58 protein-coding genes, 2 tRNA genes and 4 rRNA genes (2 of these 64 cut by a window edge) are annotated in these 56,875 nt (G+C 53.3%); 37 read left to right on the forward strand and 27 right to left on the reverse strand.

Features of this window, described 5'->3' with window-relative positions:
• From rpsN to NQ230_RS02515, 17 genes are all read left to right on the forward strand, one after another.
• A protein-coding gene (gene rpsN / locus NQ230_RS02435) for a 30S ribosomal protein S14 (RefSeq protein ID WP_003863291.1) crosses the window boundary here: on the forward strand, positions 1-242 show its 3' portion. The gene continues 64 nt to the left of window position 1, outside the view; the window shows 242 of its 306 coding nt (coding positions 65-306); its start codon lies beyond the left edge, outside the window; it ends in the stop codon at positions 240-242.
• A gap of 30 nt (positions 243-272) precedes the next feature.
• Positions 273-665: a 30S ribosomal protein S8 gene (gene rpsH, locus NQ230_RS02440; protein ID WP_006178918.1), complete on the forward strand. Its 393-nt coding sequence runs from the start codon at positions 273-275 to the stop codon at positions 663-665.
• Between the two features lie 12 nt (positions 666-677).
• The gene (rplF, locus tag NQ230_RS02445; protein ID WP_003863296.1) at positions 678-1,211 is read left to right on the forward strand and encodes a 50S ribosomal protein L6; all 534 of its coding nucleotides are present in this window, start codon (positions 678-680) and stop codon (positions 1,209-1,211) included.
• Between the two features lie 9 nt (positions 1,212-1,220).
• Positions 1,221-1,574 carry a 50S ribosomal protein L18 gene (rplR, locus tag NQ230_RS02450; protein WP_003863297.1) on the forward strand — a complete coding sequence of 118 codons (354 nt, stop codon included), beginning with the start codon at positions 1,221-1,223 and terminating at the stop codon, positions 1,572-1,574.
• A gap of 14 nt (positions 1,575-1,588) precedes the next feature.
• Positions 1,589-2,089, forward strand: a complete 501-nt coding sequence (gene rpsE, locus NQ230_RS02455) for a 30S ribosomal protein S5 (RefSeq protein ID WP_003863299.1) — start codon at positions 1,589-1,591, stop codon at positions 2,087-2,089.
• 6 nt (positions 2,090-2,095) lie between these two features.
• A complete protein-coding gene (gene rpmD / locus NQ230_RS02460; protein WP_003863301.1) occupies positions 2,096-2,275 on the forward strand; it encodes a 50S ribosomal protein L30 in 180 nt (59 codons plus the stop codon).
• Positions 2,276-2,278: 3 nt separating this feature from the next.
• Complete coding sequence (gene rplO / locus NQ230_RS02465; RefSeq protein WP_003863304.1) at positions 2,279-2,713, forward strand: 50S ribosomal protein L15; 435 nt, start codon at positions 2,279-2,281, stop codon at positions 2,711-2,713.
• A 7-nt stretch (positions 2,714-2,720) separates the two neighbouring features.
• Positions 2,721-4,052 (forward strand): preprotein translocase subunit SecY, encoded by a 1,332-nt coding sequence (gene secY / locus NQ230_RS02470; protein WP_003863305.1) that lies wholly within the window; start codon positions 2,721-2,723, stop codon positions 4,050-4,052.
• Between the two features lie 31 nt (positions 4,053-4,083).
• The gene (rpmJ, locus tag NQ230_RS02475; RefSeq protein WP_000868187.1) at positions 4,084-4,200 is read left to right on the forward strand and encodes a 50S ribosomal protein L36; all 117 of its coding nucleotides are present in this window, start codon (positions 4,084-4,086) and stop codon (positions 4,198-4,200) included.
• A 146-nt stretch (positions 4,201-4,346) separates the two neighbouring features.
• Entirely contained in the window at positions 4,347-4,703 is a 357-nt protein-coding gene (gene rpsM, locus NQ230_RS02480; RefSeq protein ID WP_003863308.1) for a 30S ribosomal protein S13, read from the forward strand.
• A 16-nt stretch (positions 4,704-4,719) separates the two neighbouring features.
• Positions 4,720-5,109 (forward strand): 30S ribosomal protein S11, encoded by a 390-nt coding sequence (gene rpsK / locus NQ230_RS02485; protein WP_003863312.1) that lies wholly within the window; start codon positions 4,720-4,722, stop codon positions 5,107-5,109.
• A gap of 33 nt (positions 5,110-5,142) precedes the next feature.
• Positions 5,143-5,763 (forward strand): 30S ribosomal protein S4, encoded by a 621-nt coding sequence (gene rpsD / locus NQ230_RS02490; protein ID WP_004868345.1) that lies wholly within the window; start codon positions 5,143-5,145, stop codon positions 5,761-5,763.
• Between the two features lie 25 nt (positions 5,764-5,788).
• Positions 5,789-6,778 (forward strand): DNA-directed RNA polymerase subunit alpha, encoded by a 990-nt coding sequence (locus NQ230_RS02495; RefSeq protein WP_002919219.1) that lies wholly within the window; start codon positions 5,789-5,791, stop codon positions 6,776-6,778.
• Positions 6,779-6,818: 40 nt separating this feature from the next.
• A complete protein-coding gene (gene rplQ, locus NQ230_RS02500) occupies positions 6,819-7,202 on the forward strand; it encodes a 50S ribosomal protein L17 (RefSeq protein WP_001216368.1) in 384 nt (127 codons plus the stop codon).
• 107 nt (positions 7,203-7,309) lie between these two features.
• Positions 7,310-7,678 (forward strand): DnaJ family domain-containing protein, encoded by a 369-nt coding sequence (locus tag NQ230_RS02505; protein WP_257259803.1) that lies wholly within the window; start codon positions 7,310-7,312, stop codon positions 7,676-7,678.
• 2 nt (positions 7,679-7,680) lie between these two features.
• The gene (gene zntR / locus NQ230_RS02510) at positions 7,681-8,106 is read left to right on the forward strand and encodes a Zn(2+)-responsive transcriptional regulator (protein WP_023333666.1); all 426 of its coding nucleotides are present in this window, start codon (positions 7,681-7,683) and stop codon (positions 8,104-8,106) included.
• A 57-nt stretch (positions 8,107-8,163) separates the two neighbouring features.
• Complete coding sequence (locus NQ230_RS02515) at positions 8,164-8,379, forward strand: alternative ribosome-rescue factor A (protein WP_063145680.1); 216 nt, start codon at positions 8,164-8,166, stop codon at positions 8,377-8,379.
• Here NQ230_RS02515 and mscL read toward each other — a convergent pair whose 3' ends face one another.
• From mscL to def, 5 genes are all read right to left on the reverse strand, one after another.
• The gene (gene mscL / locus NQ230_RS02520) at positions 8,380-8,790 is read right to left on the reverse strand and encodes a large-conductance mechanosensitive channel protein MscL (protein ID WP_023309449.1); all 411 of its coding nucleotides are present in this window, start codon (positions 8,788-8,790) and stop codon (positions 8,380-8,382) included.
• A 146-nt stretch (positions 8,791-8,936) separates the two neighbouring features.
• Positions 8,937-10,313 carry a Trk system potassium transporter TrkA gene (gene trkA, locus NQ230_RS02525; protein ID WP_008503482.1) on the reverse strand — a complete coding sequence of 459 codons (1,377 nt, stop codon included), beginning with the start codon at positions 10,311-10,313 and terminating at the stop codon, positions 8,937-8,939.
• 22 nt (positions 10,314-10,335) lie between these two features.
• Positions 10,336-11,622, reverse strand: coding sequence for a 16S rRNA (cytosine(967)-C(5))-methyltransferase RsmB (gene rsmB, locus NQ230_RS02530; protein ID WP_257259815.1), 1,287 nt, complete (start codon positions 11,620-11,622; stop codon positions 10,336-10,338).
• A gap of 52 nt (positions 11,623-11,674) precedes the next feature.
• Positions 11,675-12,622: a methionyl-tRNA formyltransferase gene (gene fmt / locus NQ230_RS02535; RefSeq protein ID WP_257259816.1), complete on the reverse strand. Its 948-nt coding sequence runs from the start codon at positions 12,620-12,622 to the stop codon at positions 11,675-11,677.
• A gap of 25 nt (positions 12,623-12,647) precedes the next feature.
• Entirely contained in the window at positions 12,648-13,157 is a 510-nt protein-coding gene (def, locus tag NQ230_RS02540; protein WP_008503479.1) for a peptide deformylase, read from the reverse strand.
• A gap of 127 nt (positions 13,158-13,284) precedes the next feature.
• On the opposite strand from def, the gene dprA reads away from it, so the two are divergent.
• From dprA to NQ230_RS02570, 6 genes are read left to right on the forward strand one after another with little or no spacing between them, the layout of a single operon-like run.
• Entirely contained in the window at positions 13,285-14,409 is a 1,125-nt protein-coding gene (gene dprA / locus NQ230_RS02545) for a DNA-protecting protein DprA (protein WP_257259817.1), read from the forward strand.
• Positions 14,381-14,854 (forward strand): DUF494 family protein Smg, encoded by a 474-nt coding sequence (smg, locus tag NQ230_RS02550; protein WP_112780609.1) that lies wholly within the window; start codon positions 14,381-14,383, stop codon positions 14,852-14,854. The genes dprA and smg overlap by 29 nt, the downstream gene beginning before the upstream one ends.
• Positions 14,855-14,880: 26 nt before the next feature.
• A complete protein-coding gene (locus NQ230_RS02555; protein WP_032662341.1) occupies positions 14,881-15,435 on the forward strand; it encodes a DNA topoisomerase family protein in 555 nt (184 codons plus the stop codon).
• A complete protein-coding gene (gene tsaC, locus NQ230_RS02560) occupies positions 15,428-16,000 on the forward strand; it encodes an L-threonylcarbamoyladenylate synthase type 1 TsaC (RefSeq protein WP_257259822.1) in 573 nt (190 codons plus the stop codon). The genes NQ230_RS02555 and tsaC overlap by 8 nt, the downstream gene beginning before the upstream one ends.
• A 4-nt stretch (positions 16,001-16,004) precedes the next feature.
• Positions 16,005-16,823: a shikimate dehydrogenase gene (aroE, locus tag NQ230_RS02565; RefSeq protein ID WP_257259824.1), complete on the forward strand. Its 819-nt coding sequence runs from the start codon at positions 16,005-16,007 to the stop codon at positions 16,821-16,823.
• The gene (locus NQ230_RS02570) at positions 16,820-17,068 is read left to right on the forward strand and encodes a DUF1488 family protein (protein WP_048976997.1); all 249 of its coding nucleotides are present in this window, start codon (positions 16,820-16,822) and stop codon (positions 17,066-17,068) included. Before aroE ends, NQ230_RS02570 begins: the two co-directional genes overlap by 4 nt.
• Here the strand turns inward: NQ230_RS02570 and NQ230_RS02575 are convergent.
• On the reverse strand, positions 17,044-17,598 hold the full coding sequence (locus NQ230_RS02575) for a gamma carbonic anhydrase family protein (protein WP_029740647.1): 555 nt from the start codon (positions 17,596-17,598) through the stop codon (positions 17,044-17,046). The genes NQ230_RS02570 and NQ230_RS02575 overlap by 25 nt on opposite strands.
• 471 nt (positions 17,599-18,069) lie before the next feature.
• Here NQ230_RS02575 and NQ230_RS02580 point away from each other — a divergent pair.
• From NQ230_RS02580 to rrf (NQ230_RS02605), 6 genes are all read left to right on the forward strand, one after another.
• Positions 18,070-19,611 (forward strand): 16S ribosomal RNA (locus tag NQ230_RS02580).
• An 85-nt stretch (positions 19,612-19,696) separates the two neighbouring features.
• A tRNA-Glu gene (locus NQ230_RS02585) sits at positions 19,697-19,772 on the forward strand.
• Positions 19,773-19,964: 192 nt separating this feature from the next.
• Positions 19,965-22,870 (forward strand): 23S ribosomal RNA (locus NQ230_RS02590).
• 69 nt (positions 22,871-22,939) lie between these two features.
• Positions 22,940-23,055, forward strand: a 5S ribosomal RNA gene (gene rrf, locus NQ230_RS02595).
• A gap of 14 nt (positions 23,056-23,069) precedes the next feature.
• Positions 23,070-23,145, forward strand: a tRNA-Thr gene (locus NQ230_RS02600).
• 43 nt (positions 23,146-23,188) lie between these two features.
• A 5S ribosomal RNA gene (gene rrf, locus NQ230_RS02605) occupies positions 23,189-23,304 on the forward strand.
• The 16S, 23S and 5S rRNA genes sit together here with 2 tRNA genes alongside, the layout of an rRNA operon.
• Positions 23,305-23,410: 106 nt before the next feature.
• Here rrf (NQ230_RS02605) and NQ230_RS02610 read toward each other — a convergent pair.
• From NQ230_RS02610 to NQ230_RS02640, 7 genes are all read right to left on the reverse strand, one after another.
• Positions 23,411-24,169, reverse strand: a complete 759-nt coding sequence (locus tag NQ230_RS02610) for an amino acid ABC transporter ATP-binding protein (RefSeq protein ID WP_014171880.1) — start codon at positions 24,167-24,169, stop codon at positions 23,411-23,413.
• Positions 24,170-24,176: 7 nt separating this feature from the next.
• The gene (locus NQ230_RS02615) at positions 24,177-25,280 is read right to left on the reverse strand and encodes an amino acid ABC transporter permease (RefSeq protein ID WP_213328940.1); all 1,104 of its coding nucleotides are present in this window, start codon (positions 25,278-25,280) and stop codon (positions 24,177-24,179) included.
• Positions 25,281-25,289: 9 nt separating this feature from the next.
• Positions 25,290-26,471, reverse strand: coding sequence for an amino acid ABC transporter permease (locus NQ230_RS02620; RefSeq protein ID WP_213328833.1), 1,182 nt, complete (start codon positions 26,469-26,471; stop codon positions 25,290-25,292).
• Between the two features lie 67 nt (positions 26,472-26,538).
• Positions 26,539-27,564 (reverse strand): amino acid ABC transporter substrate-binding protein, encoded by a 1,026-nt coding sequence (locus NQ230_RS02625; protein WP_023333654.1) that lies wholly within the window; start codon positions 27,562-27,564, stop codon positions 26,539-26,541.
• Between the two features lie 473 nt (positions 27,565-28,037).
• Positions 28,038-28,259, reverse strand: a complete 222-nt coding sequence (locus tag NQ230_RS02630; RefSeq protein WP_008502867.1) for a lipoprotein — start codon at positions 28,257-28,259, stop codon at positions 28,038-28,040.
• 306 nt (positions 28,260-28,565) lie between these two features.
• Positions 28,566-31,679 carry an efflux RND transporter permease subunit gene (locus NQ230_RS02635; RefSeq protein ID WP_159515030.1) on the reverse strand — a complete coding sequence of 1,038 codons (3,114 nt, stop codon included), beginning with the start codon at positions 31,677-31,679 and terminating at the stop codon, positions 28,566-28,568.
• Positions 31,680-31,690: 11 nt separating this feature from the next.
• On the reverse strand, positions 31,691-32,830 hold the full coding sequence (locus NQ230_RS02640; protein ID WP_257259832.1) for an efflux RND transporter periplasmic adaptor subunit: 1,140 nt from the start codon (positions 32,828-32,830) through the stop codon (positions 31,691-31,693).
• A 388-nt stretch (positions 32,831-33,218) separates the two neighbouring features.
• Between NQ230_RS02640 and envR the strand changes: the two genes are divergently transcribed.
• Entirely contained in the window at positions 33,219-33,938 is a 720-nt protein-coding gene (gene envR, locus NQ230_RS02645) for an acrEF/envCD operon transcriptional regulator (protein WP_219321639.1), read from the forward strand.
• Here the strand turns inward: envR and NQ230_RS02650 are convergent.
• The 14 genes from NQ230_RS02650 to acuI all read right to left on the reverse strand — a co-directional run bounded on the left by NQ230_RS02650 (position 33,854) and on the right by acuI (position 46,770).
• Positions 33,854-35,935, reverse strand: a complete 2,082-nt coding sequence (locus tag NQ230_RS02650; protein WP_121424806.1) for a putative bifunctional diguanylate cyclase/phosphodiesterase — start codon at positions 35,933-35,935, stop codon at positions 33,854-33,856. The genes envR and NQ230_RS02650 overlap by 85 nt on opposite strands.
• Positions 35,936-36,074: 139 nt before the next feature.
• A complete protein-coding gene (locus tag NQ230_RS02655; RefSeq protein WP_008502862.1) occupies positions 36,075-36,239 on the reverse strand; it encodes a DUF2556 family protein in 165 nt (54 codons plus the stop codon).
• 177 nt (positions 36,240-36,416) lie between these two features.
• Entirely contained in the window at positions 36,417-36,713 is a 297-nt protein-coding gene (gene fis, locus NQ230_RS02660) for a DNA-binding transcriptional regulator Fis (protein ID WP_000462905.1), read from the reverse strand.
• Positions 36,714-36,736: 23 nt separating this feature from the next.
• On the reverse strand, positions 36,737-37,702 hold the full coding sequence (gene dusB, locus NQ230_RS02665; protein ID WP_136195022.1) for a tRNA dihydrouridine synthase DusB: 966 nt from the start codon (positions 37,700-37,702) through the stop codon (positions 36,737-36,739).
• A 330-nt stretch (positions 37,703-38,032) separates the two neighbouring features.
• On the reverse strand, positions 38,033-38,773 hold the full coding sequence (locus NQ230_RS02670) for a carbonic anhydrase (protein ID WP_257261302.1): 741 nt from the start codon (positions 38,771-38,773) through the stop codon (positions 38,033-38,035).
• 128 nt (positions 38,774-38,901) lie between these two features.
• A complete protein-coding gene (gene prmA, locus NQ230_RS02675) occupies positions 38,902-39,783 on the reverse strand; it encodes a 50S ribosomal protein L11 methyltransferase (RefSeq protein ID WP_032639765.1) in 882 nt (293 codons plus the stop codon).
• Positions 39,784-39,794: 11 nt separating this feature from the next.
• Complete coding sequence (panF, locus tag NQ230_RS02680; protein ID WP_193941286.1) at positions 39,795-41,246, reverse strand: sodium/pantothenate symporter; 1,452 nt, start codon at positions 41,244-41,246, stop codon at positions 39,795-39,797.
• The gene (locus tag NQ230_RS02685; RefSeq protein ID WP_121424802.1) at positions 41,236-41,478 is read right to left on the reverse strand and encodes a YhdT family protein; all 243 of its coding nucleotides are present in this window, start codon (positions 41,476-41,478) and stop codon (positions 41,236-41,238) included. The genes panF and NQ230_RS02685 overlap by 11 nt, the downstream gene beginning before the upstream one ends.
• 108 nt (positions 41,479-41,586) lie before the next feature.
• The gene (accC, locus tag NQ230_RS02690; RefSeq protein ID WP_010436177.1) at positions 41,587-42,936 is read right to left on the reverse strand and encodes an acetyl-CoA carboxylase biotin carboxylase subunit; all 1,350 of its coding nucleotides are present in this window, start codon (positions 42,934-42,936) and stop codon (positions 41,587-41,589) included.
• Between the two features lie 10 nt (positions 42,937-42,946).
• The gene (accB, locus tag NQ230_RS02695; protein ID WP_010436174.1) at positions 42,947-43,408 is read right to left on the reverse strand and encodes an acetyl-CoA carboxylase biotin carboxyl carrier protein; all 462 of its coding nucleotides are present in this window, start codon (positions 43,406-43,408) and stop codon (positions 42,947-42,949) included.
• A gap of 21 nt (positions 43,409-43,429) precedes the next feature.
• Positions 43,430-43,882 carry a type II 3-dehydroquinate dehydratase gene (gene aroQ, locus NQ230_RS02700; protein ID WP_257259838.1) on the reverse strand — a complete coding sequence of 151 codons (453 nt, stop codon included), beginning with the start codon at positions 43,880-43,882 and terminating at the stop codon, positions 43,430-43,432.
• 234 nt (positions 43,883-44,116) lie between these two features.
• On the reverse strand, positions 44,117-44,716 hold the full coding sequence (gene msrQ, locus NQ230_RS02705) for a protein-methionine-sulfoxide reductase heme-binding subunit MsrQ (RefSeq protein WP_121424801.1): 600 nt from the start codon (positions 44,714-44,716) through the stop codon (positions 44,117-44,119).
• Entirely contained in the window at positions 44,717-45,718 is a 1,002-nt protein-coding gene (gene msrP / locus NQ230_RS02710) for a protein-methionine-sulfoxide reductase catalytic subunit MsrP (protein WP_257259839.1), read from the reverse strand.
• Between the two features lie 77 nt (positions 45,719-45,795).
• On the reverse strand, positions 45,796-46,770 hold the full coding sequence (acuI, locus tag NQ230_RS02715; protein WP_159515024.1) for an acrylyl-CoA reductase (NADPH): 975 nt from the start codon (positions 46,768-46,770) through the stop codon (positions 45,796-45,798).
• A 183-nt stretch (positions 46,771-46,953) separates the two neighbouring features.
• On the opposite strand from acuI, the gene csrD reads away from it, so the two are divergent.
• From csrD to yhdP, 7 genes are all read left to right on the forward strand, one after another.
• A complete protein-coding gene (gene csrD, locus NQ230_RS02720; RefSeq protein WP_121424798.1) occupies positions 46,954-48,894 on the forward strand; it encodes an RNase E specificity factor CsrD in 1,941 nt (646 codons plus the stop codon).
• Positions 48,895-49,176: 282 nt separating this feature from the next.
• Positions 49,177-50,220 carry a rod shape-determining protein MreB gene (gene mreB / locus NQ230_RS02725; protein WP_000913396.1) on the forward strand — a complete coding sequence of 348 codons (1,044 nt, stop codon included), beginning with the start codon at positions 49,177-49,179 and terminating at the stop codon, positions 50,218-50,220.
• Between the two features lie 62 nt (positions 50,221-50,282).
• Positions 50,283-51,299 (forward strand): rod shape-determining protein MreC, encoded by a 1,017-nt coding sequence (mreC, locus tag NQ230_RS02730; RefSeq protein WP_023309400.1) that lies wholly within the window; start codon positions 50,283-50,285, stop codon positions 51,297-51,299.
• Positions 51,299-51,787 (forward strand): rod shape-determining protein MreD, encoded by a 489-nt coding sequence (mreD, locus tag NQ230_RS02735; protein WP_023309399.1) that lies wholly within the window; start codon positions 51,299-51,301, stop codon positions 51,785-51,787. Before mreC ends, mreD begins: the two co-directional genes overlap by 1 nt.
• Before the next feature lie 9 nt (positions 51,788-51,796).
• Positions 51,797-52,390: a Maf family protein gene (locus tag NQ230_RS02740; protein WP_032639757.1), complete on the forward strand. Its 594-nt coding sequence runs from the start codon at positions 51,797-51,799 to the stop codon at positions 52,388-52,390.
• Positions 52,380-53,849 carry a ribonuclease G gene (gene rng, locus NQ230_RS02745; protein WP_010436156.1) on the forward strand — a complete coding sequence of 490 codons (1,470 nt, stop codon included), beginning with the start codon at positions 52,380-52,382 and terminating at the stop codon, positions 53,847-53,849. Before NQ230_RS02740 ends, rng begins: the two co-directional genes overlap by 11 nt.
• Before the next feature lie 42 nt (positions 53,850-53,891).
• On the forward strand, positions 53,892-56,875 hold the 5' portion of the coding sequence (gene yhdP, locus NQ230_RS02750) for an AsmA2 domain-containing protein YhdP (RefSeq protein ID WP_257259845.1). 820 nt of this gene lie beyond the right edge of the window; only the first 2,984 of its 3,804 coding nucleotides appear in the window; the start codon lies at positions 53,892-53,894; its stop codon lies off the right edge, out of view.

Here is a 56,875-nt window from a genome sequence, read left to right on the forward strand (position 1 = left end):
CTAAACGCGCTGAACTGAAAGCGATCATTTCTGATGTGAACGCTTCCGACGAAGATCGTTGGAATGCGGTTCTCAAGCTGCAGTCTCTGCCGCGTGATTCCAGCCCGTCTCGTCAGCGTAACCGCTGTCGTCAAACAGGTCGTCCACATGGTTATGTGGGCAAGTTTGGGTTGAGCCGTATCAAACTGCGTGAAGCCGCTATGCGCGGTGAAGTGCCAGGCTTGAAAAAGGCTAGCTGGTAATTACCAATTGAATCACGGGAGTAAAGACAGATGAGCATGCAAGATCCGATCGCGGATATGCTGACCCGTATCCGTAACGGTCAGGCCGCGAACAAAGTTGCGGTCACCATGCCTTCCGCCAAGCTGAAAGTGGCAATTGCCAACGTGCTGAAGGAAGAAGGTTTTATCGAAGATTTTAAAGTTGAAGGCGACACCAAGCCGGAACTGGAACTTACTCTCAAGTATTTCCAGGGTAAAGCTGTTGTAGAAAGCATTCAGCGTGTCAGCCGCCCAGGTCTGCGCATCTATAAGAAAAAAGATGAGCTGCCGAAAGTTATGGCTGGTCTTGGTATCGCAGTTGTTTCTACCTCTAAAGGTGTTATGACTGATCGTGCAGCGCGCCAGGCTGGTCTTGGTGGCGAAATTATCTGCTACGTAGCCTAATCGGAGGAAAGAATGTCTCGTGTTGCTAAAGCACCGGTCGTTATTCCTGCCGGCGTTGATGTAAAAATCGACGGTCAGGTTATTACGATCAAAGGTAAAAACGGCGAGCTGACTCGTACCCTCAACAAAGCTGTTGAAGTTAAACATGCAGATAACGCTCTGACCTTCGGTCCACGTGATGGTTTCGTGGATGGATGGGCTCAGGCTGGTACCGCGCGTGCCCTGCTGAACTCAATGGTTGTTGGTGTTACCGAAGGCTTCACTAAAAAGCTTCAGCTGGTTGGTGTAGGTTATCGTGCAGCTATCAAAGGGAATGCAGTAGGCCTGTCTCTGGGCTTCTCACACCCTGTTGAGCATCCGCTGCCGGCCGGTATCACTGCAGAATGTCCGACTCAAACTGAAATCGTGCTGAAAGGCGCTGATAAACAGCTGATCGGTCAGGTTGCAGCAGATCTGCGCGCCTACCGTCGTCCTGAGCCTTACAAAGGCAAGGGTGTTCGTTACGCCGACGAAGTCGTGCGTACCAAAGAGGCTAAGAAGAAGTAAGGTAACACTATGGATAAGAAATCTGCTCGTATCCGTCGTGCGACCCGCGCACGCCGCAAGCTCAAAGAGCTGGGTGCAACTCGCCTGGTGGTACATCGTACCCCGCGTCATATTTACGCACAGGTAATTGCACCGAACGGTTCTGAAGTTCTGGTAGCTGCTTCTACTGTAGAAAAAGCTATCTCAGAACAATTGAAGTACACCGGTAACAAAGACGCCGCTGCAGCTGTGGGTAAAGCTGTTGCTGAACGCGCTCTGGAAAAAGGCATCAGCAATGTTTCCTTTGACCGTTCCGGGTTCCAATATCATGGTCGTGTCCAGGCACTGGCAGATGCTGCCCGTGAAGCTGGCCTTCAGTTCTAAGGTAGAGGTGTAAGATGGCTCACATCGAAAAACAGGCTGGCGAACTGCAGGAAAAGCTGATCGCGGTAAACCGCGTATCTAAAACCGTTAAAGGTGGTCGTATTTTCTCCTTCACAGCTCTGACTGTAGTAGGCGATGGTAACGGTCGCGTTGGTTTTGGTTACGGTAAAGCGCGTGAAGTTCCAGCAGCGATCCAGAAAGCGATGGAAAAAGCCCGTCGCAATATGATTAACGTCGCGCTGAACAACGGCACCCTGCAGCACCCAGTTAAAGGTGTTCACACGGGTTCTCGTGTATTCATGCAGCCAGCTTCAGAAGGTACCGGTATCATCGCCGGTGGTGCAATGCGCGCCGTTCTGGAAGTTGCTGGGGTTCATAACGTTCTGGCCAAAGCATATGGTTCCACCAACCCGATCAACGTGGTTCGTGCAACTATTGATGGCCTGGAAAATATGAATTCTCCAGAAATGGTCGCTGCCAAGCGTGGTAAATCCGTTGAAGAAATTCTGGGGTAATTGACCATGGCAAAGACTATTAAAATCACTCAAACCCGCAGTGCAATCGGTCGTCTGCCGAAACACAAGGCAACGCTGCTTGGCCTGGGTCTGCGTCGTATTGGTCATACCGTTGAGCGCGAGGATACTCCTGCTGTTCGTGGTATGGTCAACGCGGTTTACTTCATGGTTAAAGTTGAGGAGTAAGAGATGCGTTTAAATACTCTGTCTCCGGCCGAAGGCTCTAAAAAGGCGGGTAAACGCCTGGGTCGTGGTATCGGTTCTGGCCTCGGCAAAACCGGTGGTCGTGGTCACAAAGGTCAGAACTCTCGTTCTGGCGGTGGCGTACGTCGCGGTTTCGAGGGTGGCCAGATGCCACTGTACCGTCGTCTGCCGAAGTTCGGTTTCACCTCTCGCAAAGCAGCGATCACAGCGGAAATCCGTCTGTCTGACCTGGCGAAAGTTGAAGGCGGCGTTGTAGACCTGAACACGCTGAAAGCAGCAAACATTATCGGTATCCAGATCGAGTTCGCGAAAGTGATCCTGGCTGGTGAAGTTTCTACTCCGGTAACTGTTCGTGGCCTGCGTGTTACTAAAGGTGCTCGTGCTGCTATCGAAGCTGCTGGCGGTAAAATTGAGGAATAAGTAGCAGATGGCTAAGCAACCGGGATTAGATTTTCAAAGTGCCAAAGGTGGATTTGGCGAGCTGAAACGCAGACTGCTGTTTGTTATCGGCGCGCTGATTGTGTTCCGTATTGGCTCTTTTATTCCGATCCCTGGTATCGATGCCGCTGTACTTGCCAAACTGCTTGAGCAACAGCGAGGCACCATCATTGAAATGTTCAACATGTTCTCTGGTGGTGCTCTCAGCCGTGCTTCTATCTTCGCATTGGGTATTATGCCGTACATTTCGGCATCTATTATTATCCAGCTGCTGACGGTCGTTCATCCGGCCCTGGCAGAGTTGAAGAAAGAAGGGGAGTCTGGACGTCGTAAGATTAGTCAGTACACCCGTTACGGTACTCTGGTGCTGGCAATATTCCAGTCGATCGGTATTGCTACCGGTCTGCCGAATATGCCTGGTATGCAGGGCCTGGTGTTAAACCCGGGCTTTGCATTCTACTTCACCGCTGTTGTAAGTCTGGTCACAGGGACAATGTTCCTGATGTGGCTCGGCGAACAGATTACTGAGCGTGGTATCGGTAACGGTATCTCAATCATTATCTTCGCCGGTATTGTTGCGGGCCTCCCGCCAGCCATCGCCCATACTATCGAGCAAGCGCGTCAAGGCGACCTGCACTTCCTCCTGTTGCTGTTGGTTGCAGTATTAGTATTTGCAGTGACGTTCTTTGTTGTCTTCGTTGAACGTGGCCAACGCCGCATTGTGGTGAACTACGCTAAACGTCAGCAGGGTCGTCGTGTCTATGCTGCACAGAGCACACATTTACCGCTGAAAGTGAACATGGCGGGGGTTATCCCGGCTATCTTCGCTTCCAGTATTATTCTGTTCCCGGCAACCATCGCGTCATGGTTCGGGGGCGGTACTGGTTGGAACTGGCTGACAACAATTTCGCTGTATTTGCAGCCTGGGCAACCACTTTATGTGTTACTCTATGCGTCTGCGATCATCTTCTTCTGTTTCTTCTACACGGCGTTGGTCTTCAACCCGCGTGAAACAGCAGATAACCTGAAGAAGTCCGGTGCATTTGTACCAGGAATTCGTCCGGGAGAGCAAACGGCGAAGTATATCGATAAAGTAATGACTCGCCTGACTTTGGTTGGTGCGCTTTATATTACTTTTATCTGCCTGATCCCGGAGTTCATGCGTGATGCAATGAAAGTACCGTTCTACTTCGGTGGGACCTCACTGCTTATCGTTGTTGTCGTGATTATGGACTTTATGGCTCAAGTGCAAACTCTGATGATGTCCAGTCAGTATGAGTCTGCATTGAAGAAGGCGAACCTGAAAGGCTACGGCCGCTAAATGGTCGCCTGAGAAGTTACGGAGAGTAAAAATGAAAGTTCGTGCTTCCGTCAAGAAATTATGCCGTAACTGCAAAATCGTTAAGCGTGATGGTGTCATCCGTGTGATTTGCAGTGCCGAGCCGAAGCATAAACAGCGCCAAGGCTGATTATTTCGCATATTTTTCTTGCAAAGTTGGGTTGAGCTGGCTAGATTAGCCAGCCAATCTTTTGTATGTCTGTACGTTTCCATTTGAGTATCCTGAAAACGGGCTTTTCAGCATGGTGCGTACATATTAAATAGTAGGAGTGCATAGTGGCCCGTATAGCAGGCATTAACATTCCTGATCAGAAACATGCTGTGATCGCATTAACTTCGATCTACGGCGTCGGCAAGACCCGTTCTAAAGCCATTCTGGCTGCAGCGGGTATCGCTGAAGATGTTAAGATCAGTGAGCTGTCTGAAGAACAAATCGACACGCTGCGTGACGAAGTTGCCAAATTTGTCGTTGAAGGTGATCTGCGCCGTGAAATCAGCATGAGCATCAAGCGCCTGATGGATCTTGGTTGCTATCGCGGTTTGCGTCATCGTCGTGGTCTGCCAGTGCGCGGTCAGCGTACTAAGACCAACGCACGTACCCGTAAGGGTCCGCGCAAACCGATCAAGAAATAATCGGGGTGATTGAATAATGGCAAAGGCACCAGTTCGTGCACGTAAACGTGTAAGAAAACAAGTCTCTGACGGCGTGGCTCATATCCATGCTTCTTTCAACAACACCATCGTTACTATTACTGATCGTCAGGGTAACGCATTGGGTTGGGCAACAGCCGGTGGTTCCGGTTTCCGTGGTTCTCGCAAATCCACTCCGTTCGCAGCTCAGGTTGCAGCAGAGCGTTGCGCAGAAGCCGTAAAAGAATACGGCATCAAGAATCTGGAAGTTATGGTTAAAGGTCCGGGTCCGGGTCGTGAATCTACTGTTCGCGCTCTGAACGCCGCTGGTTTCCGCATCACGAATATTACTGATGTGACTCCGATCCCTCATAACGGTTGTCGTCCGCCGAAAAAACGTCGCGTATAACGCTCCGTTTTTTAGGTTAGTTGGAGATAGAAAATGGCAAGATATTTGGGTCCTAAGCTCAAGCTGAGCCGTCGTGAGGGCACCGACTTATTCCTTAAGTCTGGCGTTCGCGCGATCGATACCAAGTGTAAAATTGAACAAGCTCCTGGCCAGCACGGTGCGCGTAAACCGCGTCTGTCTGACTATGGTGTGCAGTTGCGTGAAAAGCAAAAAGTTCGCCGTATGTACGGTGTGCTGGAGCGTCAGTTCCGTAACTACTATAAAGAAGCAGCACGTCTGAAAGGCAACACAGGTGAAAACCTGCTGGCTCTGCTGGAAGGTCGTCTGGACAACGTTGTATACCGTATGGGCTTCGGCGCTACTCGTGCTGAATCACGTCAGCTGGTTAGCCACAAAGCAATCATGGTAAACGGTCGTGTTGTTAACATCGCTTCTTATCAGGTTAAAGCGAATGACGTTGTTAGCATTCGTGAGAAAGCGAAAAAGCAATCTCGCGTGAAGGCCGCTCTGGAGCTGGCTGAGCAGCGTGAAAAGCCAACCTGGCTGGAAGTTGATGCTGGCAAGATGGAAGGTACGTTCAAGCGTCAGCCAGAACGTTCTGATCTGTCTGCGGACATTAACGAACACCTGATCGTCGAGCTTTACTCCAAGTAAAGCTTAGTACCAAAGAGAGGACACAATGCAGGGTTCTGTGACAGAGTTTCTAAAACCGCGCCTGGTAGATATCGAGCAAGTGAGTTCGACGCACGCCAAGGTGACCCTTGAGCCTTTAGAGCGTGGCTTTGGCCATACTCTGGGTAACGCACTGCGCCGTATTCTGCTCTCATCGATGCCGGGTTGCGCGGTGACCGAGGTTGAGATTGATGGTGTACTTCATGAGTACAGCACCAAAGAAGGCGTTCAGGAAGATATCCTTGAAATCCTGCTCAACCTGAAAGGGCTGGCGGTGAGAGTTCAGGGTAAAGATGAAGTTATTCTTACTCTGAATAAATCTGGCATTGGCCCTGTGACTGCAGCCGACATCACCCACGACGGTGATGTTGAAATCGTCAAGCCGCAGCACGTGATCTGCCACCTGACCGATGAGAACGCAGCTATTAGCATGCGTATCAAAGTTCAGCGCGGTCGTGGTTATGTGCCGGCTTCTGCCCGAATTCATTCGGAAGAAGATGAGCGCCCAATCGGCCGTCTGCTGGTCGACGCATGCTATAGCCCTGTAGAGCGTATTGCCTACAATGTTGAAGCAGCGCGTGTAGAACAGCGTACCGACCTGGACAAGCTGGTCATCGAAATGGAAACCAACGGCACAATCGATCCTGAAGAGGCGATTCGTCGTGCGGCAACCATCCTGGCAGAACAACTGGAAGCTTTCGTTGACTTACGTGATGTACGTCAGCCGGAAGTGAAAGAAGAGAAACCAGAATTCGATCCGATCCTGCTGCGCCCTGTTGACGATCTCGAATTGACTGTCCGCTCTGCTAACTGCCTCAAGGCAGAAGCTATCCACTATATCGGTGATCTGGTACAGCGTACCGAGGTTGAGTTGCTGAAAACGCCGAACCTGGGTAAAAAATCTCTTACTGAGATTAAAGACGTGCTGGCTTCACGTGGTCTGTCTCTGGGCATGCGCCTGGAAAACTGGCCACCGGCAAGCATTGCTGACGAGTAACCGGATCACAGGTTAAGGTTTTACTGAGAAGGATAAGGTCATGCGCCATCGTAAGAGTGGTCGTCAACTGAACCGCAACAGCAGCCATCGCCAGGCTATGTTCCGCAACATGGCAGGTTCACTGGTTCGTCATGAGATCATCAAGACGACCCTGCCTAAAGCGAAAGAGCTGCGTCGCGTAGTTGAGCCGCTGATTACTCTTGCCAAGACTGACAGCGTTGCTAATCGTCGTCTGGCATTCGCCCGTACTCGTGATAACGAGATCGTGGCAAAACTGTTTAACGAACTGGGCCCGCGTTTCGCGAGCCGTGCCGGTGGTTACACTCGCATTCTGAAGTGTGGTTTCCGTGCAGGCGACAACGCGCCGATGGCTTACATCGAGCTGGTTGATCGTTCAGAGAAAGCAGAAGCTGCTGCAGAGTAATCTGCAGTAACGTAAAAAAACCCGCTTCGGCGGGTTTTTTTATATCCGCGATACCCCCACTTCTCTACAATGTCTGTATCAATTCTGTTCATCCCCCGGAGCTGGTAATGTGGTTGCTCGACCAGTGGGCAGAACGCCATATTCGCGATGCCCAAAGAAAAGGTGAATTCGACGATCTTCCGGGTAGCGGCGAACCCCTTGTGCTTGACGATGATTCGCACATCGCGCCTGAACTGCGCGCAGGATACCGTTTACTGAAAAATGCCGGCTGTCTCCCTCCTGAGCTCGAACAGCGCAGAGAGGCTGTAGAACTGTCCGATCTTCTCAACGGGATCCGCCATGACGATCCGCAATACTCTGAACTTAGCCGCCGCCTCGCCCTGCTTGAACTCAAACTGCGCCAGGCTGGGATGAATACTGATTTCCTTCGCGGTGAGTACGGTGAAAGATTGATGCTGAAAATAAACGAGGAGTAGTTATGTACCGTATCGGTGAACTTGCGAAGCTTGCGAACGTCACGCCGGATACCATCCGATATTACGAAAAGCAGCAGATGATCGATCATGAAGTTCGTACAGAGGGAGGCTTTCGCCTTTATACCGATAACGATCTGCAGCGACTGCGGTTTATTCGTTATGCGCGTCAGCTCGGCTTCACGCTGGATTCGATCCGTGAGTTATTATCGATCCGCATCGATCCGGAGCATCACACCTGCCAGGAATCTAAAAGCATTGTGCAGGCCCGGCTGGATGAAGTTGAAGCACGTATTCAGGAATTGCAAACCATGCAGCGCTCTCTGCAAAGGCTGAATGATGCCTGCTGCGGGACGGCCCACAGCAGTATTTACTGTTCAATTCTCGAAGCCCTTGAACAGGGAGCGAGTGGAGAAAAACAGGGCTGTTGATTTTTAGTTCATCCGGGTCTAGACTCCCGTCGTCATAAACCCTGCTCTGGAGACATTATGAGCCGCTATCAGCACACGAAAGGACAAATAAAGGACAATGCCATTGAGGCGTTACTTCACGACCCGTTATTCAGGCAACGCGTTGAGAAGAATAAAAAAGGGAAAGGAAGTTATCTGCGTAAAAACAAGCATGAAAAACGGGGTAACTGGGAGGCCAGTGGCAAGCAAGCGAATCGCTTATTTACCACTGGCCTTCCTGCTTTTATCTGTTGATTATACGCGGTTATTCTGCTCTTTTAACAGATCGCGGATCTCACTCAGCAGCACTTCTTCTTTCGTTGGTGCAGGTGCAGCAGCCGGCTCTTCTTTTTTACGGTTGAGCCTGTTGATCAGCTTGATAGCCATAAAAATGGCAAACGCGACAATCACAAAATCAAATACGTTCTGAATAAATACGCCGTAGTGCATTACTACTGCCGGAACATCACCTTGCGCTTCACGCAGCGTGAAAGCGAATTGTTTGAAATCAATGCCCCCGATTAATAGCCCTAAAGGTGGCATGATAATGTCGGCCACTAATGATGAAACAATCTTGCCGAATGCTGCACCAATAATGACACCCACTGCCAAATCCACCACGTTCCCGCGCATCGCAAATTCGCGAAATTCTTTAATAAAACTCATTGTTCTCTCCTTGTGCCAGCTGACGAGTATAAGTTTAACAAATGATTAGCCAATTGCCATTCGGGATAATTGAACGTTATGAAAAATAAAAGGCACAGAAATAAAAAGGATAAAGTACGGGTGCTCATTCTCGAGCACCCAAATCTTTAAAGGAAGAATGGACTTGGCTGGAATAAACGTTCGACGTCGGTAATAAACTTTTTATCGGTAAGGAACATAATAACGTGATCGCCTTGCTCAATACGTAAATTGTCATTGGCAATCATGACGTCATTCCCGCGCACAACGGCGCCGATAATCGTGCCTGGCGGCAGCTTAATTTCGTCGATCGAACGCCCCACGACGCGTGACGTGGTTTCATCTCCGTGAGCAACAGCTTCAATGGCTTCCGCTACGCCGCGGCGGAGCGATGACACACCGACAATATCCGCTTTACGAACATGGCTCAGGAGCGCGGAAATTGTTGCCTGCTGCGGTGAAATGGCAATATCAATGACGCTGCCCTGAACCAGATCGACATACGCCTTGCGCTGGATAAGCACCATGACCTTCTTTGCTCCCATACGCTTGGCGAGCATGGCGGACATTATATTCGCCTCGTCGTCGTTGGTGACGGCAATAAAGAGATCAACTTGATCAATATGCTCTTCAGCCAGCAGCTCCTGATCCGACGCATCGCCATAAAATACGATCGTATTTTGCAGTTTTTCCGCCAGCTCAGCAGCACGCTGTTGATCGCGCTCGATCAACTTCACGCTGTAATCTTTTTCAAGCCGATGTGCCAGACCGGCACCGATATTGCCGCCGCCGACCAGCATAATGCGTTTATAGGGTTTTTCGAGACGCTGAAGTTCACTCATCACCGCACGAATATGCTGTGAGGCCGCAATAAAGAAGACCTCATCACCTGCTTCGACAATCGTGGAGCCTTGCGGGCGGATTGGCCTGTCGTGACGGAAAATGGCTGCAACGCGCGTATCGATATGCGGCATGTGCTCGCGCATGGTGGAAAGCGCATTCCCGATCAATGGTCCGCCGTAATAGGCCTTAACCACTGCCAGGCTCACTTTACCCTCGGCAAAGTTCACCACCTGCAGGGCGCCCGGATATTCGATCAGGCGATAGATATTGTCGATAACCAGCTGTTCTGGCGCGATGAGATGGTCAATCGGGACCGCTTCGGAATTAAACAGTTTCTCAGCATCGCGAACATAATCCGGAGAGCGAATACGCGCGATTCGGTTTGGCGTGTTGAAAAGCGAGTAGGCCACCTGACAGGCCACCATGTTGGTTTCGTCAGAACTGGTTACCGCAACCAGCATGTCGGCATCGTCGGCACCCGCCTCACGAAGAACGCGTGGGTGCGAACCATGACCCTGCACCACGCGCAGGTCAAACTTGTCCTGTAAGACACGCAGACGATCGCCGTTGGTATCAACAATTGTGATGTCGTTGTTTTCGCCAACCAGGTTTTCCGCCAGCGTTCCGCCCACCTGTCCTGCACCCAGAATGATAATCTTCATATCTCGTGACCTGTTCTCAACATCACTCTTTGATTAGCTTAGCGTAAAAGAAGCCATCACCCTCTTCAGCACCCGGCAGGTTCTGCAGACCCGGGGATTCAGGCGTTCCCGTATCGCGCAGCGCGGCGCCCGGGGTACGTTTAAGGAAGGCCGCGATTTGCTGGCTGTTTTCTTCCGGCAGTACGGAGCAGGTTGCATAGACCAGCGTTCCGCCAGGTTTAAGATGTGACCAAATGGCGTCGAGAATGTCGGATTGCAGTTGGGCAAGTTCCTTAATATCACGATCGCGGCGTAGCCACTTGATGTCCGGATGACGACGAATAACACCGGTTGCAGAGCAGGGAGCGTCCAGCAAAATGCGATCGAATTGTGTTTCACCACACCATTCTGCGGGTTTGCGTCCATCGCCTTGCTTAACCTGAGCCTTCATGCCCAGACGCTTGAGGTTATCGTAGACGCGTGAAAGACGCTGTTCATCGACGTCTACTGCCATTACGCTGGCCTGCGGAGCCACTTCAAGAATATGCGTCGTTTTGCCCCCAGGCGCGGCGCACAGATCGAGGATCTGCTCACCATTTTTGGGTTCAAGCCAGGTCATGCAGCCCTGAGCCGAGGCATCCTGTACGGTTACCCAGCCTTCATCAAAACCGGGTAATGCATGTACCGGTGCCGGTGAGGCCAGGCGTACAGCATCCGGATAGGCATCATGCGGGAATCCACTCATTCCAGCTTCTTCAAGTAATGCCAGCCATGCGTCACGGGTGTGGTGATTTCGATTCACGCGTAACCACATTGGCGGACGCTGGTTGTTGGCATCGGCAATCTCCTGCCACTGCTGTGGATAGGCTTTTTTCAGGCGCTTCAACAGCCAGTCCGGATGCAGGAAACGTGCTTCGCTTTGGGTAAATTCATCCAGAAGCTCTTCCTGCTGTCTCTGGAACTGACGCAGTACGCCGTTGATCAGCCCTTTCAGCTGAGGTCGTTTAATCGCAACGGCACCTTCCACCGTCTCAGCCAGCGCGGCATGAGGTGGGATGCGGGTATGAAGAAGCTGATAGAAGCCCACCATAATCAAATAGTGTACGGTGCGCTGCTTGCCTGTCATTGGACGTGACATCAGCTTGTTAATCAACCACTCAAGCTGAGAAAGCGTGCGCAGAACACCAAAGCAGAGCTCCTGAAGCAGGGCTTTGTCTTTATCAGAGACTTTTTGTTGCAGGGGAGGCAGGACGTTACTTAATGACAGGCCCTGTTCGATAACCTGCTCAACGGCATGAGCCGCCATACTGCGTAGATTTTGTTTTTTCATAACCGTAAAAATAAAAATGCCCGGAAACACCGGGCCTTAAGAATAAATTTGCTCAGGCAAGACGATTGCCCGGAATAAACCATTCGCGACGGGAATTTAACAGATCCTGGGCGCTCATGGCCTTCTTACCGGCCGGTTGTAGCGATTCAAGATTCAGGATCCCTTGCGCAGTCGCCACCTGGATCCCGTTCTTGTTGGCGTCAACAATCGTACCGGGTTCAGCGGTGGTAGTACCGCTAATAACGGAGGCTTTCCAGACTTTCACCGGCTGCTCATCAATCTCCATCCAGCTCATTGGCCAAGGATTAAAAGCGCGAATGCAGCGTTCAAGTTGAGCGGCTGACAGGGACCAGTCGATCCGCGCTTCTTCTTTGCTCAGTTTTTCGGCATACGTCACCAGTGCCTCATCCTGAACTTCCGGTTTCACCGTATTGTCAGCCAGCTGCTGGAGCGTCTCGATAAGCCCTTGTGGACCGAGGTCTGCCAGTTTGTCATACAGTGTGGCGCTGGTATCGTCTGACGTAATGGGGCAGGCCAGTTTATACAGCATATCGCCGGTGTCTAAACCTACGTCCATCTTCATAATGGTAACGCCCGTTTCGGCATCACCTGCCCACAGCGAGCGCTGGATAGGTGCAGCACCACGCCAGCGCGGGAGCAGAGACCCATGCACGTTGATGCACCCCAGGCGAGGCATATCGAGCACAGCTTTCGGTAAAATTAAACCGTAAGCCACCACCACCATTACGTCGGCATTCAGGTCAGCAACCAGCTGCTGATTTTCCTTTGGGCGTAACGATGCGGGCTGGAAAACGGGTAGCCCATGCTCTTCTGCCAGCACCTTTACGGGGCTCGGCATCCGTTTTTTACCGCGACCTGCCGGACGGTCCGGCTGGGTAAAGACGCCAACAACCTGGTGACCAGAAGATAACAGCGCGTCAAGATGACGCGCTGCAAAATCAGGGGTTCCCGCGAAGATAATTCGTAGTGTTTTAGACACGATGATCCTTGTATCCGGGGGGACGTTATGCGCGAGAACGCAAACGATCCAGTTTTTCTACTTTCTGACGAATACGCTGCTGCTTCAGCGGCGAGAGATAATCGATAAACAGTTTACCGACCAAGTGATCCATCTCATGCTGAATACAAATCGCCAGCAGGTCGTCTGCTTCCAGTTCGAACGGATTACCGTCGCGATCCAGGGCGCGAATTTTAACTTTTTCGGCACGCGGCACTAAAGCGCGCTGTTCAGGAATGGACAGACAGCCTTCCTCAATACCGGTTTCGCCACTCTTTTCGAGCAACTCAGGGTTGATCAGCACCAGGCGGCCATCGCGATTTTCAGAAACATCAATCACGATAATACGCTTGTGAATGTCCACCTGCGTCGCCGCCAGGCCAATGCCTTCTTCGGCGTACATGGTATCGAACATATCATCAACGATACGCTGGATTTCTGCATTCACTTCTTTGACCGGTTCAGCGACGATGCGAAGGCGCTCGTCCGGAATATGTAACACTTGCAAAACTGCCATAAATTTCCAGAGTCGTGTTCAGGAGTTGATAAGAATACTCTCTCTATTCTAGACAAATCCCCCATCGATTGACAGCATCAGTGACCAATCGCAATGATTGCGGAGGCCGCTTATGGCAGGGGAAAGGATGACGTCTACCGAGATATGGCTACGGCTAATACACACAGGGTCTCTGTGTGGTGATGTAATGCTGGAAGCGGCTGCGCGACTGCAGAAGCAGGAGAACATCGATGCGCTCGTCGCCAGGAACGCCGGGCTGACAGCAAAGCAGGTTGAACGGTTCTTTGCGCCAGACGAGAGCGAGCTGGAACGTAGCCTGATGTGGCTTGAGCAGCCGGGAAATCACTTATTGACGGCCAACCATCCGCTTTATCCCTCTTTACTCCGAACGATTCCTGATTATCCCGGGGCTTTATTCGTAAAAGGTAACCCTGAGGCGCTTAACACGGTTCAACTGGCGGTGGTAGGCAGTCGTGCGCCGTCATGGTACGGCGAGCGATGGGGGAAAATCCTATGCGAACAGTTGTCACAAAGCGGTTTCACGATCACCAGCGGGCTGGCCTGCGGTATTGACGGCGTTGCCCACGGCGCGGCGCTGTCAGTTAAAGGACGAAGTGTAGCGGTGCTCGGGAACGGTCTTTTTAGCATTTATCCACGCCGACATCAGGCACTGGCGATGCGGCTTATTGAATCTGACGGCGCGATAGTGTCTGAGTTCCCGCTTTCCGCACAGCCGAGGCCAGCAAACTTTCCGCGTCGTAATCGCATTATCAGCGGGCTTAGCAAAGGCGTGCTGGTCGTTGAAGCGGCGCGGAGAAGCGGTTCGCTGGTCACGGCGCGATGCGCGCTGGAACAAGGGCGAGAAGTCTTCGCGTTGCCTGGTCCGATAGGCAACCCCGGATGCGAGGGTCCCCACTGGCTGATTAAGCAAGGGGCAACACTGGTAACGGAAGTAGGGGATATTCTTGAAAATTTGCAATATGGGTTGCAATGGCTGCAGGAAGATCCCGAAAAGCGACAATATTCATCAGATCAGGGAAAGGTGGCATTGCCATTTCCCAAGCTCCTGGCTAACGTAGGAGATGAGGTAACACCTGTTGACGTTGTCGCTGAACGTGCCGGCCAACCTGTGCCAGTAACGGTAGCACAGCTACTCGAACTGGAGTTAGCAGGGTGGATCGCAGCTGTACCCGGCGGCTATGTCCGATTAAGGAGGGCATGCCATGTTCGACGTACTGATGTATTTGTTTGAGACTTACATCCATAACGAAGCAGAAATGCGAGTGGATCAGGACAAATTGACACAGGATCTTACCGATGCGGGGTTTGAGCGGGAAGATATCTATAATGCGTTGATGTGGCTGGAAAAACTGGCTGATTATCAGGAAGGCCTCGCCGAACCGATGCAGCTTGCTTCTGACCCATTGTCAGTACGCATTTATACCACAGAAGAGTGTGAAAGGCTGGACGCCAGCTGCCGGGGGTTCATCTTATTCCTTGAGCAGATTCAGGTGCTGAACCTCGAAACGAGAGAAATGGTGATAGAGCGCGTCATGGCGCTGGATACAGCAGAATTTGAACTGGAAGATCTCAAGTGGGTGATCCTGATGGTTCTGTTTAATATCCCGGGCTGTGAAAATGCCTATCAGCAAATGGAAGAATTACTCTTTGAAGTGAATGAAGGTATGCTGCACTAATTCAATGTGCAGCACCAAGAGTTGTTATGGCCAAATCAGCACTATTCACGGTGCATAAAAACGAGCCCTGCCCGCAGTGCGGGGCTGAACTTGTTATTCGGTCCGGGAAACACGGCCCGTTTCTCGGTTGTTCACACTATCCGGAATGTGATTATGTCCGTCCCCTGAAAAGCCAGGCGGATGGGCATATCGTTAAAATTCTGGAGGGGCAGTTTTGTCCAGTCTGCGGTGGTGAATTAGCCCTGCGTCAGGGGCGTTTCGGCATGTTTATTGGATGTAGCCGCTACCCGGAATGCGAACATACGGAACAAATTGATAAGCCTGATGAAACGGCAATTGCGTGCCCTCAGTGTCAGCGCGGTCAATTGGTACAGCGCCGCTCCCGTTATGGTAAGACCTTCCATTCGTGCGATCGCTATCCTGAATGCCAGTTCGTTATCAATTTTAAACCGGTAGCGGGAACCTGCCCTCATTGCAATTATCCGCTACTCATAGAGAAGAAAACCGCGCAAGGCATGAAACGCTTCTGCGCCAGTAAACAATGTGGAAAGCCGGTTACGGCGGATCAAAATAGTGAATAATAACCTGCCATCAGGCTCCATTGCGCATGCAGTGGACGTACTGAAAAATGAAGAAGTCATCGCCTATCCAACTGAAGCTGTTTTTGGGGTCGGTTGCGATCCTGACAGCGAGACGGCAGTGAGCCGTCTGCTTGCCTTAAAACAAAGACCTGTCGAGAAAGGGCTGATTTTGATAGCTGCGAATTACGAGCAGCTTAAACCCTATATCGATGACTCCATGCTGACGCCAGCGCAGCGCGAGACTATCTTCTCCGCGTGGCCAGGACCGGTGACCTTCGTCTTCCCGGCGCAGCCGACAACGCCGCGCTGGTTAACCGGACGCTTTGATTCCCTCGCCGTTCGCGTAACTGACCATCCGCTGGTGGTTGAGCTTTGTCTGGCATTTGGTAAACCACTGGTCTCAACCAGCGCCAACCTGACCGGATTGCCACCTTGTCGGACAACCGAAGAAGTGCTGGCGCAGTTCGGGAATGACTTCCCTGTTACTGTCGGTAAAACGGGAGGGCGCCTGAACCCGTCTGAAATTCGTGACGCTTTGACCGGCGAACGTTTTCGCCAGGGGTAATCTCATGGAAACCTATGCTGTTTTTGGTAATCCGATTGCACACAGCAAATCACCGTTGATTCATCAGCAATTTGCGAAACAGCTGCAGATAAATCATCCCTATGGTCGCGTACTGGCACCGGTGGATGCATTTATTCCAACGCTGGAGGCTTTTTTCGCTGCGGGCGGTAAAGGCGCTAATGTGACGGTCCCTTTTAAAGAGGAAGCCTTCGAGCGTGCAGATGAGCTGACCGAGCGCGCTTCACTGGCTGGTGCGGTCAATACCCTAAAACGGCTTGAGGATGGACGCCTTTTGGGGGACAACACCGACGGAATTGGTTTACTTAGCGATCTGGAACGACTGTCGTTTATTAAGCCCGGATTCCGGGTCCTGCTGATTGGTGCGGGTGGCGCATCGCGGGGAGTACTGTTGCCTCTGCTTTCAATGGACTGTGCGGTGACCATTACCAACAGAACCTTTTCCCGCGCAGAAGCGCTGGCGGCGTTGTTTGCCCATACAGGTAGCGTGAACGCGGTAGCGCTTGACGATCTTGTCGATCGTGAGTTCGATCTTGTCATTAACGCCACGTCCAGCGGCATTAAAGGAGAGATCCCGGCAATTCCCGCTTCTCTGGTCAACGCGCATATGTACTTCTATGACATGTTTTATCAGAAAGGAAAGACGCCTTTCCTTAACTGGTGCGAACAACACGGCGCGAAACAGTTAGCCGATGGGCTGGGAATGCTGGTGGGTCAGGCTGCGCATGCGGTGCTGCTCTGGCATGGCGTGTTGCCTGCGGTCGAACCTGTCATTGAAAAGTTAAAGCAGGAGCTGTCGGCGTGAACCAGGCTATTCATTTCCCGGACAGAGAGAACTGGGATGAGAGTAAACAAGCGGTCTGTTTTCCGGTGCTGGTGCAGGGGATGCAACTTACCTGTGCCATTCATGGGGAAACGTTGTTACGTCGTTTTGGCGGTTCAGACCCGATAGCGGTATTTTGCGAAAATCGCTGGGATCTGGAAGAGGAAGCCAGCGATTTAATCCGCGAACAGCAGGAAGACGATCAGGGCTGGGTTTGGTTGTCCTGATCCAAATAGTCATTCTTCCAGTTAACGTAGTTGTTCGCCGAGTATTTTAACCCTTCGATCTCTGCCTCCTTCAGGGGGCGGATCTGTTTTACCGGGCTTCCCAGATAGAGATAGCCACTCTCCAGCCGTTTGTTCTGCGGGACCAGGCTACCGGCACCAATCATTACGTCATCTTCTACTATGACGCCATCCAGCAAAATCGACCCCATGCCAACAAGTACGCGATTTCCGATAGTGCAGCCGTGAAGCATCACTTTATGGCCGACGGTAACCTCTTCTCCAATGATGAGGGGATTGCCCTCCGGGTTATAGGAGGATTTGTGTGTAACATGCAGAACGCTACCGTCCTGAATATTGGTACGTGCACCAATCGACACATAGTTAACATCTCCCCTGATGGCGACGAGCGGCCAGATGCTGACGTCATCGGCCATTCGGACATCACCAATCACTACGCTGCTGGCATCGATCATCACGCGATCGCCTTTTTGGGGGAAGAGATCTTTATAAGGACGTAATACTGCGGGCATATCTACCTCTAACAATGAGCACTATACAGAAGACTTTGATCATAGTAATGGATCGAGACAAGGCAAAATACGTCAATATTTAAGCAGATCGGGCGGGATTTCAGCGAAAAGCGCGGAAAATCAGCAGTCGGAAAAAAAGATCTAAAAAATACTTGTGCTAAAAAATGGGATCCCTATAATGCGCCTCCATCGACACGGCGGATGTGAATCACTTCACAAACAACCCGGTCGGTTGAAGAGAAAAAATCCTGAAATAATGGGTTGACTCTGAAAGAGGAAAGCGTAATATACGCCACCTCGCAACGGTGAGCGAAAGCCGCGTTGCACTGCTCTTTAACAATTTATCAGACAATCTGTGTGGGCACTCAAAGTGACATGGATTCTTAATGTCTTCGGACAATAAATGAATACCAAGTCTCTGAGTGAACATACGTAATTCATTACGAAGTTTAATTCACGAGCATCAAACTTAAATTGAAGAGTTTGATCATGGCTCAGATTGAACGCTGGCGGCAGGCCTAACACATGCAAGTCGAGCGGTAGCACAGGAGAGCTTGCTCTCCGGGTGACGAGCGGCGGACGGGTGAGTAATGTCTGGGAAACTGCCTGATGGAGGGGGATAACTACTGGAAACGGTAGCTAATACCGCATAACGTCGCAAGACCAAAGAGGGGGACCTTCGGGCCTCTTGCCATCAGATGTGCCCAGATGGGATTAGCTAGTAGGTGGGGTAACGGCTCACCTAGGCGACGATCCCTAGCTGGTCTGAGAGGATGACCAGCCACACTGGAACTGAGACACGGTCCAGACTCCTACGGGAGGCAGCAGTGGGGAATATTGCACAATGGGCGCAAGCCTGATGCAGCCATGCCGCGTGTATGAAGAAGGCCTTCGGGTTGTAAAGTACTTTCAGCGGGGAGGAAGGTGTTGAGGTTAATAACCTCAGCAATTGACGTTACCCGCAGAAGAAGCACCGGCTAACTCCGTGCCAGCAGCCGCGGTAATACGGAGGGTGCAAGCGTTAATCGGAATTACTGGGCGTAAAGCGCACGCAGGCGGTCTGTCAAGTCGGATGTGAAATCCCCGGGCTCAACCTGGGAACTGCATTCGAAACTGGCAGGCTAGAGTCTTGTAGAGGGGGGTAGAATTCCAGGTGTAGCGGTGAAATGCGTAGAGATCTGGAGGAATACCGGTGGCGAAGGCGGCCCCCTGGACAAAGACTGACGCTCAGGTGCGAAAGCGTGGGGAGCAAACAGGATTAGATACCCTGGTAGTCCACGCCGTAAACGATGTCGACTTGGAGGTTGTTCCCTTGAGGAGTGGCTTCCGGAGCTAACGCGTTAAGTCGACCGCCTGGGGAGTACGGCCGCAAGGTTAAAACTCAAATGAATTGACGGGGGCCCGCACAAGCGGTGGAGCATGTGGTTTAATTCGATGCAACGCGAAGAACCTTACCTACTCTTGACATCCAGAGAACTTAGCAGAGATGCTTTGGTGCCTTCGGGAACTCTGAGACAGGTGCTGCATGGCTGTCGTCAGCTCGTGTTGTGAAATGTTGGGTTAAGTCCCGCAACGAGCGCAACCCTTATCCTTTGTTGCCAGCGGTCCGGCCGGGAACTCAAAGGAGACTGCCAGTGATAAACTGGAGGAAGGTGGGGATGACGTCAAGTCATCATGGCCCTTACGAGTAGGGCTACACACGTGCTACAATGGCGCATACAAAGAGAAGCGACCTCGCGAGAGCAAGCGGACCTCATAAAGTGCGTCGTAGTCCGGATTGGAGTCTGCAACTCGACTCCATGAAGTCGGAATCGCTAGTAATCGTAGATCAGAATGCTACGGTGAATACGTTCCCGGGCCTTGTACACACCGCCCGTCACACCATGGGAGTGGGTTGCAAAAGAAGTAGGTAGCTTAACCTTCGGGAGGGCGCTTACCACTTTGTGATTCATGACTGGGGTGAAGTCGTAACAAGGTAACCGTAGGGGAACCTGCGGTTGGATCACCTCCTTACCTTAAAGAACCTGCCTTTGCAGTGTCCACACAGATTGTCTGATGAAAAGTAAATAGCAAGGCGTCTTGCGATTGAGACTTCAGTGTCCCCTTCGTCTAGAGGCCCAGGACACCGCCCTTTCACGGCGGTAACAGGGGTTCGAATCCCCTAGGGGACGCCACTTGCTGGTTCGTGAGTGAAAGTCACCTGCCTTAATATCTCAAAACTCATCTTCGGGTGACGTTTGAGATATTTGCTCTTTAAAAATCTGGATCAAGCTGAAAATTGAAACGACACACATGTTATGTGTGTTCGAGTCTCTCAAATTTTCGCAATTTGATGATGAATCGAAAGAAACATCTTCGGGTTGTGAGGTTAAGCGACTAAGCGTACACGGTGGATGCCCTGGCAGTCAGAGGCGATGAAGGACGTGCTAATCTGCGAAAAGCGCCGGCGAGGTGATATGAACCTTTGACCCGGCGATGTCCGAATGGGGAAACCCAGTGTGTTCCGACACACTATCGTTAACTGAATACATAGGTTAACGAGGCGAACCGGGGGAACTGAAACATCTAAGTACCCCGAGGAAAAGAAATCAACCGAGATTCCCCCAGTAGCGGCGAGCGAACGGGGAGCAGCCCAGAGTCTGAATCAGCTTGTGTGTTAGTGGAACGGTCTGGAAAGTCCGGCGATACAGGGTGACAGCCCCGTACACGAAAGCACACTTGCTGTGAACTCGAAGAGTAGGGCGGGACACGTGGTATCCTGTCTGAATATGGGGGGACCATCCTCCAAGGCTAAATACTCCTGACTGACCGATAGTGAACCAGTACCGTGAGGGAAAGGCGAAAAGAACCCCGGCGAGGGGAGTGAAAAAGAACCTGAAACCGTGTACGTACAAGCAGTGGGAGCACCTTCGTGGTGTGACTGCGTACCTTTTGTATAATGGGTCAGCGACTTATATTCTGTAGCAAGGTTAACCGTATAGGGGAGCCGAAGGGAAACCGAGTCTTAACTGGGCGTTAAGTTGCAGGGTATAGACCCGAAACCCGGTGATCTAGCCATGGGCAGGTTGAAGGTTGGGTAACACTAACTGGAGGACCGAACCGACTAATGTTGAAAAATTAGCGGATGACTTGTGGCTGGGGGTGAAAGGCCAATCAAACCGGGAGATAGCTGGTTCTCCCCGAAAGCTATTTAGGTAGCGCCTCGTGAACTCATCTTCGGGGGTAGAGCACTGTTTCGGCTAGGGGGCCATCCCGGCTTACCAACCCGATGCAAACTACGAATACCGAAGAATGTTATCACGGGAGACACACGGCGGGTGCTAACGTCCGTCGTGAAGAGGGAAACAACCCAGACCGCCAGCTAAGGTCCCAAAGTCATGGTTAAGTGGGAAACGATGTGGGAAGGCACAGACAGCCAGGATGTTGGCTTAGAAGCAGCCATCATTTAAAGAAAGCGTAATAGCTCACTGGTCGAGTCGGCCTGCGCGGAAGATGTAACGGGGCTAAACCATGCACCGAAGCTGCGGCAGCGACGCTTATGCGTTGTTGGGTAGGGGAGCGTTCTGTAAGCCGTTGAAGGTGTGCTGTGAGGCATGCTGGAGGTATCAGAAGTGCGAATGCTGACATAAGTAACGATAATGCGGGTGAAAAGCCCGCACGCCGGAAGACCAAGGGTTCCTGTCCAACGTTAATCGGGGCAGGGTGAGTCGACCCCTAAGGCGAGGCCGAAAGGCGTAGTCGATGGGAAACAGGTTAATATTCCTGTACTTGGTGTTACTGCGAAGGGGGGACGGAGAAGGCTATGTTAGCCGGGCGACGGTTGTCCCGGTTTAAGCATGTAGGCGGGAGTTTTAGGTAAATCCGGAACTCTTCTAACGCTGAGGTGTGATGACGAGGCACTACGGTGCTGAAGTAACAAATGCCCTGCTTCCAGGAAAAGCCTCTAAGCATCAGGTAACATCAAATCGTACCCCAAACCGACACAGGTGGTCAGGTAGAGAATACCAAGGCGCTTGAGAGAACTCGGGTGAAGGAACTAGGCAAAATGGTGCCGTAACTTCGGGAGAAGGCACGCTGATATGTAGGTGAAGCCCCTGCGGGTGGAGCTGAAATCAGTCGAAGATACCAGCTGGCTGCAACTGTTTATTAAAAACACAGCACTGTGCAAACACGAAAGTGGACGTATACGGTGTGACGCCTGCCCGGTGCCGGAAGGTTAATTGATGGGGTTAGCGGCAACGCGAAGCTCTTGATCGAAGCCCCGGTAAACGGCGGCCGTAACTATAACGGTCCTAAGGTAGCGAAATTCCTTGTCGGGTAAGTTCCGACCTGCACGAATGGCGTAATGATGGCCAGGCTGTCTCCACCCGAGACTCAGTGAAATTGAACTCGCTGTGAAGATGCAGTGTACCCGCGGCAAGACGGAAAGACCCCGTGAACCTTTACTATAGCTTGACACTGAACACTGGTCCTTGATGTGTAGGATAGGTGGGAGGCTTTGAAGCGTGGACGCCAGTCTGCGTGGAGCCAACCTTGAAATACCACCCTTTAATGGCTGGTGTTCTAACGTAGACCCGTAATCCGGGTTGCGGACAGTGTCTGGTGGGTAGTTTGACTGGGGCGGTCTCCTCCCAAAGAGTAACGGAGGAGCACGAAGGTTAGCTAATCCTGGTCGGACATCAGGAGGTTAGTGCAATGGCATAAGCTAGCTTGACTGCGAGAGTGACGGCTCGAGCAGGTGCGAAAGCAGGTCATAGTGATCCGGTGGTTCTGAATGGAAGGGCCATCGCTCAACGGATAAAAGGTACTCCGGGGATAACAGGCTGATACCGCCCAAGAGTTCATATCGACGGCGGTGTTTGGCACCTCGATGTCGGCTCATCACATCCTGGGGCTGAAGTAGGTCCCAAGGGTATGGCTGTTCGCCATTTAAAGTGGTACGCGAGCTGGGTTTAGAACGTCGTGAGACAGTTCGGTCCCTATCTGCCGTGGGCGCTGGAGAATTGAGGGGGGCTGCTCCTAGTACGAGAGGACCGGAGTGGACGCATCACTGGTGTTCGGGTTGTCATGCCAATGGCATTGCCCGGTAGCTAAATGCGGAAAAGATAAGTGCTGAAAGCATCTAAGCACGAAACTTGCCCCGAGATGAGTTCTCCCTGACCCTTTAAGGGTCCTGAAGGAACGTTGAAGACTACGACGTTGATAGGTCGGGTGTGTAAGCGCAGCGATGCGTTGAGCTAACCGATACTAATGAACCGTGAGGCTTAACCTTACAACGCCGAAGCTGTTTCGGCGAAGAGACAGAAGATTTTCAGCTTTGATACAGATTTAACAGAATTTGCCTGGCGGCTTTAGCGCGGTGGTCCCACCTGACCCCATGCCGAACTCAGAAGTGAAACGCCGTAGCGCCGATGGTAGTGTGGGGTCTCCCCATGTGAGAGTAGGGAACTGCCAGGCATCAAATTTAGCGTGCTGATATGGCTCAGTTGGTAGAGCGCACCCTTGGTAAGGGTGAGGTCCCCAGTTCGACTCTGGGTATCAGCACCACTTTATACTTAGGTTAAAGTTCGGCAAGAAGTAAAAGAATTTGTCTGGCGGCTTTAGCGCGGTGGTCCCACCTGACCCCATGCCGAACTCAGAAGTGAAACGCCGTAGCGCCGATGGTAGTGTGGGGTCTCCCCATGTGAGAGTAGGGAACTGCCAGACATCAAATAAGTGAGAAGGCCATCCGAAAGGATGGCCTTTTTGCGTTTATGCGCAGAAAAAACGGTAGGCCGGGTAAGGCGAAGCCGCCACCCGGCAGAGCAAACGACTAATGAATCACCTGCGACAGGAATGCTCGCGTGCGTTCTGACTTCGGATGCGCAAAGAACTCATCCGGCGGTGCCTGCTCAACAATCTCCCCGCGATCCATAAAGATCACCCGGTCGGCCACGGTTCGCGCAAACCCCATCTCATGTGTCACACACAGCATGGTCATACCGGATTGCGCCAGCCCAATCATGGTGTCCAGAACCTCTTTCACCATTTCCGGATCCAGGGCAGATGTCGGTTCATCAAACAGCATAATTTTCGGTTTCATGCACAGCGAACGGGCGATAGCCACACGCTGCTGTTGGCCGCCCGATATCTGGCCAGGAAACTTATTGGCATGCTCGGCGATACGTACGCGCTCGAGGTAGTGCATGGCTAATGCCTCCGCTTCCTTTTTCGGCATCTTTCGTACCCAAATTGGCGCAAGCGTACAGTTCTGCAGAACGGTCAGGTGCGGAAACAGATTAAAGTGCTGAAATACCATTCCCACTTCCTGACGTACGCGTTCGATATTGCGGATATCTTCATTCAGCTCGATGCCATCAACCACAATGCGTCCTTGCTGATGTTCTTCAAGATGATTAATACAGCGAATGGTCGTGGATTTCCCGGAGCCAGAAGGGCCGCAAAGGACAATGCGTTCTCCCTGCTTTACCTTAAGATTAATGTCCTTCAGGACATGAAATTGTCCGTACCATTTATTCACATTTTCCAGCGTAATCATCGCGTCGGCGGGTGTCATAGTTATTTGGCTCATAATTTCCTCAGTGCGGTGTACGCCCGGTGTTAAAGCGCTTTTCCAGATGCTGGCTGTAGCGCGACATGCTAAAACAAAAGATCCAGTAGATCAGAGCTGCAAAGACATATCCTTCGGTGGACATACCCAGCCAGACAGGGTCAACGGTTGCCTGTTGCACGCTGCTAAAGAGATCGAACAATCCAATGATGATCACCAGGCTGGTATCCTTGAAGAGGGCAATGATCGTGTTGACCAGACCCGGGATGACCAGCTTGAGTGCTTGGGGAAGAATGACCAGTCCTTGCGTTTTCCAGTAACCGAGAGCCAGTGATTCCGCCGCTTCGTACTGGCCTTTAGGTAACGCCTGCAAACCACCTCGCACAACTTCAGCGACATAGGCGGACTGGAAGAGAATCACCCCCACCAGGGCACGGATCAGCTTGTCGATAGTGGTACCTTCTGCCATAAACAGCGGCAGCATGACCGACGACATAAACAGAACGGTGATAAGCGGTACGCCGCGCCAGAACTCAATGAAGATAACGGAGAGCACACGGACGATCGGCATTTTTGAACGCCGTCCCAGAGCCAGTAAAATCCCCCACGGTAGCGCACCGGCTATCCCCACTGAAGCGATAATCAGCGTCAGAGTCAGCCCGCCCCACTGGCGTGTTTCAACGCGTTCCAGCCCCAGGAAACCGCCATACAACAGCGCCCAGACAATAATCGGATAAACCACTGCCCAGGCGGCAATATAGCGTCCACGATGAGGCAGCTTTTTCCAGAACATGGCCGCGATAGAAAGCAGGCCGATAACCAGCGCCAGATTAATCCGCCAGCGCTGTTCATGGGGATACAATCCATACATAAACTGGCCGAAGCGCTCATGAATAAACACCCAGCAGGCGCCGGCCTTTGTGCAGTCTGCTCGGGTTGAACCGACCCAGTTGGCCTGTAAAAACGCCCAGTTCAGCAGGGGAGGAATCAATTCCCACATGAGCCACAGGCAGACAATCGTCAGCAGGCTGTTACTCCAGCTGGAGAACAGATTCTTACGCGCCCAGAGAATGAAACGTCCACCTGTCGAGTTGGCAGGGCGCGAGGAGTGCGACAGTATCGCTTTTGTCATCATAGATCCTTAGCGCTCGACCAGTGCTATACGACGGTTATAAAGGTTCATCAGCAGTGAAATCACCAGGCTGATGATCAGATAGACAGACATCGTGATGGCGATGGTTTCAATGGCTTGTCCGGTCTGGTTAAGCACGGTTCCGGCGAAGAGTGACACCATATCCGGGTAACCAATGGCAGCGGCCAGCGACGAGTTTTTGACAATATTGAGATACTGGCTGGTCAGGGGCGGAATGATGACCCGTAAAGCCTGCGGAATGATGACCTGGCGAAGCGTCACGGTATGGGGTAATCCCAGTGAGCGTGCCGCTTCGTGCTGTCCATAAGGTACGGCCTGTATCCCTGCACGGATAATCTCTGCGATAAACGCGGAGGTATAAATCGACAGTGCCAGCGTCAGGGCTGCCAGCTCGGGAATTAATACCATCCCGCCCTGAAAGTTAAAGCCACGCAGATGTGGAATGTCCCAGTGCAGCGCGGCCCCAAACAGCCAGTGTGCGATCAGCGGCAGGCTAACGATCAGGACAACAGCCGTGGGCCAGGTTCTCCGGAGCTGACCGGTTTTGATCTGATGCTTGCGGTTAAAACGGAATACCCCAGCAGAGAGAGCAAGCGCTATCGCAATCGCGCCGATGAAAGCGTACAGGCCTTCACCTACCAGGGGAGAAGGGATGGACAACCCACGGTTACTCAGGAAAAACAGCTCGAACGCGTCGACGGCCTGGCGGGGACCGGGAAGGTTACGCAGTACGGCGAAATACCAGAAGAATATCTGCAGGAGCGGGGGGATATTGCGGAACGTCTCAATATAAACAGTCGACAGTTTCCGCAGGAGCCAGTTTTCAGAAAGACGCGCCAGGCCAATAAAGAAGCCCAGTATCGACGCGAAGACGATACAAAGCGCCGATACCAACAGCGTATTCAGTAAACCGACTACGAACACGCGTCCGTAGGTGTCGCCTTCCTGGTAATCAATAAGGTGCTGAACGATACCAAACCCCGCGCTGCGATCTAAAAACGCGAAACCGGAAGTAATGCCGCGATTATTCAGGTTGGTGATGGTGTTATGGATGAGATACACGGCGATGAGAACAACCGCAACAATAGCAATAATCTGGAATAGCCAGGCGCGGACCGCGGGATGAGAAAAGGATAGCGATCCTTTTACGGCTGAGCGGCGATGGGACATAAAGAAACCTCAGTAACCATGACTCTGGAGTGGGCACTGCCTGAGCAGTGCCCGTTACAGCTATGACTTAACGTACTGGTGGCGCGTACTGAATGCCGCCGTTGTTCCAGAGATTGTTCTGGCCGCGTTTGATCTTCAGCGGGCTTTCCGATCCCACGTTGCGCTCAAAGATCTCAGAGTAGTTACCCACCTGTTTGATGATGTTGTAAGCCCACTTGTTATCCAGCTTCAGATCCTTGCCGAAATCACCTTCTTTACCGAGCAGGTGTGCCATATCCGGGTTGGATGGCTTAGCAGCTTTCTCATCAACGTTTTTAGAGTTGATGCCCATCTCTTCTGCGTTCAGCATGGCAAACAGCGTCCAGCGAACAATGGAGAACCAGTCTTCATCACCACGACGAACGACGGGGCCGAGAGGTTCTTTGGAGATTACTTCTGGCAGGACAATCCACTCTGCCGGGTTGCTCAGCTTAATACGTAAGGCATACAGCTGTGACTGGTCAGAGGCCAGCGTGTCGCAACGGCCGGATTCCAGCGCTTTGGCCGATTCATCCGAGCGGTCGAATGTCACCGGGGTGTATTTCATGTTGTTTGCTTTGAAATAATCCGCGACGTTCAGCTCGGTATCGGTGCCCGCCTGGATACAAACGGTGGCGCCATCCAGTTCTTTGGCGCTTTTCAGACCAGCTTTATTGTGGGTCAGGAAGCCGATGCCGTCATAATAGGTCACGCCCGTAAATGACATCCCCATGCCAGCATCACGGGAGGAAGTCCAGGTGGTATTACGGGAGAGCATGTCGACCTCGCCGGACTGCAGCGCCGTAAAGCGTTCTTTCGCCGTCAGCGGGGTGTATTTTACTTTGCTGTCATCGCCAAAAACGGCGGCTGCAACGCCACGGCAGACATCCACATCAATACCGGTAAATTTGCCGTTCGCATCGGCATAAGAGAAGCCAGGCAAACCGTCACTGATACCACATTGAACAAAACCTTTCTTTTTAACGGCATCCAGTGTCGTTCCCGCATGGGCTTGACCGGCTACGGCAAACAACATGCCTGCAGCGGCCAGGCTGGCTATCATCGTCTTTTTCATAATGCATCCTGTGTGGCGAAATTTATCGTTATAGAGGCGTTTTTAAACGCTTAACCTGTCTGTGGCTTTGGCCAACGTTTATAAAGCAAACGTAATGCCAGTTTTGCGTTCGACAAAATAAGAGACGAGTGAACGCTTAATGCTGAGTGTAGACAGGCTTAAATAAAACGAGCGCCCCGAAACGGTGCGAAATTACAACCTATGCCACAAATCAGAGCAAAAGTTTTGAGTCGGGTCAGGAAAAAGAAGAGATAGTTTCCGGGGTGAATATTGGCAGGGTATTCAATAATATTAATGTGTGAAAATCATCACGATAGAATAAGTAATTTGAATGAGTATGCGAAAAAGTTGTGACTAACTTCAGGCTTGTATTAATTACGTGAATAAATACGGGGCTATTTTTTTACTTATTTGAAAATACTGCACTCATTAAAAGCAAAAGCGCGGGCAGAGCCGCGCTTTCTCAACAGATGTTACTTCGTCAGAGCAACAATACCCAGCGTCAAACCCGCTACTGCGGCAGCACCGCCGGCGATAGCACCCGCGGTCTCCCAGTTATCCTGAGTGGTGCCTTTCATACAGGTATTGGTATGAACCAGTCGGCCCTGGTCGTCGTAAACCGGTACACATGGAGAGTCGTGCGCGCAACCAGCAAGCAGCGCAGCGAGAAGTGCAACGGAAATGAATCTTTTCATGATGTTACCTCAGTATTATTTCTAATCCGCTATAAAGCCAGGAGGGCTATTAACGAACTGGAGGTTATTTTACCACCGGGGTAAGTCCTCGTTACACGAGGAATAATCTCAAATTATGTAGTTTGTAAAAATCGTGGAGAAAAGTCGGTTTCAGGAGAAATTTATGGAGACATTATGAAGAGGTAAAAGAGTGTTTTTACTTAATGCAAATCATCCTATTTTTAACAATGCCTTTATGTAAAGCCTAATTCATTGTTTATGTTAAAAATAAAAAAAAGGCACCAGAGGTGCCTTTTCTGGGGAACATTACTCTTTATGGTGAGTAAACCGTCGCCGAACAACCACAAAGAAGACGGGCACGAAGAAAATCGCCAGAAGCGTTGCGGAAAGCATTCCCCCCATAACGCCCGTACCGACGGCGTTTTGCGCGCCGCTCCCGGCACCGGTGCTGATCACCAGCGGCATGACGCCAAGGATAAAGGCCAGAGACGTCATCAGGATCGGTCGAAGGCGCATCCTGGAAGCTTCCAGCGTGGCTTCAATAATGCCTTTGCCTTCTTTATCCATCAGGTCTTTAGCAAATTCGACGATCAGGATGGCATTTTTAGCCGACAAACCAATCGTCGTCAGCAGGCCGACCTGGAAATAGACGTCATTATTTAACCCGCGCAGCGACGCTGCGAGAAGCGCCCCAATGACACCCAGCGGTACAACCAGCATAACGGAGAACGGAATGGACCAGCTTTCATACAGCGCTGCCAGACACAGGAACACCACGATCAGTGAAATGGCGTACAGCGCAGGCGCCTGATTACCCGAGAGCCGCTCCTGATAAGACATCCCCGTCCAGTCATAGCCGATACCGGAAGGCAGTTTTGCCGCGAGACTTTCCATCATAACCATGGCCTCACCGGTACTTTTACCCGGGGCTGATTCCCCCAGGATCTCCATCGAGGGCATCCCGTTATAGCGCTCCAGGCGAGGTGAGCCATAGAACCAGTGAGCGTTGCTGAAGGCGGAGAACGGGACCATCTCCCCATTCGCGCTGCGCACGTAAAGGTTGTTAATATCGCCTGGCAACATACGGAATTTTGCGTCAGCCTGTACGTAGACCTTTTTCACTCGCCCATGATCGATAAAGTCGTTCACATAGGTGCCACCTAAGGCCGTCGAAATCGTCTGGTTGACGTCAGAAAGACTGACGCCCAGCGCCTGCGCTTTCTCCTGATCGACATCCAGCTTGAACTGAGGCGTATCTTCAAGACCGTTAGGGCGCACGCGAACCAGCAGGTCAGGGTGCTCTTTCACCATGCTGAGCAGTTGGTTACGCGCCTGCGTCAGCTGGGTATGCCCCAGGTTAGCCTGATCGATCAATTCAAAGTCGAAGCCCGTGGCGGTACCCAGCTCGATAATTGCAGGCAGGTTAAACGGGAACACAAGGCCATCTTTAATCTGACTGAAGGCTTTCGTCGCGCGACCCACAATGGCTTCGACGCCATTTTCCGACCCCGGGCGCTCCTCCCAGGGCTTCAGGCTGACGAATGCAATACCGGAGTTCTGACCCTGGCCGCTAAAGCTAAAGCCGTTTACGGTAAAGACGGATTCAACGTTCGCCTTCTCTTTGTTCAGATAGTAATCCTGAACCTGGTCGAGGACCTGCTGAGTACGCGTCTGGGTTGCACCTGCCGGGAGCTGAACCATCGTCATAAATACCCCCTGATCCTCTTCGGGCAGGAAGGAGGTGGGCAAGCGCAGGAAAAGCACCGCCATGCCACCGACAATAATGACGTACACCACCAGATAGCGCCCTGTCTTACGCAAAATACCGCTCACGCTGTTGCTGTAGTGCTCCACGCTTTTATCAAAGAGCGCATTAAACCAGCCGAAGAAGCCACCTTTTTTCTCATGATGGTCGCCGGATATGGGCTTCAGCAACGTTGCACAGAGTGCGGGCGTCAGGATTAGCGCAACCAGTACGGACAAGGCCATAGCGGAAACGATAGTCAGCGAGAACTGGCGATAGATTGCCCCCGTCGAGCCGCCAAAAAAGGCCATCGGAATAAAGACCGCCGAGAGCACCATGGCGATCCCCACCAGTGCGCCCTGGATCTGCTCCATCGACTTCTGCGTGGCCTCTTTCGGCGGCAGCTTGTCCTCGACCATGACACGTTCAACGTTCTCAACGACCACGATAGCGTCATCGACCAGCAGGCCTATCGCCAGCACCATGCCGAACATCGTCAGGGTATTGATGGAGAAACCAAACGCCGCCAGAACCGCGAAGGTACCCAGCAGAACGACCGGCACCGCGATAGTTGGGATGAGCGTCGCGCGCAGGTTTTGCAGGAACAGGTACATGACCAGGAAGACGAGAACGATCGCTTCAAACAGGGTCTTCACCACTTCGTGGATGGAGATTTTCACGAAGGGCGTGGTGTCATAGGGATAGACAACTTTCAGCCCCTGTGGGAAGAACTGCTGCAGCTGCGCCAGCTTGCTTTTGATGGCTGCCGCAGTGTCCAGCGCATTTGCCCCGGTTGCCAGCTTAATCCCCAGGCCGGTTGCCGCCTGCCCGTTGATTTTAGTGACCATGTTGTAGTTTTCGCCACCCAGCTCAATGCGAGCCACGTCCTTCAGATGAACCATCGAGCCGTCCTGGTTCACCTTAAGCGTCACGCGGCCAAACTCCTCCGGTGATTTCAGGCGAGTTTGCGCGATGATCGAGGCATTCAGCTGTTGCCCTGGAATGGACGGCGTTCCGCCCAGCTGGCCTGCCGCTATCTGATCGTTCTGGGTTTTCAACTGGTTGATAATATCCAGCGGCGTCAGCTGGTATTTGTTCATCGCGTTGCTGTCGAGCCAGATGCGCATCGCATACTGAGCGCCAAACAGCTGAACGTCACCGACACCAGACGTTCGGCTGATGGCATCTTTGACGTTTGAGGCGACATAGTCAGAGATGTCGTTCTGCGTGAGGCTTTTGTTGTCTGAAACAAAACCGGCGACCAGCAGGAAGCTGCTGCTGGATTTCTCCACGCCAATCCCTTGCTGCTGAACCTCTTGCGGCAGCAGCGGCATGGCGAGCTGCAGCTTGTTCTGCACCTGCACCTGAGCGATGTCCGGGTCGGTTCCTGACTCGAAGGTCAGGGTGATGGTGACGTTCCCCGCTGAATCGCTGGTGGAGGACATATACATCAGGTTATCGATACCGTTCATGTTCTGTTCGATAACCTGGGTCACGGTATCCTGCACCGTTTGAGCGTCCGCTCCCGGGTAGGTCGCGGATATCGCCACGGCTGGAGGGGCAATGGTCGGATACTGTGCGACGGGAAGTTTGAGAATGGCCAGCCCGCCTGCAATCATCAAAATGATGGCAAGTACCCAGGCGAAAACCGGTCTCTGAATAAAGAAATTAGCCATGTCGTCGTCCCTTAACCGGCTGGAGTCGTGGTGGTATCCGGCGTGGCGATGACGGTTACCCCCGGTTTGACTTTCTGTAGCCCGCTGACAATCACGCGGTCACCGTTTTTCAGCCCTTCCGTCACCAGCCAGCGATCGCCAATTGCCTGAGGGGCGACGACGGTACGCGGCTCAACCTGGTTTTTATCGTTCACCACCAGGACGGTTGCATCGCCTCGCGGTGTACGGGTCACGCCTTGCTGTGGAACCAGAATCGCGTCCGGCTGGGTGCCTTCATCAATGCGGGCGCGAACAAACATGCCGGGTAATAACAGATGCTGAGGGTTCGGGAAAATGGCGCGAAGGGTAATCGAGCCGGTACTTTCATCGACCGTGACGTCAGAGAACTGCAACGTGCCTTTCAGCGGATAGGGCTGCCCGTTTTCCATCAGCAGTTCAACGCTGCTGGCGGTATCGCCTTTTTGCAGGCTCGTCTGTTTCAGGCGCATAAAATCATTACTGGATTGGGTGACATCGACATAAATCGGATCGAGCTGCTGGACCGTTGACAGCGCTGCGGCCTGCCCATTTGTCACCAGCGCCCCTTCGGTCACGCTTGATTTCCCGATACGACCATCAACAGGAGAGGTCACTTTGGTGTAGGCAAGGTTGATACGTGCGCTTTCAACGCCGGCTTTTGCGGCCACCACGCTGGCATCTGCCTGCTGAGCCGTCGCCACGGCCTGGTCATACTCCTGCTTACTGACATACTGGGTGCCTACCAGCGGGAGATAACGTTTCACCGTCAGGTGCGCAATATTGGCCGCTGCCTGAGCCTTCGCCAGTTCGCCTTTCGCGCTGTCATAGGCTGCCTGATAGGTCGCGGGATCAATCTGATAAAGTGACTCACCCGCTTTTACATCGCTACCTTCCGCGAAGTTGCGGCGAAGGATAATACCGCTAACCTGAGGACGAACCTCCGCAACGCGAAATGCATCTGTTCTGCCCGGGAGTTCAGTGGTGACAGCCAGAGGCGCGCTTTTCACAATATGCACGCTGACCTGAGGCGCCTGCAGGTGTTGTTGTTGATTTTCCTGACCATCGCATCCAGTGAGCAGTACCGCGCAGACAATGAAACCAGATAAGGGCAAGCGTCTGAAATGATTCGTCATTACTGTTCCTTTAAATACCCATTAACCGATATATGTCGCGAACCGGTAGCTGGGGCAGAGGGATAAAAAATAAAATGTAGCTGCGTATAATAATGAGGGTATTTAATGTTTTTTAATTTATAAGTGCGAATGACCATGCTTGTAGAAAAAAATCAGAATCAGACCTGATCCATTCGGGGGTATACTTCAGGCATGTTAATCAGGTAAATGCATTTAATGTTGTCTAATTATTCACTTCATGAATTTAATTTATTCGATGTATTTGCATTAATTATAAATTAAGAAGATTGACTTTTTTTGTGCAAAATTAAAACGAATTTTAGTGAATAATTACATTTGCATGAACGCAATATTACCTTTAAACCTTGTGAGTAACGAGTAGTTACCTATGGCGCGTAAAAAGAAAGAAGAGGCTCAACAAACCCGGCAGCAGCTGATTGAGGCGGCTATCGGACAGTTTGCGACGCGTGGTGTTGCCAGCACGACGCTGACGGATATCGCTGATGCTGCTAAGGTGACGCGCGGCGCGATCTACTGGCACTTCACCAGTAAATCAGAAATATTTAATGCCATCTGGGAACAGCAATTACCGCTTCGCGACATTATTCGCGACAGGCTTTCCCTTTCCGATAGCGACAATCCGTTGTTAAAACTTCGTGAGCAATTTATTACCGCGCTGCAGTATATTGCCCATGAACCCCGGCAATGTGCGCTTTTACAAATTTTGTATCATAAATGTGAATTTAGCAGTGATATGATTTCAGAGCGTGAAATCAGAAACCGCATTGGATTCAATGATGACACACTACGCGCAACGCTGGAGACTTGTATTTCGCGCAATATCATTTCGCCACAGGTGAATGTTGATCTCACCTTGATTGTATTCCACGGTTTTTTTAGCGGAATAATTAAAAACTGGTTAATGAATAATGACAGTTTTAATCTTTATCAGCAGGCTCCCGCTCTGGTCGATAGCATACTGGCGACACTCCCTGTCATTCGCGTGTCGCCTGATGAGGATGCTTACAGCTCAGCGCCAGGTAACATTTCTCCCCGGGCACAAAGTGCTTCTATAGTCTGCGCGCTGGCGGGTTTACCTAACAGATAACCCTGAAGGGTGTTACAGCCCAGCTCGGTTAAAAAGGCTTGCTGCGCTTCAGTTTCCACACCTTCAGCCACGACTTTCAGGTTAAGTGTTTTAGCGAGGGCCACAATCGCTGAGACAATAGTGGCATCCTCGCTTTCGCCGCTGAGCTCTTTCACGAACGCCCTGTCGATTTTCAATTCACAGGCCGGTAAGCGCTTGAGATACAGCAGGCTCGAATATCCGGTGCCAAAATCATCAATGGAGGCCTTCACGCCCGCATCCGTCAGCTCTGTCAGCACCCGTACGCTCTCATCCGGGTTGCTCATCGCCGTGGTTTCCGTCACTTCGAGGATCAACATTTCCGGTGGTACATGGTGAAGTGCCAGGCAGTCGAGAACCGTTTTAACCAGCGAAGGTTGTTCAAACTGCAGTGTCGACAGGTTTACCGCCATTGACCAGCCTTGATGCCCCTGAAGATGCCATTCCCGCAGCTGGCGACAGGCTTCATTAATCACCCAGTTGCCAATGGGGATGATCAGCCCCGTTTTTTCCGCCAGCGGCAGAAAAAGTTCTGGCGTCAGTAACCCCTGCTTAGGATGCTGCCAGCGCAATAGCGCCTCGAATCCGAGGACTGGGCCCGCCGGGGCATGAAATTTTGGCTGATACAGCAGGCGCAGCTCATTGCGATCGATCGCCATCCACAGATCGTTCATTAGCTGGAGATGGGTCTGCGCCAGGGTGTTCATGGAGGGCTGGAAAAAGTGGTAGCCGTTACGGCCCATATGCTTCGTGTGATACATCGCCGCGTCGGCGTTAAACATCAGTTCACGCTCGGTTTTACCGTCGTGAGGATACAGCGCGATACCAATGCTGAGGGTCACCACCAGTTCATAGGGGCCGAGATTGAATGGGCTATCGATCGCGCGGACCAGCGAATTCGCCAGCGATGCCGCGTCGTCCGGACCTTCACCCTCAGCCAGCAGAACAAACTCATCACCGCCGATACGTGCAAGGGTGAACTGGCCTTTCAGGAGAAGCAGCAGACGCTGTGTAACGGCGACCAGTAGCCTGTCACCGACATCATGGCCGTAGGCGTCATTGATGGCTTTAAAGCCGTCGAGATCCATGAACATCAGGGCAAAATGGTTCCCTTCACGATCGGCTTTGCTGATGGCCTGATCGAGTCTGTCTTCCAGCAGAATACGGTTGGGCAGACGCGTCAGGGTATCGTGCAGCGCCAGTTGAGCGAGTTCCCGGTTAGCTTCTGCCAGCGACGAAGCCAGAAGGGCGGTTCGTGCCTGAAGGCGGGCATCCAGCATCGACACCAGCAGGGTGATCCCAAGAATAGAGAGCGCGACGACGCTGACCAGCACCGCCAGCCAGCTCCCGTTAATCCCCTCATGATGAACCATTGTGGACATGGGAAACTGCGCCGCTTTCATCCCGGCATAGTGCATACCGGCAATGGCAATCCCCATCGTGATCGCGGCTCCCATGCGCATCAGCACGACCTGTGCGGCTTCGCGACGCAGGCGGAAGGTTAGCCATAATGCTGCGAGCGAAGCGGCAAGCGCAATCACGACCGAAATGGCCACCCAGACCTTGTCCCAGATAATCCCCGGCATCACTTCCAGCGCCGCCATGCCGGTGTAATGCATGGCGACAATACCGCTCCCCATCACCAGCGCGCCGGGCAGCAGTCGGCGCAAGCGTAATTGCTCGCAGCTCACGAGCCATAGCGCAAACAGCGACGAACCCACGGCGATAACCATGGATAACACCGTCAGGGTGGCGTTGTAGCTCATGCTCATGGAGAGATCCATCGCCAGCATGCCGATAAAATGCATGGCCCACACGCCAATACCCATTGCAATACCGCCCCCAGCCAGCCAGACGCGGGCAGCGACGCCCTCACTCCCGGCGACGCGTGCAGCCATGTTCAGCGCGGTATACGCCGCAAGGATGGCAACAACAAAGGAGAGGACGACAAGGATATGGTTGTATTGGCTGACCAGCATGGACGGTTCTACTCGAGTGTGGGGTTACGCTAGAGCGGTTGAGAAGGGCGAGACATTATCACCGTCAGGTAATGGCTCAAAGGGATTTAAATCCCCGTTTTTAGTGGGTAATAACGGGGTGGCTTGCGCAATCGGGCGGTTAGTCGAGCTCGGAGCAGTTCACGAGTTTCAGCGGGTTGACGGAGTTCATATTGCGACACTTATCGGTTTCGGTGCTCATCAGTTCAATCCACTGCATCAGGAGTGCATCGAAAATGAGAACGGAGATTGCAAAGACAACCAGCCACCAGTATTTACGAATCATTGTGTCATTCCGCGAGAAGAACGCCAGTAAGGTGGGGGAAATATACACGAAAAACCGTGGTTGAAAAGCGGGAGAAGCGAAGGTTTACAATGCGTTGACGGAGAGGCACAGGTAATAAAAAAGGCGCTTCCCCATGCCGAAGAGCGCCTTTTTAAACAAGCATTTAACTGATTAGTATCAGTTCATGCCGTATTTTTTCAGTTTCTTACGCAGAGTACCACGGTTGATACCCATCATCAGCGCAGCGCGGGTTTGGTTACCGCGGGTGTATTGCATCACCATGTCCAACAGTGGCTGTTCAACTTCAGCCAGTACCAGCTCATACAGGTCATTAACATCCTGACCGTTCAGTTGAGCAAAATAGTTCTTCAGTGCCTGTTTAACCGAGTCACGCAGGGGCTTTTGAGTTACCTGGTCCTGAGAGTTAACGGTAGAAACGGTCAGTACGTCAGAATTTACGCGTTGTTCGAACATAGTTCTGTCAGCTCTTTATTTCATTACGCAAGATTTTCGAAGTATGCCTCCAACGCCTCCAGCTGTACGCTGGCATCCTCTATGGCGTTGAATGTGCGCCGAAACTGGTCATCTGGAGCGTGCTCCTGGAGATACCAGGAGACGTGTTTACGCGCAATTCGGTACCCTTTTGCATGACCGTAGTGGTCATGCAGTTCCCGAACATGCGAACAAAGCAAGCGCTTTACCTCTGCCAGAGGCAGCGGGGCAAGCAGCTCCCCAGTGTCCAGATAATGCTGGATTTCCCGGAAGATCCAGGGTCTTCCCTGAGCGGCACGTCCTATCATCAGAGCATCAGCTCCCGTATAGTCGAGTACAGCTCTGGCTTTAAGCGGGTCAGTTATGTCGCCATTCGCGATAATCGGAATGGAAACTTTCTGCTTAACTGCCCGAATGCTGTCGTATTCAGCTTCACCGTTGAACAAACAGGCGCGAGTGCGTCCATGAATGGTCAGGGCCTGAATGCCACAGTCTTCGGCCAGTTGGGCAATCTCTACACAGTTACGGTGTTCCGGCGACCAACCCGTGCGAATCTTCAACGTAACAGGAACGTCCACTGCGCTGACAACCGCCGTCAGGATAGCTTTCACCTGGTCGGGGTATTGCAGAAGGGCTGAACCTGCAAGCTTGCGATTCACCTTTTTGGCCGGGCACCCCATATTGATATCAATAATCTGGGCACCACTTTCCACGTTAATCCGCGCGGCATCTGCCATCTCTTCAGGCACGCTTCCGGCAATTTGCACGGTGCGAATACCTGGTTCATCAACGTGCACCATCCGAAGGCGGGATTTATCGCTTTCCCAAACCTGCGGGTTAGACGACATCATCTCGGATACGGTTAAACCGGCTCCCATCTCATAGCACAGCGTCCTGAACGGCCGGTCGGTAATACCTGCCATAGGGGCTGCGATCAGGCGATTTCTAAGCTGGTGGTGTCCGATGCGCATGAGTTAAGAAATGACCATACTGTGACTGCAAGGCGGCGTATATTACGCATTTTTTGCACGAGATGAAAGGCCAAACTTTGAACAATCCACTGTTGTAGATCAAGGAATCGCCGCTCAATCTTCCTGTTCAAAATTATTCATTATTTAAATCATTATGTTATGCGTGAATGGTTATTTTATGGGCGCTTACAATTTCCCGTAACTTCTCATCATTTCTGAATAAATGCTTCGCTGAAGCGGGATAATCTGCTGTTTTTAGCAGCAGATTTCCCCACTTCTTTGCGATCTGCGTCGCATTTTAGAACATGATCGTCATGCGAAAAATGCGTCTTATTCGACCACAACGCGCCCATGCAGCGACTGTACCGGACGGTTATTATCGTGATGCATTGTATGGGTGAATCTTTCAAGCTGTTCTGCAGAAACCGTCAGGGGCTGCTTAAGCACAATCCAGGTGACGCCTTCCAAACACGGAGGAGTGGTCAATGAACCGCTAAAGCGCCAGTACGTTTTATCTTTTGGCAGCAGTTTGTTCAGGTTAAGATCCTGTTTAATGGAGACGTTCTGCTCGGCCTGCTGAGGCATAACGCGCCACAGTTTTTCAAGCTCCGGGTTTGCGGCCCCTTTATCAAACATCACCGCCACCACCGTCAGTTCTCCACTGGCATTTTTATGAACCAGGTGCATTTCCATCGCATATTTCTTGCCATGAACGGTGTTTTCGCTCGGCGCGTGGAAATGGAACTGCTGTAACGTCCAGGTTTGCTTATCGAGAGTGAGGGTATCGCGGGTGTCAGCCTGTTCGCTTGCCTGAATGGTATGGCCATTGTTTGTCAGCGTAACAGGACCATCAACGTAGTGGGTTTGTAGCGGGGAAAGATGGGCGTTAGCGGTCGAATCAATATTAATGGGAGACTGGTTCATTCCGCTTTGACAGGTCTTGTATGCCTCGTCCAGCTCGCCCCAGTGTTCCGGCGAACCTTCCCCTTCGTAGCTCCAGTGTGATGCAAATGCTGAAGCCGAGATCATGCTCAGCGCCAGCAGCGCTGCCTTGCCAGTAATGTGTTTCATCATATTCTTCCGGTGAATTTTTGTAATACAAATCAACATGATTTGTAGGGTTATTTTACCGAAGAATGAACGGGGGAGAGAGGATTATCAGAGGGGGAGAGGCGTGGTCAGATGACCACGCCAAATGCTTATTTTTTACGGCCGGTGATGCGGCACCACTCTTCTTTTTCCACTACCGGGTCAAGGGCAAAGAGATCGGCGTAGGCTTCACATACGCTGTCGGCTTGGCTCGCCAGGATACCGGAAAGCCCCAGCAGACCGCCCTCAACGGGCAGCACGCTGATTAACGGGGCCAGCTCGCGCAGTGGGCCCGCCAGAATGTTTGCGACCACCACATCGGCTTTCATGGCGTCTGGCTGAGCATCCGGCAGATACAGCTCCAGACGATCGGAGACGCCGTTACGCTCGGCATTATCGCGGCTGGCCTGAATCGCCTGCGGATCGATATCGATCCCGATGGCTTTTGCCGCGCCCAGTTTCAGGGCTGCAATCGCGAGGATCCCGGATCCACAGCCGAAGTCGATCACCGTTTTACCGTCCAGATCCAGCCCATCAAGCCACTGCAGGCACAGGGACGTAGTTGGGTGAGTACCGGTACCAAACGCCAGGCCCGGATCGAGCATCACGTTGACCGCATTCTCGTCCGGGACGTCGCGCCAGCTTGGGCAGATCCACAGACGTTTGCCGAACTGCATCGGGTGGAAGTTATCCATCCACTCGCGTTCCCAGTCTTTGTCTTCCAGCTGTTCGATTTTGTGCACAAAACCCGCGCCCAGCAGAGGATGATTCTCCAGAATCGCGACAACCTCTTTCATATCGGTTTCGGCATCAAACAGGCCAATAACGTCGGTATCGCCCCACAGGCGGGTTTCGCCCGGCAGCGGCTCAAAGACCGGCGTGTCATGCGTGTCCTGGAAGGTGATGGAGACCGAGCCGGCCTCCATCAGCGCATCGCTCAGTTCCTCGGCGTTAGCGCCGGTTGTGTTCAGTTTTAGTTGGATCCACGGCATGGCAAAACTCTTTATTTATCAGTAGAAATCATAGCGGGCTGTGGGACGGGCTGACCGAAACGGTTCCCCACCACAAACGCCAGTAAACTTAGCAGTAACGAAGGCACAATCGGATGGAAGCCCAGGTACTGAATCTTAAACGTTGCGAGGACGGCATACAGCACTCCGCCGACGATCATGCCGCTCAGCGCGCCTGCAGCGTTTGCGCGTTCCCAGTAGAGCCCTAACACCAGCGGCCACAGGAATACCGCTTCAAGCCCACCAAATGCCAGCAGGTTCAGCCAGATGATCATCTCCGGCGGACGCCATGCGGCTAACAGCAGCAATGCCCCTAACACCAGCGTAATAACGGCCGACATACGCTTCAGGCGTCGCTCATTTTCGACCTGCTCCGGGCGCAGGTTCAGATAGAGATCTTTAATGATCGTAGCGGAACTTTGCAGCAGCTGAGCGTTGATTGTCGACATAATGGCGGCCATCGGCGCGGCAAGGAAAATCCCGGCAGCGAAAGGCGGAAGCACTTTGACCATCAGCGTTGGGATAACCAGATCGGGTACGGTTAGGTCGGGAATAACTGCCCGACCTAACGCGCCTGCCAGGTGCATACCAAACATCAGGATCGCAACCACGATGGTGCCAATGATAATGCCTCTGTGCACGGCTTTGCTGTCTTTGTAAGAGATACAGCGCACGGCGGTATGCGGCAGACCAATCACCCCAAAGCACACCAACACCCAGAACGAGGTCATAAATGTTGGAGAAAGGATGTCATCCGCGCCCTGTGGCGAAACCAATTTTGGATCGATCGCCTCGAGCGTTTCAACCGCATGGCTCAGGCCGCCCGCGGCGTGGACGATGCCGACCAGCAGGACGATAGTGCCGATAAGCATCACCATGCCTTGCATCGTGTCGTTCAGCACGCTGGCGCGGAATCCACCAAATGCAGTATACAGCGCAATGCTTACCCCGAAGATGATCAGGCCCGTCTCGTAGGGAATACCTGCAGCCGTTTCCAGCAGGCGTGCCCCGCCGATAAACTGTACCGTCATCGCGCCAATAAAAGCCACCAGCAGGCTTAAGCTGGCCAGCCACACCAGTAAACGGCTCTGATAGCGGGCAAACAGCATATCGTTGAGCGTCACGGCATTGTAACGGCGCGCCAGAATAGCAAATTTTTTGCCCAGTATGCCCAGCGAGAGCCAGACGGCAGGCAGCTGGATCATCGCCAGTAGCACCCAGCCTAATCCGTATTTATAGGCTGCACCGGGTCCACCGATAAACGAACTGGCGCTGATGTAGGTTGCGGTCAGCGTCATGGCCAGCACCACGCCGCCCATTGAGCGGCTGCCGAGGAAATACTCGTTCAGAAACGTGCCTGTCGTGCGTTTTCGCATGGCGTAAACGGATAAACCAAACACTACCAACAGGTAAGCGATAAGCGGCAGAATCACTTCAAGCTGCATCATCGTCCTCCAGCGGAATATCGCGATAGATGAATTTGACCATTGCCCAGCACAGCACGATAAACACCAGCGGTACCAGCAGGCAGGCCATTTCGAACCAGTGCGGCAGGCCGGTGACGCCAATAGCGGAGTCAGGTAAGTAAGCGGTCACTAACCAGGCGGCGAGATAGAGAAGGGTCAGCCACAGCGCCCAGCGCGCTTCTTTATGGGCCTGAACAAAACGCTTGTCCATTTTTTGTCCCTTGTGGATGAAGAAAGCGGGGATTGTACATGATGAGGCTTTCCAGGCCCCAGAAATAAAAAAGGCCGGATAATCCGGCCTTTTCGCAAAGATGCTGTATTACTTTTCGTGCAGACCGAGTTTTTTCTCCAGATAGTGGATGTTGGTTCCACCATTCTGGAAGTGCTCGTCGCTCATAATGCGCATCTGCAGATCAACGTTGGTTTTGATACCGTCGATGATCAGCTCCTGCAGGGCGTTCTTCATGCGGGCAATCGCCACGTCACGGTTTTCGCCGTAGCAGATAAGCTTGCCGATCATTGAGTCATAGTACGGCGGTACGGTGTAACCGGCGTAGATATGAGATTCCCAACGCACGCCAAAGCCACCCGGCGCGTGGAAACGCGTGATTTTACCCGGGCTTGGCAGGAAGGTGTTCGGGTCTTCGGCGTTGATACGGCACTCTACCGCATGGCCTTTCACCACAACTTCTTCCTGCTTGATGGACAGCGGCTGGCCTGCAGCGATACGCAGCTGTTCTTTGATCAGGTCAACGCCGGTGATCATTTCGGTAACCGGGTGTTCAACCTGAATACGGGTGTTCATTTCGATGAAATAGAACTCGCCGTTTTCGAACAGGAACTCAAAGGTACCCGCACCGCGATAGCCGATATCGACACACGCTTTGGAGCAACGCTCACCGATGTAGCGACGCAGCTCTGGGGTAATGCCCGGTGCTGGCGCTTCTTCGACCACTTTCTGGTGACGACGCTGCATGGAGCAGTCACGTTCTGCCAGATAGATCGCGTTACCCTGACCGTCAGCCAGCACCTGAATTTCGATGTGGCGTGGGTTTTCCAGGTATTTTTCCATGTACACCATGTCATTGCTAAAAGCGGCTTTCGCTTCTGCTTTGGTCATGGAGATGGACTGCGCCAGCTCAGCATCGCTACGCACAACGCGCATACCGCGACCGCCGCCGCCGCCGGACGCTTTGATGATAACCGGGTAGCCAATGCGTTTAGCATGAGCACGGTTAGCATCCATATCGTCGGTCAGAGGGCCGTCAGAGCCTGGTACGGTTGGAACACCGGCTTTTTTCATCGCGGTGATAGCAGACACTTTATCGCCCATCAGGCGGATAGTGTCGGCTTTCGGGCCGATGAAGATAAAGCCAGAGCGTTCAACCTGCTCAGCAAAGTTGGCGTTCTCAGAGAGGAAGCCGTAACCCGGATGAATTGCCACCGCGCCGGTGATTTCAGCGGCGCTGATGATAGCCGGGATGTTCAGATAGCTTTTTACGGACGGAGCCGGGCCAATACAGACCGTCTCATCCGCCAGCAATACGTGTTTTAAATCGCGATCCGCGCTTGAGTGCACAGCGACGGTCTTGATGCCCAGTTCTTTACAGGCACGAAGAATACGCAGTGCGATCTCGCCGCGGTTGGCGATAACAATTTTATCCAGCATGTACGCCTCGTTACTCGATGACGACCAGCGGCTCGTCAAATTCAACCGGCTGACCACTTTCGACCAGAATCGCTTTCACAGTACCTGATTTGTCTGCTTCGATCTGGTTCATCATTTTCATCGCTTCAACGATGCACAGGGTATCGCCTACGTTGACTTTCTGACCCACTTCGATGAACGCCTTCGCGTCCGGGCTCGGGGTGCGGTAGAAAGTACCAACCATTGGGGAACGTACGATGTGACCACTGATTTCTGCTGCAGCGGCAGGTGCGGCTTCAGCTGCTGGCGCAACGGCTGCGGAGAGCGCAGGCTGCTGCACTGGCGCAGCATAAGCTTGCTGCATTACCGGGAAGCTAGCGGCTGGGGCTGCACGGCTGATGCGTACAGACTCTTCGCCTTCAGAAATTTCCAGTTCGGAGATGCCTGATTCTTCAACCAGCTCGATCAGTTTTTTAATCTTACGAATATCCATGAGTGGGTTCCGTACTCTTGTTTAGTGTGATTGTGACAAGCGTTTTACCGCTGTCTGTAAAGCGTATGAATAGCCGTCAGCGCCCAGTCCACAGATAACGCCAGCAGCGATATCTGACAGATATGAGTGGTGGCGGAACGGCTCTCGGGCGTGCACATTACTCAGGTGGATCTCGATAAACGGGATACTCACCGCGAGCAGTGCGTCGCGGATAGCAACACTGGTGTGCGTAAACGCGGCCGGATTGATCAGGATATAGTCCACAGCATCTTTAGCCTGATGAATACGGTCGATGAGTGCGTACTCCGCATTCGACTGAAAATGATCCAAATCCACATTCAGTGACCCTGCTTCCGTTCCCAGACGGTTAACAATTTCACCCAATGTTAGCGTGCCGTACTTCTCTGGCTCACGGGTGCCGAGCATGTTCAGGTTCGGTCCGTTCAAAACTAAGATATGGAACTTATCAGTCATTATGCCGCTATCTCCTGCGATTTTCGGGTAAAAAACAAAATATACCTTCAAAGCGCAAATGTCACCTTTTCAGAGGCTTAAAACCGCTGTCAGGCGAACCAAGGTCGCACATTATAACGATTTCGTAGCATTTAGCAGCTAAATACTGGTCTTATCAGGGAAGATTATCAACCGCTATCCGAAAAAGATTTGCGGTTGACGGTCAATCTGCGGGAAAACGCACAGTTTCGCGAACTATCGCCACCACTGGCGGAACTTCTTGTAACGCCATGCTAAAAGCGCCACGGCCGCCAGTGCATATAGGACCGGCTGCGGGGAGAGGATCTTCACCGACCACAGGTAATGAATGGGGGCGAGGATCGCGACAAGATAGACGAAGTTGTGCAGCAGCTGCCAGCGCCTGCCCAGTTTCCGCTGCGCATACTGCGTGGATGTCAGCGCTAACGCCAGTAAAATCACCCAGCTCACGATACCCAGCGTCAGATAAGGACGCGTCACCAGTTCGCGGCCAAGCAGCGCCAGATTGTTAATTCCCAGCTCCAGCAGGGCATAGCTGGTAAGGTGCAGCGTCGCCCAGGCAAAACACCATAGCCCTAACAGCCGACGGGTGCGAATCAATAATGGCTGTTTAGCGTAGCGCGCCAGCGGCGAGACGAGCAAGGTGGCCAGCAAAAATTTCAGAGCCATCCGACCGGTAAAATGCTGGATATCCTTCGCCGGGTCTGCGCTAAAGAGCCCCTGGCTGGCGGCCCAGAACAGCCATATAAAAGGAAGCAGCCCGGCCAGGTGCAGCAGCACTTTCAGCCAGGTAATCTGTTTTGCCGTTAAACGCACTCAGAAGTTCTCCCGTAAATTGAGACCACGGTAAAGCGAGGCCACTTCATCCGCATAGCCGTTAAACAGCAGCGTCGGCTGGCGCTTCACGTCCAGCGCACCGCCGGAACCAATAAACCGCTCGGTTGCCTGCGACCAGCGCGGATGATCCACGTGCGGGTTCACGTTGGCGAAGAAGCCGTATTCGTCCGGGGCCGCCAGATTCCAGGTGGTTGGCGGACGTTCACGGGTAAGCTTAATGCTGACGATAGATTTAATCCCTTTGAAACCATATTTCCACGGTACGGTTAAACGGATGGGGGCACCGTTCTGCGGCGGAAGCGCTTTGCCATAAACGCCGACGGTCAGCAGGGTAAGGGGGTGCATGGCTTCGTCGAGACGTAACCCTTCCACATACGGATACTCAAGCCCGCCGCCGATAAACCGATCTTTCTGCCCGGGCATCTCGTCCGGCGCATAGCGCGTCTGGAAAGCGACATATTTTGCGTTGCTGGTGGGCTCAACCATCGCCAGCAGTTTATGCAGCGGGAAGCCCACCCAGGGCACCATCATCGACCACGCCTCCACGCAGCGCATGCGATAGATACGCTCTTCGAGCGGGAAACGGGTGGTGAGATCGTGGTGGTCCAGCGTCAGGGGTTTCGCCACTTCGCCATCAATCTTCAGCGTCCACGGATCGGTTTTGAGGCTTCCGGCGTTCGCGGCAGGATCGGCCTTATCGAGACCAAATTCATAGAAGTTGTTGTAGCCGGTGACTTTATCTTCCGGCGTGAGCGTCAGTTTGTTTTGCCATTGGGCGGGTTTGGTAAAGGTGAGCGGGGCGCCGGAAGGGGCCTTCGGCCGATCGTTGCCTTTAAACCAGTCGAGCAGGTCGGCGTGTGCCGCCGGAGAGAGCGTCAGGGCAGTGGCGCTGATGCCAAGCATTTTCAGGATCTGGCGGCGCTGTAACATAAAGACAGACTCGGACGTTACGTCGGCTTCCGTCAGTTTTCGGTTTTTCATGGCATCCTCCGTCATGCGTTTTTCTAAGCATGACGGAGGAGAGGGATTCGCGCGAATATGTCACGAAAATTTGAAGATTAGGCGATTTTCACCAGCGCGCGACCGTGGAACTGGTTGTCCATGATCTTACTGGCGTATTCAGGCGCCTGGCTGAGGGTTATCTCCGTTGCGCTCTGGGTATAGAAGGATTCCGGCAGATCGCGCACCAGCCGTTCCCAGGCTTCATGACGACGAGCCGGCGGGGTCATCACGGAATCCACACCCTGCAGGCGTACGTTACGCAGAATAAATGGCATCACGGTGGTTGGCAGGGCAAATCCGCCCGCCAGACCGCAGGCTGCCACGCAGCCGCCGTAGTTCATCTGCGCCAGGACTTTTGCCAGCACCTTATCACCGACGGTATCCACTGCCCCTGCCCAAACCTGTTTTTCCAGCGGGCGGGTTTCGGCAAATTCGTCGCGGCTGAGAATACGGCTGGCACCGAGCTGGCGCAGATAGTCATGGGTGCTTTCTCGGCCGGAAACCGCAGCGACCTGATAGCCCAGCTTGTGCAGCAGCGTGACCGCCGTGCTGCCCACGCCGCCGCTGGCGCCGGTGACGACAATTTCACCCGACTCAGGGCGGATACCCGCATCTTCCAGCGCCATCACGCACAGCATGGCGGTAAAGCCTGCCGTGCCGACGATCATCGCCTTGCGGCCATCCATGCCTTTCGGCATTGGCACCAGCCAGTCGCCCTTCACGCGCGCCTGCGTTGCCAGCCCGCCCCAGTGATTTTCACCGACGCCCCAGCCGGTAAGCAGCACCTGCTGGCCTGCATGGAAGCGCGGATCTTCGCTGGTATGAACCCGGCCTGCGAAATCAATCCCCGGCACCATAGGGAAATTTCGGATGATTTTACCCTTACCGGTAATAGCCAGCGCGTCTTTATAATTTAAACTGGACCAGTCGATGTCGACGGTTACTTCGCCTTCCGGCAGGCGACTCTCTTCAACCGCCTGCACTGAGGCAAGCGTTTTGCCATCCTGCTGTTCTAAGATCAAAGCCTGCATACGGGGGTCCTCTCGACTCAGATGATTGGAAAATAATTTCTGAAGACTATACTCGCTCAGGGAAACGCAGTGCCGATTTAACGCAATAAATTGCCAGATACGCCCGATTTGGTAGTATGCCGCATTTGAAATGCAAGTTAGCGCTTACTCGCTACCCCATCAACCCACGGAGTAATCTCAAGGATGCGATTAACGACGAAGTTCTCAGCTTTTATCACCTTGCTGACGGGGCTGACCATTTTTGTCACGCTTATGGGCTGCTCCTTGAGCTTTTACACCGCCATTCAGGACAAGCTGGTTAACCGGGTACAGTCTGTTGCATCGGTGATCGATACGCGTCTGCTGACGACGCCGCTGCCGATACTTTCCCGTGAGCTCGATGAGTTGATGGTACCTGTTGATATCGTTCAGATCGACATTCTGCAGGGAAAGCACCGTGTTTTAAGCCATGAACGGCCGGGAAGTTATCGGCCTGCGGGTGTGGTGAGTCAGTACCGGGAAGTGACGGTGCACTCCCTTAAAAATCCGGGGATGACCATACACATGGTCTACCTCGATCCGATGGCGAGCTATTTCCGTTCCATGATGACCACTGCGCCGCTCACCGTCGCCGTTGCGTTTATCGTCCTGCTGATCTTTCTCGCGGTCCGCTGGCTGCGCCGCCAGCTCTCCGGTCAGGAGCTGCTGGAGATGCGCTCTGTGCGGATCCTTAACGGTGAACGCGGCCCGCAGGTGCGTGGCTCCGTCCACGAGTGGCCGTCGCGCGCCAGCAGCGCGCTGGATACCCTGCTCTCCGAAATCCAGTTTGCCAGCGACCAGCGCAGCCGTATGGATACGCTGATCCGCTCTTATGCGGCGCAGGATAATAAAACCGGCCTTAACAACCGTCTTTTCTTTGATAATCAGCTCGCCACGCTGCTCGACGATTCAGAAAAAGTGGGGACACACGGGGTGGTGATGATGATTCGCCTGCCCGATTTCGATCTCCTGCGCGACACCTGGGGACAGCGGGTCGCGGAAGAAAACCTCTTTACGCTGATCAACCTGCTCTCCACCTTTATTATGCGCTACCCGGGCGCGCTGCTGGCCCGCTATCACCGCAGCGACTTTGCCGTATTGTTGCCTCATCGCACGCTGAAGGAGTCGGAAAGCATCGCCAGCCAGCTGCTGAAGGCGGTGGATGCGCTGCCGCAGAGCAAAATGCTCGACAGGGACGATATGGTCCACATGGGGATCTGCGCCTGGCGTGGCGGACAATCCACAGAGCAGGTGATGGAACATGCGGAAGCCGCTACCCGCAACGCCGTGTTGCAGGGGGCGAACGGGTGGGCGGTTTATGATGACTCGCTGCCGGAAAAAGGGCGCGGCAACGTGCGCTGGCGAACGCTGATTGAGCAAATGCTAAGCCGCGGCGGGCCACGTATTTATCAAAAACCCGCGGTCATGAAAAACGGCAACGTTCATCACCGTGAACTGATGTGTCGTATTTTTGACGGTACGGAAGAGGTTATTTCTGCGGAATATCTGCCGATGGTGCTGCAATTTGGCCTGTCCGAAGAGTATGACCGCCAGCAAATTACCCGGCTGATTCCGTTTTTATCCTTCTGGCCTGAAGAAAACCTGGCGTTACAGGTCACCGTGGAGTCGTTAATACGCCCACGTTTTCAGCGCTGGCTACGTGATACATTAATGCAATGCGAAAAATCGCAACGCAAACACATTATTTTTGAACTTGCTGAGGCCGACGTAGGTCAACACATCAGCCGGTTACGTCCGGTGGTACGTTTGATCAATGCGCTGGGTGCGCGTGTAGCGGTGACGCAGGCAGGTTTAACGCTGGTCAGTACCAACTGGATCAAGGAGCTGGATGTGGAGTTATTAAAGCTACATCCGGGGCTGGTAAGGAATATTGAGAAGCGTACGGAAAACCAGCTGCTGGTACAGAGTCTGGTTGAAGCATGCAAGGGAACGCGAACACAAGTATTTGCCGCGGGCGTGCGCTCCAGAAGCGAATGGCAGATGTTAACAGAGCGCGGTGTAATGGGTGGTCAGGGGGATTTTTTTGCTGCCTCTCAACCGCTTGACACCAACGTGAAAAAATATTTGCAAAGATACTCTGTTTGACCTGCCGTTTACGCTGTTTTCACGTAGAATATCGCGCCTGTAGCTTTGAGTATGTCGAGCAAAAAGCCAGTGAACGACCTGTAACGGGTTACAAACGTCAGTGGGGAACGCTACTGTTTACTCAGCCCTGAGGGAGTCAGGGGATGGTTTTGTAACATCAGGAAACGTACTGCACAAATTTTCACCGTTGCAGATGATTTTTGCGCCTTGTCGCTGCTGCGTGTGGTTGGTAAAGTAAGCGGATTTTGTTTTCCGCCCCAGCTTTCAGGATTATCCCTTAGTATGTTGAAAAAATTTCGTGGCATGTTTTCCAATGACCTGTCCATTGACCTGGGTACCGCGAATACCCTTATTTATGTAAAAGGACAAGGCATCGTATTGAATGAGCCTTCCGTTGTGGCCATTCGTCAGGATCGTGCGGGCTCGCCGAAAAGCGTGGCCGCTGTGGGTCATGACGCGAAGCAGATGCTGGGTCGTACCCCTGGCAACATCGCCGCCATTCGCCCAATGAAAGACGGCGTTATCGCCGACTTCTTCGTGACTGAAAAAATGCTTCAGCACTTCATCAAGCAGGTTCACAGCAACAGCTTCATGCGTCCAAGCCCGCGTGTTCTGGTGTGTGTGCCGGTTGGCGCAACCCAGGTAGAACGTCGCGCAATCCGTGAATCTGCCCAGGGCGCAGGTGCACGTGAAGTGTTCCTGATTGAAGAGCCAATGGCTGCAGCCATCGGTGCGGGTCTGCCTGTATCTGAAGCTACCGGTTCTATGGTGGTGGATATCGGTGGTGGTACCACTGAAGTGGCCGTTATCTCTCTGAACGGCGTGGTCTACTCCTCTTCCGTACGTATCGGTGGTGACCGCTTCGATGAAGCTATCATTAATTATGTGCGCCGTAACTACGGCTCTCTGATCGGTGAAGCCACCGCAGAGCGTATCAAACACGAAATCGGCTCTGCGTACCCGGGCGATGAAGTGCGTGAGATCGAAGTACGTGGCCGTAACCTGGCGGAAGGTGTTCCACGCGGTTTTACCCTGAACTCCAACGAAATTCTGGAAGCACTGCAGGAACCACTGACGGGCATCGTGAGCGCGGTAATGGTTGCGCTGGAACAGTGTCCACCAGAACTGGCGTCCGATATCTCCGAGCGCGGTATGGTTCTGACCGGTGGTGGTGCGCTGCTGCGTAACCTCGACCGCCTGTTAATGGAAGAGACAGGTATTCCTGTCGTAGTTGCAGAAGATCCACTGACTTGCGTCGCCCGTGGTGGTGGCAAGGCGCTGGAAATGATCGACATGCACGGCGGCGATTTGTTCAGCGAAGAGTAGTCGAGGTTGAGAGGGTAGCAATTTGCTACCCTTTCTCTCTGACGCGAGAATACGCATAGCCTATGAAGCCAATTTTTAGCCGTGGCCCATCGCTACAGTTTCGCCTCATTCTGGCGGTTCTGGTTGCGCTTGGGGTCATTATTGCCGATAGCCGCCTCGGTACGTTCAGCCAGATCAGAACGTACATGGATACCGCCGTCAGTCCTTTCTACTTTGTTTCAAATGGTCCCCGTGAACTGCTCGACTCCGTTTCTCAAACGCTGTCTTCGCGCGACCAACTCGAACTCGAAAACCGGGCATTACGTCAGGAACTGCTGCTGAAAAACAGCGAACTGCTGATGCTGGGGCAATACAAGCAGGAAAACGCGCGTCTGCGTGAGCTGCTCGGGTCGCCGCTGCGTCAGGATGAGCAGAAAATGGTCACGCAGGTGATCTCCACCGTGAACGACCCCTACAGCGATCAGGTTGTGATCGATAAAGGGAGCGTGAACGGGGTGTATGAAGGTCAGCCTGTTATCAGTGATAAAGGCGTCGTGGGCCAGGTTGTTGCCGTGGCCAAACTGACCAGCCGCGTGCTGCTGATTTGCGATGCCACGCATGCGCTGCCGATCCAGGTCCTGCGCAACGACATCCGCGTGATTGCGGCCGGTAACGGCTGTACGGACGACCTGCAGCTGGAACACCTGCCGGCTAACACGGATATCCGCGTGGGCGACGTGCTGGTGACGTCCGGTCTGGGTGGCCGCTTCCCTGAAGGCTATCCTGTTGCGGTGGTCTCTTCGGTCAAGCTGGATACTCAGCGTGCCTATACCGTGATTCAGGCGCGTCCAACCGCCGGTTTGCAGCGTCTGCGCTATCTGCTGCTGCTGTGGGGCGCCGATCGCAACGGTGCTAATCCGATGACGCCTGAAGAGGTGCATCGCGTGGCAAATGAGCGCCTGATGCAGATGATGCCGCAGGTTCTCCCGCCTGCGGATTCCATGGGGCCGCCTGCGCCAGTACCGGCGCCGGCAACCGGGTTAACGCAGCCGCTGCCGGATGCGCCGCCACCGCCTAAACTCTCTTCGGGAGGGCAGTAGTGGCAAGCTATCGTAGCCAGGGACGCTGGGTCATCTGGCTCTCGTTTCTCATTGCACTGTTACTGCAAGTGATGCCCTGGCCGGATGACATTCTCGTTTTCCGGCCAAACTGGGTATTGCTCATTTTACTCTACTGGATCCTTGCCCTGCCGCATCGCGTAAATGTCGGCACAGGTTTTGTGATGGGTGCCATACTGGATCTCATTAGCGGCTCTACGCTTGGCGTGCGCGCCTTGTCCATGAGCATTATTGCGTACCTCGTCGCACTCAAATTCCAGCTCTTTCGTAACCTTGCGCTCTGGCAACAGGCCCTGGTGGTGATGCTATTGTCGCTCGCTGCGGATATCGTTGTTTTCTGGGCAGAGTTTTTAGTGATCAACGTCTCTTTCCGACCGGAAGTGTTCTGGAGTAGTGTAGTAAACGGTGTGCTCTGGCCATGGTTATTCCTGCTGATGCGTAAGGTTCGCCAGCAGTTTGCTGTGCAATAAAAGGTTTCTATGACGTCTTTGTATCTCGCTTCCGGCTCCCCGCGCCGTCAGGAACTCCTGACGCAGCTAGGGGTCTCTTTTGAACGCATCGTTACCGGCATTGAAGAAAAACGTGCTGAGGGCGAAAGCGCTCAACAGTACGTCTCTCGCCTGGCGCGCGAGAAAGCGCAGGCGGGCGTGGCCAGTGTGCCACGCGATCTTCCCGTGCTGGGAGCAGATACCATCGTTATTCTGAACGGTGAAGTGCTTGAGAAACCGCGCGACGCCGATCATGCGGCGCGCATGCTGCGCAAAATGTCCGGACATACGCATCAGGTGATGACGGCCGTCGCGCTGGCTGACAGCCAGCACGTGCTGGATTGCCTGGTGGTGACAGAAGTGACGTTCAGAGTACTTACCGACGACGACATTGCCGCTTATATTGCCAGCGGTGAACCAATGGATAAAGCAGGTGCATACGGTATTCAGGGGCTGGGTGGCTGTTTTGTCAGGAAGATTAATGGCAGCTATCACGCCGTAGTCGGCTTACCGCTGGTGGAAACGTATGAGTTGCTGAGCAATTTTAACTCACTGCGTGAGGGAAGGGATAATTATGACGGCTGAATTGTTGGTAAACGTAACGCCATCGGAAACCCGTGTGGCCTATATTGATGGTGGCATTCTTCAGGAAATTCATATTGAGCGTGAAGCGCGGCGCGGAATAGTAGGCAATATCTACAAAGGTCGTGTCAGTCGTGTACTACCGGGTATGCAGGCGGCTTTTGTAGATATTGGACTGGATAAGGCGGCGTTTTTACATGCCTCCGATATCATGCCGCACACCGAGTGCGTCGCGGGCGAAGAGCAAAAGCAGTTTGCCGTGCGCGATATTTCTGAACTGGTACGTCAGGGACAGGATCTGATGGTGCAGGTGGTGAAAGATCCCCTCGGCACCAAAGGCGCCCGCCTGACCACCGACATCACCTTACCTTCCCGCTATCTGGTCTTTATGCCCGGCGCGTCGCACGTTGGCGTTTCGCAGCGTATTGAGAGCGAAACCGAGCGCGAGCGTCTGAAGAAAGTGGTCAGCGCCTACTGCGATGAGCAGGGCGGGTTTATCATCCGTACCGCTGCGGAAGGGATCAGCGAAGAAGACCTGGCGTCGGATGCGGCTTACCTGAAGCGCGTCTGGACCAAAGTGATGGAGCGTAAAAAACGCAACCAGACCCGCTACCAGCTCTACGGTGAACTGGCACTTGCTCAGCGCGTTCTGCGTGACTTTGCCGATGCGCAGCTCGACCGCATTCGCGTGGACTCGCGCCTGACCTATGAAGCGCTGCTGGAATTTACCGCTGAGTACATCCCGGAGATGCCTGGCCTGCTGGAGCATTATTCAGGACGTCAGCCGATCTTCGATCTCTATGATGTCGAAAACGAGATCCAGCGTGCGCTGGAGCGTAAGGTCGAGCTGAAGTCGGGCGGCTATCTGATCATCGATCAGACCGAAGCGATGACCACCGTCGATATCAACACCGGCGCGTTTGTCGGCCATCGCAACCTGGATGACACCATCTTCAACACCAACATCGAAGCCACGCAGGCGATTGCGCGCCAGCTTCGTCTGCGCAATCTGGGCGGCATTATCATCATCGACTTCATCGATATGAGTAATGAAGACCATCGTCGCCGCGTGCTGCACTCGCTCGAGCAGGCGCTGAGTAAAGATCGCGTGAAAACCAGCATTAACGGCTTCTCACAGCTGGGGCTGGTGGAAATGACGCGTAAGCGTACCCGTGAAAGCGTTGAGCATGTGCTGTGTAATGAATGCCCAACCTGCCATGGACGCGGAACGGTAAAGACGGTTGAGACCGTCTGCTACGAAATTATGCGTGAAATCGTTCGTGTCCATCATGCCTACGACTCCGATCGTTTTCTGGTCTATGCTTCCCCTGCGGTGGCTGAAGCGCTGAAAGGCGAAGAGTCGCACGCGCTGGCGGAAGTGGAAATCTTTGTCGGCAAACAGGTAAAAGTACAAATTGAACCGCTCTATAACCAGGAGCAGTTTGACGTCGTGATGATGTAAGACGCAGTACGCTGCGTGACGAAAGCTGACAAGGAGAGATGCGTGAGGCGATTGCCGGGGATTTTATTGCTTACAGGGGCAACGCTGGTCGTGATTGTCGCGTTGCTCGTGAGCGGGCTACGCCTCGTATTACCGCATCTGGACAGCTGGCGTCCGCAGCTGCTGGCTAAAATCGAATCCACCACCGGCGTGCCGGTGAACGTAAGCCAGATTAGCGCTAACTGGCAGAATTTTGGCCCGACGCTCGATGTCCGGGATATCAACGCCAGCCTGAAAGATGGCGGCTACCTGAAAATCAAACGCGTGACCCTGGCGCTGGACGTCTGGCAAAGCCTGCTGCATCTGCGCTGGCAGTTTCGCGATCTCACCTTTTATCAACTCCAGTTCCTGACCAATACGCCGCTGTCCGGCGGCGAGAGCGGTCAGGGTCTTGAAGCCAACCGCTTCAGCGATCTTTTCCTCCGCCAGTTCGATCATTTCGATCTGCGCGACAGCGAAGTGAGCTTTATTACCCTTTCCGGCCAGCGCGCCGAACTGGCGATCCCTCAGCTGACATGGCTCAACGGTAAAGAACGTCACCGCGCCGAGGGGCAGGTCAATCTCTCAAGCCTGAACGGCCAGCACGGCGTGATGCAGGTGCGTATGGATCTGCGGGACGACGACGGCCTGTTAAACAACGGCAAAGTCTGGCTGCAGGCCGACGATGTGGACGTGAAGCCGTGGCTGGGCGACTGGATCCAGCAAAATATGCAGCTGGAGACTGCCCGCTTCAGCCTTGAAGGCTGGCTGACCCTGACCAAAGGCGAATTTGCCAGCGGCGATATCTGGCTCAAGCAGGGGGGCGCAAGCTGGAAAGGCGAAAAACGGCAGCATCAGCTTTCCGTCGATAACCTCACCGCGCATGTGACGCAGGAAAAAGAGGGCTGGCAGTTTGCCATTCCTGATACGCGCATCACCATGGACGGCAAGCCGTGGCCGCGCGGTGCGCTGACGCTGGCCTGGATGCCGGAGCAGGACGTCGGCGGCGCGGCCAGCAAACGCAGCGACGAGCTGCGCATCCGCGCCAGCAACCTGGATTTGGCAGCCATTGAAGGCCTGCGCTCGATGGCGGCAAAGCTCTCTCCGGACCTGGGCGAGATCTGGCTGGCAACGCAGCCGAGCGGGACGATCGATGCTCTGGGGCTGGACATCCCGCTTCAGGCGACGGAAAAAACGCGCTTCCAGGCCACGTGGAAAGATCTTGCCTGGAAGCAGTGGAAGCTGCTGCCGGGGGCGGAACACTTTAGCGGCAAGCTGGAAGGCAGCGTGGAAAATGGCAGGCTGACGGTTGATATGCACGACGCCAAAATGCCTTACGAGACGGTCTTCCGCGCGCCGCTGGAAATCGAACAGGGCAGCGCGGTGCTTAACTGGCTCCGTAACGACAAGGGTTTTCAGCTTGATGGCCGCCATATCGACGTGAAAGCCAAAGCGGTGCACGCGCGCGGTGATTTCCGCTATCTGCAGCCTGGAGGTGATGAGCCGTGGCTGGGTATTCTGGCCGGGATCAGCACCGATGACGGCTCTCAGGCCTGGCGCTACTTCCCGGAAAATCTGATGGGAAAAGCCCTGGTAGACTATCTCAGCGGCGCGATTCAGGGCGGTCAGGCGGACAATGCCACGCTGGTCTACGGCGGTAATCCTCATCTTTTCCCGTACAAACATAATGAAGGCCAGTTCCAGGTGCTGGTGCCGTTGCATAACGCGACCTTCGCTTTCCAGCCCGGCTGGCCCGCGCTGAAGGACCTGGATATCGAACTCAACTTCCTCAATGACGGACTATGGATGAAGTCCGACAGCGTGGCGCTGGGCGGCGTGACGGCCAGCAACCTGACGGCCAACATCCCGGACTACTCAAAAGAGAAGCTGCTGATTGATGCCGATATCAACGGTCCGGGCAAAGCGGTGGGTCCGTACTTTGAGGAGACGCCGCTGAAAGAGTCGCTGGCGGCGACGCTTCAGCAGCTGCAGCTTGATGGCGATGTGAATGCTCGCTTACATCTTGATATCCCGCTGGACGGGGAGATGACCACCGCCAAAGGCGACGTCCGTCTGAAGAACAACAGCCTGTTCATCAAGCCCCTTGAGAGCACGCTGAAAAATCTCAGCGGGCAGTTCAGCTTTGAGAACGGTAACCTGAAGAGCGAGCCGCTTACGGCCAGCTGGTTTAATCAGCCCGTGAATATTGACTTCACGACTACCGAAGGTGAAAAGGCCTATCAGGTGGCCGTCAATCTGGACGGCAACTGGCAACCAGCACGAATGGACGTCCTGCCGAAGCCTATTGAGGCGTCAGTGGAGGGGGCGGTCGCCTGGCAGGGTAAAGTGGCAATCGACCTGCCTTATCACGCGGGTGCACAGTATAAGGTCGACATTACGGGCGATCTGAAAAACCTTCACAGCCAGCTGCCTGCGCCGCTGGATAAACAGGCCGGACAGCCGCTGCCGGTAAAGCTGAACGTCGATGGCAACCTCAACAGCTTCGAGCTGACCGGCAGCGCGGGTGGGACAAACCACTTCAACAGCCGCTGGCTGCTTAACCACAAGCTCACACTCGACAAAGCCATCTGGACAACGGATAGCCGCTCCACGCCGCCGCTGCCGGAGCAGCCTGGCATTGAGCTGAATCTCCCGCCGATGGACGGCGCAGAGTGGCTGGCGCTGTTCCAGAAAGGCGTTGGGCAAAACGTTGATGAAACCGCCCAGTTCCCGCAGGCCATTACCGTACGTACGCCGTCGCTGATGCTGGGCGGGCAGCAGTGGAACAACCTGAGCATTGTCTCGCGGCCTGGCGCTAACGGTACGAAGGTGGAGGCCCAGGGCAGAGAGATCAACGGTACGCTGACCATGCGCAATAACGCGCCGTGGCAGGCGGCGATCCGCTATCTCTACTACAACCCGGCAAGCGCCGCGAGCGGGAAAGATAAACCGGCAGAGACGTCGCCGCTGAGCCATACCACCCGCGTCGATTTTAGCGGCTGGCCCGA

The sequence above is a fragment of the Enterobacter asburiae genome, from assembly GCF_024599655.1.
Classification (GTDB): Bacteria; Pseudomonadota; Gammaproteobacteria; order Enterobacterales; family Enterobacteriaceae; genus Enterobacter; species Enterobacter asburiae_D.

Coding starts and splice junctions, on each gene's coding strand:
- rpsH (WP_006178918.1), top strand. CDS start 273: ATGAGCATGCAAGATCCGATCGCGGATATGCTGACCCGTATCCGTAAC.
- rplF (WP_003863296.1), top strand. CDS start 678: ATGTCTCGTGTTGCTAAAGCACCGGTCGTTATTCCTGCCGGCGTTGAT.
- rplR (WP_003863297.1), top strand. CDS start 1,221: ATGGATAAGAAATCTGCTCGTATCCGTCGTGCGACCCGCGCACGCCGC.
- rpsE (WP_003863299.1), top strand. CDS start 1,589: ATGGCTCACATCGAAAAACAGGCTGGCGAACTGCAGGAAAAGCTGATC.
- rpmD (WP_003863301.1), top strand. CDS start 2,096: ATGGCAAAGACTATTAAAATCACTCAAACCCGCAGTGCAATCGGTCGT.
- rplO (WP_003863304.1), top strand. CDS start 2,279: ATGCGTTTAAATACTCTGTCTCCGGCCGAAGGCTCTAAAAAGGCGGGT.
- secY (WP_003863305.1), top strand. CDS start 2,721: ATGGCTAAGCAACCGGGATTAGATTTTCAAAGTGCCAAAGGTGGATTT.
- rpmJ (WP_000868187.1), top strand. CDS start 4,084: ATGAAAGTTCGTGCTTCCGTCAAGAAATTATGCCGTAACTGCAAAATC.
- rpsK (WP_003863312.1), top strand. CDS start 4,720: ATGGCAAAGGCACCAGTTCGTGCACGTAAACGTGTAAGAAAACAAGTC.
- rpsD (WP_004868345.1), top strand. CDS start 5,143: ATGGCAAGATATTTGGGTCCTAAGCTCAAGCTGAGCCGTCGTGAGGGC.
- NQ230_RS02495 (WP_002919219.1), top strand. CDS start 5,789: ATGCAGGGTTCTGTGACAGAGTTTCTAAAACCGCGCCTGGTAGATATC.
- rplQ (WP_001216368.1), top strand. CDS start 6,819: ATGCGCCATCGTAAGAGTGGTCGTCAACTGAACCGCAACAGCAGCCAT.
- NQ230_RS02505 (WP_257259803.1), top strand. CDS start 7,310: ATGTGGTTGCTCGACCAGTGGGCAGAACGCCATATTCGCGATGCCCAA.
- zntR (WP_023333666.1), top strand. CDS start 7,681: ATGTACCGTATCGGTGAACTTGCGAAGCTTGCGAACGTCACGCCGGAT.
- NQ230_RS02515 (WP_063145680.1), top strand. CDS start 8,164: ATGAGCCGCTATCAGCACACGAAAGGACAAATAAAGGACAATGCCATT.
- mscL (WP_023309449.1), bottom strand. CDS start 8,790: ATGAGTTTTATTAAAGAATTTCGCGAATTTGCGATGCGCGGGAACGTG.
- trkA (WP_008503482.1), bottom strand. CDS start 10,313: ATGAAGATTATCATTCTGGGTGCAGGACAGGTGGGCGGAACGCTGGCG.
- rsmB (WP_257259815.1), bottom strand. CDS start 11,622: ATGAAAAAACAAAATCTACGCAGTATGGCGGCTCATGCCGTTGAGCAG.
- def (WP_008503479.1), bottom strand. CDS start 13,157: ATGGCAGTTTTGCAAGTGTTACATATTCCGGACGAGCGCCTTCGCATC.
- dprA (WP_257259817.1), top strand. CDS start 13,285: ATGACGTCTACCGAGATATGGCTACGGCTAATACACACAGGGTCTCTG.
- smg (WP_112780609.1), top strand. CDS start 14,381: ATGTTCGACGTACTGATGTATTTGTTTGAGACTTACATCCATAACGAA.
- NQ230_RS02555 (WP_032662341.1), top strand. CDS start 14,881: ATGGCCAAATCAGCACTATTCACGGTGCATAAAAACGAGCCCTGCCCG.
- aroE (WP_257259824.1), top strand. CDS start 16,005: ATGGAAACCTATGCTGTTTTTGGTAATCCGATTGCACACAGCAAATCA.
- NQ230_RS02575 (WP_029740647.1), bottom strand. CDS start 17,598: ATGCCCGCAGTATTACGTCCTTATAAAGATCTCTTCCCCCAAAAAGGC.
- NQ230_RS02610 (WP_014171880.1), bottom strand. CDS start 24,169: ATGAGCCAAATAACTATGACACCCGCCGACGCGATGATTACGCTGGAA.
- NQ230_RS02615 (WP_213328940.1), bottom strand. CDS start 25,280: ATGACAAAAGCGATACTGTCGCACTCCTCGCGCCCTGCCAACTCGACA.
- NQ230_RS02620 (WP_213328833.1), bottom strand. CDS start 26,471: ATGTCCCATCGCCGCTCAGCCGTAAAAGGATCGCTATCCTTTTCTCAT.
- NQ230_RS02625 (WP_023333654.1), bottom strand. CDS start 27,564: ATGAAAAAGACGATGATAGCCAGCCTGGCCGCTGCAGGCATGTTGTTT.
- NQ230_RS02630 (WP_008502867.1), bottom strand. CDS start 28,259: ATGAAAAGATTCATTTCCGTTGCACTTCTCGCTGCGCTGCTTGCTGGT.
- NQ230_RS02635 (WP_159515030.1), bottom strand. CDS start 31,679: ATGGCTAATTTCTTTATTCAGAGACCGGTTTTCGCCTGGGTACTTGCC.
- NQ230_RS02640 (WP_257259832.1), bottom strand. CDS start 32,830: ATGACGAATCATTTCAGACGCTTGCCCTTATCTGGTTTCATTGTCTGC.
- envR (WP_219321639.1), top strand. CDS start 33,219: ATGGCGCGTAAAAAGAAAGAAGAGGCTCAACAAACCCGGCAGCAGCTG.
- NQ230_RS02650 (WP_121424806.1), bottom strand. CDS start 35,935: ATGCTGGTCAGCCAATACAACCATATCCTTGTCGTCCTCTCCTTTGTT.
- NQ230_RS02655 (WP_008502862.1), bottom strand. CDS start 36,239: ATGATTCGTAAATACTGGTGGCTGGTTGTCTTTGCAATCTCCGTTCTC.
- fis (WP_000462905.1), bottom strand. CDS start 36,713: ATGTTCGAACAACGCGTAAATTCTGACGTACTGACCGTTTCTACCGTT.
- dusB (WP_136195022.1), bottom strand. CDS start 37,702: ATGCGCATCGGACACCACCAGCTTAGAAATCGCCTGATCGCAGCCCCT.
- NQ230_RS02670 (WP_257261302.1), bottom strand. CDS start 38,773: ATGAAACACATTACTGGCAAGGCAGCGCTGCTGGCGCTGAGCATGATC.
- prmA (WP_032639765.1), bottom strand. CDS start 39,783: ATGCCGTGGATCCAACTAAAACTGAACACAACCGGCGCTAACGCCGAG.
- panF (WP_193941286.1), bottom strand. CDS start 41,246: ATGCAGCTTGAAGTGATTCTGCCGCTTATCGCTTACCTGTTGGTAGTG.
- NQ230_RS02685 (WP_121424802.1), bottom strand. CDS start 41,478: ATGGACAAGCGTTTTGTTCAGGCCCATAAAGAAGCGCGCTGGGCGCTG.
- accC (WP_010436177.1), bottom strand. CDS start 42,936: ATGCTGGATAAAATTGTTATCGCCAACCGCGGCGAGATCGCACTGCGT.
- accB (WP_010436174.1), bottom strand. CDS start 43,408: ATGGATATTCGTAAGATTAAAAAACTGATCGAGCTGGTTGAAGAATCA.
- aroQ (WP_257259838.1), bottom strand. CDS start 43,882: ATGACTGATAAGTTCCATATCTTAGTTTTGAACGGACCGAACCTGAAC.
- msrP (WP_257259839.1), bottom strand. CDS start 45,718: ATGAAAAACCGAAAACTGACGGAAGCCGACGTAACGTCCGAGTCTGTC.
- acuI (WP_159515024.1), bottom strand. CDS start 46,770: ATGCAGGCTTTGATCTTAGAACAGCAGGATGGCAAAACGCTTGCCTCA.
- csrD (WP_121424798.1), top strand. CDS start 46,954: ATGCGATTAACGACGAAGTTCTCAGCTTTTATCACCTTGCTGACGGGG.
- mreB (WP_000913396.1), top strand. CDS start 49,177: ATGTTGAAAAAATTTCGTGGCATGTTTTCCAATGACCTGTCCATTGAC.
- mreC (WP_023309400.1), top strand. CDS start 50,283: ATGAAGCCAATTTTTAGCCGTGGCCCATCGCTACAGTTTCGCCTCATT.
- NQ230_RS02740 (WP_032639757.1), top strand. CDS start 51,797: ATGACGTCTTTGTATCTCGCTTCCGGCTCCCCGCGCCGTCAGGAACTC.
- rng (WP_010436156.1), top strand. CDS start 52,380: ATGACGGCTGAATTGTTGGTAAACGTAACGCCATCGGAAACCCGTGTG.